46 protein-coding genes and 2 tRNA genes (2 of these 48 running past the window's edge) are annotated in these 57,671 nt (G+C 71.2%); 17 read left to right on the top strand and 31 right to left on the bottom strand.

The annotated features are described in order from the left end of the window. The 7 genes from mreD to AC3AGO_RS22740 all read right to left on the bottom strand — a co-directional run. Window positions 1-356, bottom strand: partial view of a rod shape-determining protein MreD gene (gene mreD, locus AC3AGO_RS22770; RefSeq protein ID WP_487822073.1) — the start only. It extends 469 nt beyond the left edge of the window; 356 of the gene's 825 nt are visible here — the first part of the coding sequence; its start codon is at window positions 354-356; the stop codon falls past the left edge of the window. 2 nt (window positions 357-358) lie between these two features. After that, window positions 359-1,291 (bottom strand): rod shape-determining protein MreC, encoded by a 933-nt coding sequence (mreC, locus tag AC3AGO_RS22765; protein ID WP_487822072.1) that lies wholly within the window; start codon window positions 1,289-1,291, stop codon window positions 359-361. 134 nt (window positions 1,292-1,425) lie between these two features. Further along, window positions 1,426-2,445 (bottom strand): rod shape-determining protein, encoded by a 1,020-nt coding sequence (locus AC3AGO_RS22760; RefSeq protein ID WP_487824771.1) that lies wholly within the window; start codon window positions 2,443-2,445, stop codon window positions 1,426-1,428. Window positions 2,446-2,749: 304 nt separating this feature from the next. Beyond that, window positions 2,750-3,163, bottom strand: coding sequence for a nucleoside-diphosphate kinase (gene ndk / locus AC3AGO_RS22755; protein WP_487822071.1), 414 nt, complete (start codon window positions 3,161-3,163; stop codon window positions 2,750-2,752). Window positions 3,164-3,287: 124 nt separating this feature from the next. Further along, the gene (locus AC3AGO_RS22750; RefSeq protein WP_487822070.1) at window positions 3,288-3,620 is read right to left on the bottom strand and encodes a DUF4233 domain-containing protein; all 333 of its coding nucleotides are present in this window, start codon (window positions 3,618-3,620) and stop codon (window positions 3,288-3,290) included. 3 nt (window positions 3,621-3,623) lie between these two features. After that, window positions 3,624-5,135: a bifunctional tetrahydrofolate synthase/dihydrofolate synthase gene (gene folC / locus AC3AGO_RS22745; RefSeq protein WP_487824770.1), complete on the bottom strand. Its 1,512-nt coding sequence runs from the start codon at window positions 5,133-5,135 to the stop codon at window positions 3,624-3,626. A 214-nt stretch (window positions 5,136-5,349) separates the two neighbouring features. Further along, a complete protein-coding gene (locus tag AC3AGO_RS22740) occupies window positions 5,350-7,992 on the bottom strand; it encodes a valine--tRNA ligase (protein ID WP_487822069.1) in 2,643 nt (880 codons plus the stop codon). Window positions 7,993-8,292: 300 nt separating this feature from the next. Between AC3AGO_RS22740 and AC3AGO_RS22735 the strand changes: the two genes are divergently transcribed. Beyond that, window positions 8,293-9,102 carry a hypothetical protein gene (locus AC3AGO_RS22735; protein WP_487822068.1) on the top strand — a complete coding sequence of 270 codons (810 nt, stop codon included), beginning with the start codon at window positions 8,293-8,295 and terminating at the stop codon, window positions 9,100-9,102. Window positions 9,103-9,286: 184 nt separating this feature from the next. Here AC3AGO_RS22735 and clpX read toward each other — a convergent pair whose 3' ends face one another. The 5 genes from clpX to AC3AGO_RS22710 all read right to left on the bottom strand — a co-directional run bounded on the left by clpX (window position 9,287) and on the right by AC3AGO_RS22710 (window position 13,956). Beyond that, window positions 9,287-10,579: an ATP-dependent Clp protease ATP-binding subunit ClpX gene (gene clpX / locus AC3AGO_RS22730; RefSeq protein WP_487822067.1), complete on the bottom strand. Its 1,293-nt coding sequence runs from the start codon at window positions 10,577-10,579 to the stop codon at window positions 9,287-9,289. A 163-nt stretch (window positions 10,580-10,742) separates the two neighbouring features. Beyond that, window positions 10,743-11,426, bottom strand: coding sequence for an ATP-dependent Clp protease proteolytic subunit (locus AC3AGO_RS22725; RefSeq protein WP_487822066.1), 684 nt, complete (start codon window positions 11,424-11,426; stop codon window positions 10,743-10,745). A 66-nt stretch (window positions 11,427-11,492) separates the two neighbouring features. Then, window positions 11,493-12,098 (bottom strand): ATP-dependent Clp protease proteolytic subunit, encoded by a 606-nt coding sequence (locus AC3AGO_RS22720; RefSeq protein WP_487824769.1) that lies wholly within the window; start codon window positions 12,096-12,098, stop codon window positions 11,493-11,495. A 250-nt stretch (window positions 12,099-12,348) separates the two neighbouring features. Continuing rightward, on the bottom strand, window positions 12,349-13,767 hold the full coding sequence (tig, locus tag AC3AGO_RS22715; protein ID WP_487822065.1) for a trigger factor: 1,419 nt from the start codon (window positions 13,765-13,767) through the stop codon (window positions 12,349-12,351). Between the two features lie 112 nt (window positions 13,768-13,879). After that, a tRNA-Pro gene (locus tag AC3AGO_RS22710) sits at window positions 13,880-13,956 on the bottom strand. A gap of 150 nt (window positions 13,957-14,106) precedes the next feature. Here AC3AGO_RS22710 and AC3AGO_RS22705 point away from each other — a divergent pair. Beyond that, window positions 14,107-14,177, top strand: a tRNA-Gly gene (locus tag AC3AGO_RS22705). A 101-nt stretch (window positions 14,178-14,278) separates the two neighbouring features. Here AC3AGO_RS22705 and AC3AGO_RS22700 read toward each other — a convergent pair. Continuing rightward, the gene (locus AC3AGO_RS22700) at window positions 14,279-14,473 is read right to left on the bottom strand and encodes a hypothetical protein (RefSeq protein WP_487822064.1); all 195 of its coding nucleotides are present in this window, start codon (window positions 14,471-14,473) and stop codon (window positions 14,279-14,281) included. Window positions 14,474-15,023: 550 nt separating this feature from the next. Here AC3AGO_RS22700 and AC3AGO_RS22695 point away from each other — a divergent pair. Further along, window positions 15,024-16,199, top strand: a complete 1,176-nt coding sequence (locus tag AC3AGO_RS22695; RefSeq protein ID WP_487824768.1) for an acyltransferase family protein — start codon at window positions 15,024-15,026, stop codon at window positions 16,197-16,199. A 78-nt stretch (window positions 16,200-16,277) separates the two neighbouring features. Here the strand turns inward: AC3AGO_RS22695 and mgtE are convergent, their stop codons facing one another. Next, window positions 16,278-17,633 (bottom strand): magnesium transporter, encoded by a 1,356-nt coding sequence (gene mgtE, locus AC3AGO_RS22690; protein WP_487822063.1) that lies wholly within the window; start codon window positions 17,631-17,633, stop codon window positions 16,278-16,280. 263 nt (window positions 17,634-17,896) lie between these two features. Next, the gene (locus AC3AGO_RS22685; RefSeq protein ID WP_487822062.1) at window positions 17,897-19,054 is read right to left on the bottom strand and encodes a SpoIIE family protein phosphatase; all 1,158 of its coding nucleotides are present in this window, start codon (window positions 19,052-19,054) and stop codon (window positions 17,897-17,899) included. 167 nt (window positions 19,055-19,221) lie between these two features. On the opposite strand from AC3AGO_RS22685, the gene AC3AGO_RS22680 reads away from it, so the two are divergent. After that, window positions 19,222-20,469: a GNAT family N-acetyltransferase gene (locus tag AC3AGO_RS22680; protein WP_487822061.1), complete on the top strand. Its 1,248-nt coding sequence runs from the start codon at window positions 19,222-19,224 to the stop codon at window positions 20,467-20,469. 57 nt (window positions 20,470-20,526) lie between these two features. On the opposite strand, the gene pepN (AC3AGO_RS22675) is transcribed toward AC3AGO_RS22680, so the two are convergent. Continuing rightward, window positions 20,527-23,139, bottom strand: coding sequence for an aminopeptidase N (gene pepN / locus AC3AGO_RS22675; protein WP_487822060.1), 2,613 nt, complete (start codon window positions 23,137-23,139; stop codon window positions 20,527-20,529). Between the two features lie 163 nt (window positions 23,140-23,302). Between pepN (AC3AGO_RS22675) and AC3AGO_RS22670 the strand changes: the two genes are divergently transcribed. Next, the gene (locus AC3AGO_RS22670) at window positions 23,303-23,932 is read left to right on the top strand and encodes a mycothiol-dependent nitroreductase Rv2466c family protein (protein WP_487822059.1); all 630 of its coding nucleotides are present in this window, start codon (window positions 23,303-23,305) and stop codon (window positions 23,930-23,932) included. A 165-nt stretch (window positions 23,933-24,097) separates the two neighbouring features. Here AC3AGO_RS22670 and AC3AGO_RS22665 read toward each other — a convergent pair whose 3' ends face one another. Then, window positions 24,098-24,739 carry a superoxide dismutase gene (locus AC3AGO_RS22665; RefSeq protein ID WP_487822058.1) on the bottom strand — a complete coding sequence of 214 codons (642 nt, stop codon included), beginning with the start codon at window positions 24,737-24,739 and terminating at the stop codon, window positions 24,098-24,100. 137 nt (window positions 24,740-24,876) lie between these two features. Next, complete coding sequence (locus tag AC3AGO_RS22660; protein WP_487822057.1) at window positions 24,877-26,325, bottom strand: amino acid permease; 1,449 nt, start codon at window positions 26,323-26,325, stop codon at window positions 24,877-24,879. 322 nt (window positions 26,326-26,647) lie between these two features. Here AC3AGO_RS22660 and AC3AGO_RS22655 point away from each other — a divergent pair, with 322 nt between their 5' ends. The 3 genes from AC3AGO_RS22655 to AC3AGO_RS22645 all read left to right on the top strand — a co-directional run bounded on the left by AC3AGO_RS22655 (window position 26,648) and on the right by AC3AGO_RS22645 (window position 28,657). Next, the gene (locus AC3AGO_RS22655; protein WP_487822056.1) at window positions 26,648-27,259 is read left to right on the top strand and encodes a biotin transporter BioY; all 612 of its coding nucleotides are present in this window, start codon (window positions 26,648-26,650) and stop codon (window positions 27,257-27,259) included. Between the two features lie 92 nt (window positions 27,260-27,351). Then, a complete protein-coding gene (locus AC3AGO_RS22650) occupies window positions 27,352-27,840 on the top strand; it encodes a ribose-5-phosphate isomerase (RefSeq protein ID WP_487822055.1) in 489 nt (162 codons plus the stop codon). Between the two features lie 7 nt (window positions 27,841-27,847). After that, complete coding sequence (locus AC3AGO_RS22645) at window positions 27,848-28,657, top strand: Fpg/Nei family DNA glycosylase (RefSeq protein ID WP_487822054.1); 810 nt, start codon at window positions 27,848-27,850, stop codon at window positions 28,655-28,657. Between the two features lie 73 nt (window positions 28,658-28,730). On the opposite strand, the gene AC3AGO_RS22640 is transcribed toward AC3AGO_RS22645, so the two are convergent. Both AC3AGO_RS22640 and AC3AGO_RS22635 read right to left on the bottom strand, forming a co-directional pair. Further along, window positions 28,731-29,270, bottom strand: a complete 540-nt coding sequence (locus AC3AGO_RS22640; RefSeq protein WP_487822053.1) for a GNAT family N-acetyltransferase — start codon at window positions 29,268-29,270, stop codon at window positions 28,731-28,733. Between the two features lie 67 nt (window positions 29,271-29,337). After that, window positions 29,338-30,339: a LysR family transcriptional regulator gene (locus AC3AGO_RS22635; protein WP_487822052.1), complete on the bottom strand. Its 1,002-nt coding sequence runs from the start codon at window positions 30,337-30,339 to the stop codon at window positions 29,338-29,340. 269 nt (window positions 30,340-30,608) lie between these two features. Between AC3AGO_RS22635 and snpA the strand changes: the two genes are divergently transcribed. Next, complete coding sequence (snpA, locus tag AC3AGO_RS22630; RefSeq protein ID WP_487822051.1) at window positions 30,609-31,304, top strand: snapalysin; 696 nt, start codon at window positions 30,609-30,611, stop codon at window positions 31,302-31,304. 114 nt (window positions 31,305-31,418) lie between these two features. Here snpA and pepN (AC3AGO_RS22625) read toward each other — a convergent pair whose 3' ends face one another. Continuing rightward, on the bottom strand, window positions 31,419-34,001 hold the full coding sequence (pepN, locus tag AC3AGO_RS22625) for an aminopeptidase N (protein WP_487822050.1): 2,583 nt from the start codon (window positions 33,999-34,001) through the stop codon (window positions 31,419-31,421). A 231-nt stretch (window positions 34,002-34,232) separates the two neighbouring features. Between pepN (AC3AGO_RS22625) and AC3AGO_RS22620 the strand changes: the two genes are divergently transcribed. Further along, window positions 34,233-35,993, top strand: coding sequence for a TIGR03767 family metallophosphoesterase (locus tag AC3AGO_RS22620; protein WP_487822049.1), 1,761 nt, complete (start codon window positions 34,233-34,235; stop codon window positions 35,991-35,993). Window positions 35,994-36,009: 16 nt separating this feature from the next. Here AC3AGO_RS22620 and AC3AGO_RS22615 read toward each other — a convergent pair whose 3' ends face one another. Next, window positions 36,010-36,909, bottom strand: a complete 900-nt coding sequence (locus AC3AGO_RS22615; RefSeq protein ID WP_487822048.1) for a LysR family transcriptional regulator — start codon at window positions 36,907-36,909, stop codon at window positions 36,010-36,012. Between the two features lie 65 nt (window positions 36,910-36,974). Between AC3AGO_RS22615 and AC3AGO_RS22610 the strand changes: the two genes are divergently transcribed. Beyond that, window positions 36,975-37,910, top strand: a complete 936-nt coding sequence (locus tag AC3AGO_RS22610) for a DMT family transporter (RefSeq protein WP_487822047.1) — start codon at window positions 36,975-36,977, stop codon at window positions 37,908-37,910. Window positions 37,911-37,921: 11 nt separating this feature from the next. After that, window positions 37,922-39,046 (top strand): serine hydrolase domain-containing protein, encoded by a 1,125-nt coding sequence (locus AC3AGO_RS22605; RefSeq protein WP_487822046.1) that lies wholly within the window; start codon window positions 37,922-37,924, stop codon window positions 39,044-39,046. Between the two features lie 62 nt (window positions 39,047-39,108). On the opposite strand, the gene AC3AGO_RS22600 is transcribed toward AC3AGO_RS22605, so the two are convergent. From AC3AGO_RS22600 to AC3AGO_RS22580, 5 genes are all read right to left on the bottom strand, one after another. Beyond that, window positions 39,109-40,173 carry a hypothetical protein gene (locus AC3AGO_RS22600; protein ID WP_487822045.1) on the bottom strand — a complete coding sequence of 355 codons (1,065 nt, stop codon included), beginning with the start codon at window positions 40,171-40,173 and terminating at the stop codon, window positions 39,109-39,111. 161 nt (window positions 40,174-40,334) lie between these two features. Next, window positions 40,335-41,495, bottom strand: a complete 1,161-nt coding sequence (alc, locus tag AC3AGO_RS22595) for an allantoicase (protein WP_487822044.1) — start codon at window positions 41,493-41,495, stop codon at window positions 40,335-40,337. Between the two features lie 121 nt (window positions 41,496-41,616). Continuing rightward, window positions 41,617-41,859 (bottom strand): hypothetical protein, encoded by a 243-nt coding sequence (locus AC3AGO_RS22590; RefSeq protein ID WP_487822043.1) that lies wholly within the window; start codon window positions 41,857-41,859, stop codon window positions 41,617-41,619. 55 nt (window positions 41,860-41,914) lie between these two features. Further along, window positions 41,915-44,020, bottom strand: coding sequence for a 4-alpha-glucanotransferase (gene malQ, locus AC3AGO_RS22585; RefSeq protein ID WP_487822042.1), 2,106 nt, complete (start codon window positions 44,018-44,020; stop codon window positions 41,915-41,917). Then, window positions 44,020-44,292 carry a hypothetical protein gene (locus AC3AGO_RS22580; protein WP_487822041.1) on the bottom strand — a complete coding sequence of 91 codons (273 nt, stop codon included), beginning with the start codon at window positions 44,290-44,292 and terminating at the stop codon, window positions 44,020-44,022. The genes malQ and AC3AGO_RS22580 overlap by 1 nt, the downstream gene beginning before the upstream one ends. Window positions 44,293-44,661: 369 nt before the next feature. Here AC3AGO_RS22580 and AC3AGO_RS22575 point away from each other — a divergent pair, with 369 nt between their 5' ends. Next, complete coding sequence (locus AC3AGO_RS22575; protein WP_487822040.1) at window positions 44,662-47,862, top strand: glycoside hydrolase family 84 protein; 3,201 nt, start codon at window positions 44,662-44,664, stop codon at window positions 47,860-47,862. A 22-nt stretch (window positions 47,863-47,884) separates the two neighbouring features. Here AC3AGO_RS22575 and AC3AGO_RS22570 read toward each other — a convergent pair whose 3' ends face one another. Beyond that, a complete protein-coding gene (locus AC3AGO_RS22570; protein WP_487822039.1) occupies window positions 47,885-48,436 on the bottom strand; it encodes an HNH endonuclease in 552 nt (183 codons plus the stop codon). 295 nt (window positions 48,437-48,731) lie between these two features. Between AC3AGO_RS22570 and AC3AGO_RS22565 the strand changes: the two genes are divergently transcribed. The 4 genes from AC3AGO_RS22565 (at window position 48,732) to AC3AGO_RS22550 (ending at window position 53,435) form a co-directional block, all read left to right on the top strand. After that, window positions 48,732-49,745, top strand: coding sequence for a mechanosensitive ion channel family protein (locus AC3AGO_RS22565; RefSeq protein ID WP_487822038.1), 1,014 nt, complete (start codon window positions 48,732-48,734; stop codon window positions 49,743-49,745). A gap of 186 nt (window positions 49,746-49,931) precedes the next feature. Further along, window positions 49,932-51,110: an ROK family protein gene (locus tag AC3AGO_RS22560; protein WP_487822037.1), complete on the top strand. Its 1,179-nt coding sequence runs from the start codon at window positions 49,932-49,934 to the stop codon at window positions 51,108-51,110. 22 nt (window positions 51,111-51,132) lie between these two features. After that, entirely contained in the window at window positions 51,133-52,431 is a 1,299-nt protein-coding gene (locus AC3AGO_RS22555) for a family 4 glycosyl hydrolase (protein ID WP_487822036.1), read from the top strand. Continuing rightward, entirely contained in the window at window positions 52,422-53,435 is a 1,014-nt protein-coding gene (locus AC3AGO_RS22550) for an N-acetylglucosamine kinase (protein WP_487822035.1), read from the top strand. The genes AC3AGO_RS22555 and AC3AGO_RS22550 overlap by 10 nt, the downstream gene beginning before the upstream one ends. Before the next feature lie 85 nt (window positions 53,436-53,520). On the opposite strand, the gene AC3AGO_RS22545 is transcribed toward AC3AGO_RS22550, so the two are convergent. The 3 genes from AC3AGO_RS22545 to AC3AGO_RS22535 form a co-directional block, all read right to left on the bottom strand. Then, the gene (locus AC3AGO_RS22545; RefSeq protein WP_487822034.1) at window positions 53,521-54,858 is read right to left on the bottom strand and encodes an FHA domain-containing protein; all 1,338 of its coding nucleotides are present in this window, start codon (window positions 54,856-54,858) and stop codon (window positions 53,521-53,523) included. A gap of 52 nt (window positions 54,859-54,910) precedes the next feature. After that, window positions 54,911-56,287, bottom strand: a complete 1,377-nt coding sequence (locus AC3AGO_RS22540) for a vWA domain-containing protein (protein ID WP_487822033.1) — start codon at window positions 56,285-56,287, stop codon at window positions 54,911-54,913. Between the two features lie 66 nt (window positions 56,288-56,353). Continuing rightward, a protein-coding gene (locus AC3AGO_RS22535) for a PP2C family protein-serine/threonine phosphatase (RefSeq protein ID WP_487824767.1) crosses the window boundary here: on the bottom strand, window positions 56,354-57,671 show its 3' portion. The gene runs 449 nt beyond the window's last position; the window shows 1,318 of its 1,767 coding nt (coding positions 450-1,767); its start codon lies off the right edge, out of view; its stop codon occupies window positions 56,354-56,356.

The raw sequence follows: 57,671 nt of genomic DNA, 5'->3' as shown, positions 1-57,671 counted from the left end.
TACAGCAGGGTGGAACAGATCGCTCCGCTGGCGACCACCAGCATCGGCACGGTCGCCGAACGGTGCCGGCCGTTGTCGGGACGGGCCAGGCCCGCCGCGTAGCCCACGATGCAGAGCACCATCGCGTACCGGCCCACGGCGTGGTCGGCCGGCGGCGCGAGGTCCGCGAGCAGTCCGGCGCCGAATCCGATGACGGCGCCCGCGGTGTGTCCGTAGACCATCGCCAGGCCGAGCACGACGAGCATCAGCAAGTCGGGGACGGCTCCTGGGAGATGGAGTCTGGCGAGCACACTCACCTGGACGATCAGGGCGACGATCACCAGAGACGTCGAGAGAAGCATCCGGTTGAGGTGCATGGTCAGCTCCTGGAGGCGGGTGCGCCGGGCGTCTTCGTCACGGTCACCGTCGGGGCGGGCTTCGGCTGCTTCGGCTTCTCGGGCCGCAGCACCTCGTTGCGCGGGTCCTTCTTCGGCGCCTCGACCACCACGCCGACCACGTCGAGCTTGCTGAAGCCCACGTACGGACGGACGCTGACGGACCGTGTGAGATCGCCGCCGCTGGGGTCGACCTTGCTGACGCGGCCGACCGGCACACCGGGCACGAACGGCTTGTCGGACTGCGAGCCGAAGGTGACGAGCCGGTCGCCCTGCTTGACTTCGGACTTGCCGTTGAGCAGCTGGACGTTCAGTTCGTTGCCGCCGCGGCCGGTGGCGAAGCCGAGTTCGTCGGTCTTCTCCATCCGGGTGCCGACGGTGAAGTCCGGGTCGTTGGCGAGCAGGACGGTCGAGGTCGACGGGCCGACGGTGGTGACCCGGCCGACGAGGCCGTCGCCGTTCAGCACGGTCATGTCACGGGCGAGGCCGTCACGGCTGCCCGCGTCGATGGTCACGGTCCAGGAGAAGCCCTGTGCCGCACCGATGCCGATGACCTGGGCGCCCTTGATTCCGTAGCCGCCCGCTCCGGCGGTCTTCAGCAGTTTGTCCAGTTCCTTGGCGCGACTTCGGGTGTGGTCGCTGGAGCCCAGTTTCTGCTTCAGGGCGGCGTTCTCCTGCTCCAGCTTGCTTATCCGGCCGTGCCGCTCGCCGGAGTCGCGTACGGCGGCGATCGCGTTCCCCACGGGGTCGACCGCGGCCGATACACCGTTCTCGACAGGTCCGAATACGGATGCGGCCCCCTGCCGCGCGCTGTCGAGCGGGGTCTGCTCGCCGCCTCTGATATCCACCGTGATCAGTGCGAACGCGATGGCGATCAGAAGGACGAGCAGCAGCCGGCTTTCTCGTGTGTCCCTCACGTTGCGGCGGCCGTGCCCTTTCTGCTGTCGGAAAGTGCGGTGATGTCGCTGATCTAATGTGAACGTTTTCCGGAACAGTTAACGATCCGCCGCGCGGACAGTGGTCATCCGAGCGGCGGATCGGTGAATTCAGGTCATCGCCGCGGCTGCGCGTCGAGCACCTGTTGCAGAGCTTCGAACTCCTCGACGCACTTTCCGGAGCCGAGCGCCACGGAGTCCAGCGGATCCTCGGCGATGTGGATCGGCATGCCGGTCTCGCGCCGGAGCCGCTCGTCGAGGCCGCGCAGCAGGGCGCCGCCGCCGGTGAGCACGATGCCCCGGTCCATCACGTCGCCGGACAGCTCGGGCGGGCACTTGTCGAGGGTGGTCTTGACCGCGTCGACGATCGCGTTGACCGGCTCCTCCATGGCCTTGCGCACCTCGGCCGCGGAGATCACCACCGTCTTGGGAAGTCCGCTGACCAGGTCCCGGCCGCGGATCTCGGTGTGCTCGTCCTTCTCCAGGCTGTACGCCGAACCGATCGTGATCTTGATGCTCTCGGCGGTGCGCTCGCCGAGCAGGAGGCTGTACTCCTTCTTGATGTGCTGGATGATCGCGTTGTCCAGCTCGTCGCCGGCCACCCGGATCGACTGGGCCGTGACGATGCCGCCGAGCGAGATGACGGCGACCTCGGTGGTGCCGCCGCCGATGTCGACCACCATGTTGCCGGTGGCCTCGTGAACCGGGAGGCCCGAGCCGATCGCCGCGGCCATCGGCTCCTCGATGATGTGCACTTGCCGGGCACCGGCCTGGGTGGATGCCTCGATCACGGCGCGGCGTTCCACTCCGGTGATACCGGAGGGGACACAGACCACGACGCGCGGACGGGCCATCCAGCGGCGCTTGTGGATCTTCAGGATGAAGTAGCGGAGCATCCGCTCGGTGATCTCGAAGTCGGCGATGACGCCGTCCTTCAGGGGACGTACTGCCACGATGTTGCCGGGGGTCCGGCCGATCATCTTCTTCGCCTCGGCTCCGACCGCCAGAATGCCGCCGGTGTTGGTGTTGATGGCGACGACGGACGGCTCATTGAGGACGATCCCGCGACCCCTGACGTACACCAGCGTGTTGGCGGTCCCGAGGTCGACAGCCATATCACGGCCGATGAACGACATGTTGTTCGCCATAGGATGCGTCTGGCCTTCCAACTGGAGCGATGGTGTGTAAGAGGACGGCAGGAGATGTGAACGCGCTTGGTCTGCCCGGCGCGAGGTTCCATCGTAGACGCGGTCGCTCGAACACGTAGCGACGGTTCCTCCGCCATTGTCAGCGGAACACCGGTCGTCCTCGACAGTTGTGACGTCGTGTCGGGGTGATGCGTTCCCCCGAACAGCCGTGCATATGCCGAAGGGCGACCGAATCATGTCGGTCGCCCCAGGTCAACAGGGCCGGACTCGCTGACGGCCCGTCAGCTCCCGGTCAGGCCGCGGCGGGAAAGAAAATCTTCAGTTCCCGCTCCGCGGACTCCGCCGAGTCCGAGGCGTGGATCAGATTCTCCCGCACGATGGTTCCGAAATCGCCACGGATGGACCCCGGCGTCGCCGCGATCGGGTCAGTGGGTCCGGCCAGCGCACGGATCCCCTCGATGACCCGCTCGCCCTCGACGACCATCACCACGGACGGCCCCGAGGACATGAACTCGACCAGCGGAGCGTAGAACGGCTTGCCCTCGTGCTCGCCGTAGTGCTGCTCCAGCACGCTCAGCGGCAGGGTCCGCAGTTCGAGGGCGGAGATCGTCCACCCCGCCTTGCTCTCGATCCGGCCGATGATCTCGCCGATCAGGGAGCGACGGACAGCGTCCGGCTTGAGGAGCACGAGCGTGCGCTCGGACATGGTGCGACTCCTTGCAGGTCAGAAAGCGTAACGGAGGGTTGAGGCTACCGGGTGCGGTGCGGCGGACAGCACCCGGACCGCGCACCCCGTACGGGGCCGGCGGCGTACGCCACCCGACGGAGCGTCACGCCTGGGCCGCGTGCAGCGCCTTGGCCTCGTCGATCTTGCGTCCGAAATGCACGGAAGCCCACCACAGCCCGGCGAAGCAGGCGCCCAGGATGAACATCATCGGCACGACGAACCCTGCGGCGATCAGGGCGATTTGCAGCGCCCAGCCCAGGGCGACCCCGCCCGGGCGCGTCAGCACCCCGCACAGCAGCACACAGAGCACCATGGCGGTCCCGCTGACCGCCCAGACGGTGCCCGCACCCACGTCGGTCGTCCGCATCGCCACCAGACCGGCGAAACCGATGACGAAGAACTCCCCGATCAGAGTGGAGGCGCACAGCGTTCGCATCCGCTACTTCCTTCCTCCGCCACCCAGCAGCAGCCGGGCCTCTCCCACCGTGATGACCGAGCCGGTGACCAGGACGCCCGCTCCGGCGTACTCGTCCTCCTCCTCGGCCAGCGTGATCGCTTCCTCGATCGCCAGGTCCAGCCGCGGCTCCACCTGCACCCGGTCCTCGCCGAACACCTCGACGGCGACCGCCGCGAGATCGTCGACGTCCATGGAACGGTCGGTGGAATTCCGGGTGAGCACGACCTCCGCGAAAATTGGCTCGAAAGCCTCCAGCAGTCCCCGGACGTCCTTGTCCCGGCTCGGCCCGACAACGCCGATGAGACGGCTGAAACCGAACGCCTCACTGACCGCTTCCGCCGTCGCCTTGGCACCGCCCGGGTTGTGCGCCGCGTCCAGCAGCACGCTGGGCGAGCTGCGGACGAGCTCCAGCCGGCCCGGCGAGGTGACCGCGGCGAAGGCCTCGCGGACCGTCTCCTGGTTCAGCGTGCGGCCCTGCTCCTGGCCGACCCCGAAGAACGCCTCGACGGCGGCGAGCGCGACCGCCGCGTTGTGCGCCATGTGGGCGCCGTGCATCGGGAGGAAGATCTCCGGATACTCGCCGCCCACCCCACGCAGCGTCAGAAGCTGCCCGCCGACGGCGATTTCACGGGAGACCACACCGAACTCGATGCCCTCACGGGCCACCGTGGCACCGGCCTCCGCCGCCTTCTTCAGCAGGACGGACGCCGCCTCGACGGGCTGCTGCGCGAGCACGACCGTCGCACCGGGCTTGATGACGCCGGCCTTCTCGCCGGCGATCTCCTCCACCGAGTCGCCGAGCCGGTCCGTGTGGTCGAGGGAGATGGGTGTGATGACCGAGACCCCGGCGTCGATCACGTTGGTGGCGTCCCAGCTGCCGCCCATGCCGACCTCGACGACACCGACCTCGACGGGCGCGTCCGCGAAGGCGGCGTACGCCATTCCGGTCAGCACCTCGAAGAAGGACATCCGGTGTTCCTGGCTGCCGTCCACCATCCCGACGAACGGCTTGATGTCCTCGTAGGTCTCGATGAACTGCTCCGCCGGGAGCGGCGCCCCGTCGATGCTGATCCGCTCGGTGACCGACTGGACGTGCGGCGAGCTGTACCGGCCTGCGCGCAGCTCGAACGTGCCGAACAGCGTCTCGATCATCCGGGCCGTGCTGGTCTTGCCGTTGGTGCCGGTGATGTGGACGCTCTGGTACGCGCGCTGGGGCTCGCCCATGATGTCCATCAGCGCCGTCATCCGGTCCAGCGACGGGTCCAGCTTCGTCTCAGGCCAGCGCCCCATCAGCTCCGACTCGACCGCGCGCAGCGCCTTGTCGGTCTCCGGGTCCTCGGGCCGGGCCGGCACGTCCGCCTGCGGCGGCCCGGCCTGGGCGCGCAGCGTGCGGCTGCCGGCCTCGATGACGGCGAGGTCGGCGTCGCGGTCGGTCTCCTCGCCGACGATGTGGTCGAACTCGGAGGGATCGGGAATGCCGGTGACATCCTGCATGCCAGTGATGTCCGGGAGGCTCGTGATGTCCGGTACGTCGAGATCATCGTCGTGACCGGAATCGTCGGGGTCCTCGTGCGGCTCGGGCTCGGGGGGCTGCTGGTCGCTCACGCGGACCAGTCTACGGACCGCCGATCCCGATCACGGAGCCACGCCCGTGCCCGCGCCCGCGCTGCCCGCCGGGGGCCGGAGCCACCGGCGGACAGCACACGGGTCAGCTCTGCGGCAGCTGCTCCAACTGCCGTGTGATGCGGGCGATGTCGGCCTCGGCGGTGGACTGCCGCGTACGGATCTTCTCCACCACGTGGTCCGGGGCCTTGGCGAGGAAGCCCTCGTTGCCGAGCTTCCCTGTGGTCTGCTGCAGCTCCTTCTGCGCCGCCGCCAGATCCTTGTTCAGCCGCTTCCGCTCCGCCTCGACGTCGATCACGCCGGACAGGTCCAGCGAGACCGTCGCGCCCTGGACCGGCAGCGAGGCGGTGGCCTGGAAGCCCTCGCCCGCCGGCTGGAGCCGCAGCAGCTGCCGGATCGCGTCCTCGTGGTCCGCCAACGGCGTGCCCTCGGCGGCCAGTTCGGCCGGGACCTTCTGGCCCGGCTGCAGACCCTGGTCGGCGCGGAACCTGCGGACCTCCGTGACGGCCTGCTGGACCGTGGCGATCTCCTGCTCGGCCCGCTCGTCGCGGAAAGCGGAGTCGACGGGCCAGTCGGCGACGACCACGGACTCGCCGCCGGTGAGCGTCGTCCACAGCTGCTCGGTGACGAACGGGACCACCGGGTGCAGCAGTCGCAGCGTGACGTCCAGGACCTCGCCCAGGACGCGCTGCGAGACCTCGGCGGCCCGGCCGCCCTTGAGGAACGTGGTCTTGGACAGCTCCACGTACCAGTCGAAGACCTCGTCCCACGCGAAGTGGTACAGCGCGTCGGACAGCTTGGCGAACTGGAAGTCCTCGTAGTGGCCGTCGACTTCGGCGATCACCGAGTTGAGCCGGGAGAGGATCCAGCGGTCCGCCGCACCCATCTCGTCCCGGTCCGGCAGCGGGCCCTCGACCGTCGCGCCGTTCATCAGCGCGAAGCGCGTGGCGTTCCAGATCTTGTTGGCGAAGTTCCGGGAGGCCTTGACCCAGTCCTCGCCGATCGGCACGTCCGTACCGGGGTTGGCGCCGCTGGCCAGGGTGAAGCGCAGCGCGTCCGAGCCGTAGTCGTTCATCCAGTCCAGCGGGTCGACGACGTTCCCGAAGGACTTCGACATCTTCTTGCCGTGCTCGTCGCGGACCAGGCCGGTGAGCGCGATGGTGTGGAACGGCGCGACGCCGTCCATCGCATACAGACCGAACATCATCATCCGGGCGACCCAGAAGAAGATGATGTCGTGCCCGGTGAGCAGCACATCGGTCGGATAGAACTTCCGCAGGTCGGCCGTGTCGTCGGGCCAGCCCAGCGTGGAGAACGGCCACAGGCCGGAGGAGAACCAGGTGTCCAGGACGTCCGGGTCCTGGTGCCAGCCCTCGCCGGTCGGCGGCTCCTCATCCGGACCGAGGCAGCGCACCTCGCCGTCCGGGCCGTACCAGACGGGGATGCGGTGGCCCCACCACAGCTGGCGCGAGATGCACCAGTCGTGCATGTTGTCGACCCAGTCGAAGTAGCGGGACGACATGTCGGCGGGGTGGATCTTCACGCGGCCGTCGCGGACCGCGTCGCCGGCGGCCTGCGCGAGCGGGCCGACGCCGACCCACCACTGCATGGACAGCCGCGGCTCGATGGTCGTCTTGCAGCGCGAGCAGTGCCCGACGCTGTGCACGTACGGCCGCTTCTCCGCGGTGATCCGGCTCTGCGAGCGCAGCGCGGCGACGATCGCCGAGCGCGCCTCGAAGCGGTCCAGCCCCTCGTACGGGCCGTGCGCGGTGATCACGCCGCGCTCGTCCATGACGGTCACCATGGGCAGGCCGTGCCGCTGGCCGATGGCGAAGTCGTTCGGGTCGTGGGCCGGGGTGACCTTGACCGCGCCGGAGCCGAACTCCGGGTCCACGTGCTCGTCCGCGACGACCGGGATCTCACGGTCCGTCAGCGGCAGCCTGATCGTACGGCCGACGAGGTGCGCGTACCGCTCGTCGTCCGGGTGGACCGCGACGGCGGTGTCGCCGAGCATCGTCTCGGCGCGGGTCGTGGCGACCACGAGGGAGTCGTCGCCCTCGCCGTACCGGATGGAGACGAGCTCGCCGTCGTCCTCCTGGTACTCCACCTCGATGTCCGAGATGGCGGTCAGACAGCGCGGACACCAGTTGATGATGCGCTCGGCCTGGTAGATCAGGCCCTCGTCGTACATCTTCTTGAAGACGGTCTGGACGGCGCGGGAGAGCCCGTCGTCCATGGTGAAGCGCTCGCGCGACCAGTCGACGCCGTCGCCGAGGCGGCGCATCTGGCCGAGGATCTTCCCGCCGTACTCTTCCTTCCACTGCCAGACCCGCTCGGTGAACGCCTCGCGGCCCAAGTCCTGCCGGGACAGGCCCTCTTCGCCGAGCTGCTGCTCGACCTTGTTCTGCGTGGCGATGCCCGCGTGGTCCATGCCGGGGAGCCAGAGCGACTCGTACCCCTGCATGCGCTTACGGCGGGTGAGGGCGTCCATCAGCGTGTGCTGGAAGGCGTGCCCGAGGTGCAGGGAGCCGGTGACGTTCGGCGGCGGGATGACGATCGTGTACGGCTCGCGCTCGCTCTTCGGGTCCGCCTCGAAATAGCCCCGCTCTACCCAGCGCTCGTACAGCTTCCCCTCTACCTCGGCCGGCGCGTACTGGGTCGGCAGATCATCGGGGGCTGCTGCGATGGGCCCGTCGGTGTCCGGGCGCTGCTGAGTGTTCTCGGTCACGGGGGTCAGTGTACGGGCGCGAATGTGGCGGTCTCGAATCGGTTTGGAGGGCGGTGGGATGGCGCTGTCCGGCATCGGACAGGATGTGGGACACGCGTAGGCGTGCATGCACATGTCCAACGGGAGGGACGCGCCACCATGAGTTTCCAGCAGCCCGGTCCATACGGGCAGCCGCCCCAGCAGCCGGGACCGTACGGTCAGCCCCCGCAGCCGGGGCAGCCGCAGGGCGGACCGAATCCCTACGGTGCGCCGGGTCAACAGCCCGGCTACGGCTACCCGCAGGCCCCGCAGCAGCCCGGAATGCCGCCGCAGCAGGGCGGGTTCGGCCAGCCCGGGCCGTACGGTCAGCCGGGCCCCTACGGGCAGCCGGGTCCGTACGGCCAACAGCCCGGCCCGTACGGGCAGCCCGGGATGCCGGGACAGCAGGGCGGCGGGAACACGGGCAAGAAGGTGGGGATCATCGCGGGGGTGGCCGTCGCCCTCGTCGCGATCGCCGGGGGCGTCGTCGTCTTCCTCGGCAGCGGCCCCGACCCGTACGACGTCACCACGCCCAAGTCGCTGCTCACCAGCGAGTATCAGCTGGCGAAGGGCAGGAACGCGCAGGACGCGACCACCAGCGGCAACCTCGCGGACAACCCGAACGTGAAGGCCGCGGGAGTCTCCAACGGCAAGGGTGTGGGCGGGACTTACCAGTCCACGAAGAAGGAGATCCTCTCCCTCTACGGCGTCAACGGCGAGGTCGCCGACCCGGAAAAGGCGGTGGACGCGGCGCTCGCCGAGGTCGACAAGTCGAACCGGAAGCTGGACAGCCAGGTCGACGGCCGGACCACCGCGAAGCAGGGCACGGCCACCTCCTACGCCCCGGACGACTTCGACGGTGAGGTCATGAAGTGCATGACCAACAAGATCACCGTGAACAGCGCGGCGACCGGCCGGCAGTCGGTCGTCAACACCACGAGCACCTGCGCCTGGGCCGACGAGTACGCGGTCGGGATGGTCGAGCAGATGGGCTCCCTGACGCCCGGCTCCACCACCATCACGGGGCAGTCCGCACAGGAGCTCTCCGAGACCACGGCGAAGGTCCGCGCCGAGGCCCAGGAGCCGCGGTAACCGCTTCGCGTGCCCCGTAAGGGGCGCGGGGAACTGCGCAACCAGCCACGCGCCAACCGCAGCAGCCTCCCGGAAAGTCCCGTGGAAGCACGAAGGGGCGCCGGCACAATGCCGGCGCCCCTTCGCATGAGCGGTCCGCACGGGGTGGCCCCGCATGTCGCATGCGGCCCCCGCGGCTACGCGGCTACGCGCTCTTCTCGTGCCGGGTGTCGTCCTGTTCGCCGCTGCGGGAGCGCGGCACCAGCGTCGGATTGACGTTGGAGTGCACGACCTCCTCGGTGATGACGACGCGCTCCACGTCCTTGCGGGACGGGACCTCGTACATCACCGACTGCAGGACCTCTTCCATGATGGCCCGCAGACCGCGCGCGCCCGTGCCCCGCAGGATCGCCATGTCCGCGATGGCCTCCAGCGCCGGACGGTCGAACTCCAGCTCCACACCGTCGAGTTCGAACAGGCGTTGATACTGCTTCACCAGCGCGTTGCGCGGCTCCAGCAGAATCTGCAGCAGCGCCTCGCGGTCGAGGTTGTGCACGGAGGTGAGGACCGGGAGGCGGCCGATGAACTCGGGGATCATCCCGAACTTCACCAGGTCCTCCGGCATGACGTCCTCGAACTGGTTCTTCTCCTCCAGCTCCCGCTTGGAGCGGATGTCGGCACCGAAGCCGATGCCCTTGGTGCCGGCCCGGGACTCGATGATCTTGTCGAGGCCCGCGAAGGCGCCGCCCACGATGAACAGCACGTTCGTCGTGTCGATCTGGATGAATTCCTGATGCGGGTGTTTCCGCCCGCCCTGCGGCGGCACGGAGGCCGTCGTACCTTCGAGGATCTTGAGCAGCGCCTGCTGCACACCCTCGCCGGAGACATCACGGGTGATCGACGGGTTCTCGCTCTTTCTGGCGACCTTGTCGATCTCGTCGATGTAGATGATCCCGGTCTCGGCCTTCTTGACGTCGTAGTCGGCGGCCTGGATCAGCTTCAGCAGGATGTTCTCGACGTCCTCGCCGACATAGCCCGCCTCGGTGAGCGCCGTGGCGTCGGCGATGGCGAACGGGACGTTGAGCATCCGGGCCAGGGTCTGCGCGAGCAGCGTCTTGCCGGAACCGGTCGGACCGAGCAGCAGGATGTTGGACTTCGCCAGCTCGATGCCGTCGTCCCGGCCCTGCCCCGTGCCGTTCTCCCCGGCCTGCACCCGCTTGTAGTGGTTGTAGACCGCGACGGAGAGCGCCTTCTTCGCCGACTCCTGGCCGACGACGTACCCCTCCAGGAACTCCGAGATCTCGCGGGGCTTGGGCAGTTCATCCCAGCGCACCTCGGAGGACTCGGCGAGCTCCTCCTCGATGATCTCATTGCACAGATCGATGCACTCGTCACAGATGTAGACGCCAGGGCCCGCGATGAGCTTCTTCACCTGCTTCTGGCTCTTCCCGCAGAACGAGCACTTGAGCAGATCGCCGCCATCACCGATGCGTGCCACGAGGAGCTTCCCCTTCGCCTGGGATCCGTCGGCCGGACGGACCGAGCTACGTGCTCTCCGACGGTACCTTGCCGGACCGCCGGAATGGGCCCCCCTTGGGCCGACTCGGTCGGACAGGCCGACACCACCATCGGCCCAAGGGGGAACGGGACTTCGCAGTCCGTCAGATTCCGACCGAAGACTTACGAGTCGTGATGATCTGATCGACCAGACCGTACTCCAGCGACTCCTCAGCCGTCAGGATCTTGTCACGCTCGATGTCGTCACGGATCTGCTCGATCTCCTTCGTGGAGTGCTTCGCCAGCATCTCCTCGAGCTGGACGCGCATCCGCTGGATCTCGTTCGCGGCGATCTCCAGGTCGGAGACCTGACCGCGGCCGGTCTCGCTGTACGGCTGGTGGATCAGGATGCGGGCGTTGGGCAGCGCCATCCGCTTGCCGGGGGTACCGGCCGCGAGCAGCACGGCCGCGGCGGACGCCGCCTGGCCCATGCAGACCGTCTGGATGTCGGGCTTCACGAACTGCATCGTGTCGTAGATCGCCGTCAGCGCGGTGAACGAGCCGCCGGGCGAATTGATGTAGATCGAGATGTCCCGGTCCGGGTCCATCGACTCCAGGCACAGCAGCTGCGCCATGACGTCGTTGGCGGACGCGTCGTCGATCTGCACGCCGAGGAAGATCACGCGCTCTTCGAAGAGCTTCGCGTACGGGTCGTACTCGCGCGTGCCCTGCGAGGTGCGCTCGACGAAGCGCGGGACGACGTAGCGCGACTCGGCCTGCGGCCCCTCGTAGCGGCCGGCTGCGCCGAACTGGCCCGCGGCGCCGGGGAATTCCGGAAGGTTGGTCATCGGAGACTTCTCCTGGTGATGAGCTGAGTGTGCGGTGGGGGTGCGGAGCTCAAGCGTTGGCGGGGCTCACGCGCCCGTACCGCCGCCGCCCGGAAGCTGGGCCGCGGAGCCGTAGACCTCGTCGATCAGGCCGTACTCCTTGGCCTCCTGCGCGGAGAACCAGCGGTCACGGTCGGCGTCGTGGGTCCACTGCTCGACACTCTGCCCGGTGTGCTGCGCCGAGAGGTCGGCCATCTTCTTCTTCGTGCGGAGCAGCTGCTCGGCGTGAATCTTGATGTCCGAGGCGGAACCCGCCAGGCCGGCGGACGGCTGGTGGATCAGGATCTCGGCGTTCGGCAGCGCGAAGCGCTTGCCGGGGGTACCGGCGCTGAGCAGGAACTGGCCCATCGAGGCGGCGAGGCCCATCGCGATGGTCACCACATCGTTCTTGATGTACTGCATGGTGTCGTAGATCGCCATGCCGGCCGTGATCGAGCCGCCGGGGCTGTTGATGTAGAGGTAGATGTCCTTGTCGGGGTCGGCGGCAAGGAGCAGCAGCTGCGCGGTGATCTTGTTGGCGATGTCGTCGTCAACGGGCTGGCCCAGGAAGATGATCCGCTCGTTGAGCAGCCGGTTGTAGACCTGGTCGCCGAGGCCACCACCAATGTTGGGCTCAGCGGCGGCGGAAGGCATCGGAAGCGTCACGTGTCCACCTGCTCGTATCCGGACGGTCGCTCGTCGGCTGGCCGTCACTGGGGTCTTCGTGTACTTGGGACCCTAACGCGCGGGCCCGGCATCGCCATCCCGGTCTCTGACCTGTTCGCTGTGAGCGCATGCCCGGCGCCGGGGCCCTGAACGGGCCCGGTCGGGGTCCCGGAAACCGTACGGGGCTGCCGGGGCGCGTCGCACGCCCCGGCAGCCCCGTTCAGCTGTGGGTGAGGGCTCAGCCCTCGGACTTCTCCTCGGACTTGGCGTCCTCGGTCTTCGCGTCCTCGGCCTCGCCCTGCTCCGCGTCGGCGGACTCGGCGGCGACCGTCTCGGCGGTCTCGTCCTCGTCGTCCAGGTCGACCGTCTCACCGTTGGTGTCCTTGACGGTGGCCTTCTCGACGACGGTGGCCAGCGCCTTGCCGCGGGCGACCTCGCCGACCAGCATCGGCACCTGGCCGCCCTCGACGACCGCCTGCGCGAACTGGTCGGGGCTCATGCCGGAGGACTGCGCGCGGCGCATGAGGTGCTCGGTGAGCTCCTCCTGGCTGACGTTCAGCTTCTCGGTGTTGACGAGCTCGTCCAGCACGAACTGGGTCCGGATGCCCTTCTCCGCCTGCTCCTTGAGCTCGGCGTCGAAGTCCTCCTCGGACTTGTCCTGGAACTTGAGGTAGGTCTCCAGGTCCAGGCCCATCTGCGCGAGCTGCTGGTTGACGAGGTTCTCCTTGCGGGTGCGGACCTCGTCGTCGAGCAGGTTCTCCGGGATCGGGACCTCGACCAGCTCCAGCAGCTCGTCCAGCACCTTCTCCTGGGCCTGCTGGGCCTGCTCGCCCTTCTTCTGCTGCTCCAGGCGCGTCCGGCTGTCCGCCTTCAGCTCCTCCAGCGTGTCGAACTCGCTGGCCAGCTGGGCGAACTCGTCGTCCAGCTCGGGCAGTTCACGGGCCGAGACGGACTGCACGGTGACCGTGACCTCGGCCTCCTGGCCGGCGGCGGAGCCGCCCTTCAGCTCGGAGGTGAAGGTAGCGGTGCCGCCCGCCTCCACGCCGGTGACGGCTTCGTCGATGCCGTCCAGCAGCTCACCGGAACCGATGGTGTAGTCGATGCCCTGGGCGACGCCGTCCTCCAGGACCTCGCCGTCGACCTTGGCCTCGAGGTCGAGCTTCAGGACGTCGCCCTCGGCGGCGGCGCGCTCGACGGCGCTGGTGGAGGCGAAACGCTCGCGCAGCTGCTCGACAGCGGCGTCCACGTCTTCTTCGGAGACCTCAGTGGCGTCGACCTCGACCTCGATACCGGAGAAGTCCGGGATCTCGATCTCGGGACGCACATCGACCTCGGCGGTGAAGGCGAGCAGCTCGTTGTCCTTGAGCTCGGTGATGTCCACCTCGGGCTGGCCGAGCGGGTTGAGCTCGCCCTCCTCGACGGCGGACTGGTAGAGCTTCGGAAGCGCGTCGTTGACGGCCTCCTCCAGGACGGCGCCGCGGCCGAACCGCTGGTCGATGACCCGCGCAGGGATCTTGCCCTTGCGGAAGCCAGGCACCGAGACCTGCTCGTTGATCTTCTTGTACGCCGCGTCGAGGCTGTCCTTGAGCTCCTCGAAGGGCACCTCGACAGTGAGCCGAACCCGGGTCGGGTTCAGGGTCTCCACGGCGCTCTTCACGGTCGGTCTCCTTGGGGCTGACTTCTGGGGTTTCACGTCTGTCTGGGGCGCCCCGTATGCGACTCGATGAGTGTGCGGACACGACACAGGCACGCGCGTCATTCATAGTACGTGGTCGGGGTGGCCGGATTCGAACCGACGACCTTCCGCTCCCAAAGCGGACGCGCTACCAAGCTGCGCCACACCCCGTCGGTGCGACACGTAGAGTACATGCCGTACGATGCACATCGTGCCGCTGCGACAGGGCACTCTGTGCCGAACAGCAAGGAGCGCTCTGCGCCGGATGGCAAGGGGCACTCTGCGCTGAAGGACAGAGGATCTTCTGTCGGCGGTGCGCATGCGGGCGTAGCTCAATGGTAGAGCCCTGGTCTTCCAAACCAGCTACGCGGGTTCGATTCCCGTCGCCCGCTCTGTGAACACGACTGCGGCCCGGCTCCCTTGGGGAGCCGGGCCGCAGTCGTGTGGACGCGTGCCGTGCGGCCGGGCCCACGGGTGCCCGGCCGTACGGGCGTCAGAAGTTGATCTGGTTGATCGTGTCGGCGATCGAGTCGAGGAACCGGTTGATGGACGGGGCCACCCCGGTCGACGCGAGGAAGAAGCCGAAGAGGGCGGCGACGATGGCGGGCCCCGCTTTCAGGGATCCCCCGCGGACCAGGACGACCAGAATGACTGCCAACAGCAGCACGACAGACAGTGAAATGGCCACAACTGATCACACCCTCGCGGTCTCAACGCCACACCCGGCCGGGGACCCGTCGAACCTGGTCGCTTCCCCGCAGGGCACCATCGTGCCACCAAGTCCCGTGCGGGTGGTGCGGAGTGACGAATCATCGGCCAATGGTCGGGCTCCCTGCTGATGCGTCCGGACGTGCGCTTCATCCCCAGGAGGGAGCTCCCGTACACCCCCCGCGCTCCCCGGCTCGTACTCCGGGGGCGGCGTCCGCCGCCCGGTGCGGCCGCGGCGCGTACCGCCCGGACCCGGGAAACGGGAACAGGCGCCGAACAGGGGAACAGGAATTCGCGGGATTGTGTGGCGTCCGCCACGCCGCGGGACGGAACTGGACACTCAGTACATTCCGTTGGGCTCCCGCCAGGGCCATATGCCCTGCTTAACTTGGACATTGGTCCCGAAGAGCGGCATTCCGGTTCACCGGAATCACTGTGCCGATTCGCGTGTAAGGCATATCCACAAGGGGAGATGGAGAGGTGCCCCGGATAATCCCCGGGGAAATTTACGACTCACAGGTTTGCCCGCTATCGTGCGGCAGATGTTGCACGCTGGTTATGAGCGGACGCCGCTCCCCCCGGCCCGTGAGGACGGCCACTCTCCGGCGCATGACGCGTCGACGGAGCCCCCGGCGAAGGCGGAGGGCAAGCCGGCGGCCCAGGGCAAACCGCGCGATCCCTTCCTGGACAACGCCAAGTACCTGACGATCGTGCTCGTCGGTATCGGCCACGCCTGGGACCCGATCCGCAGTGACAGCCGTACGGCCGAGGCGCTCTACTACGTGCTGTACACGTTCCACATGCCGGCGTTCATCATCGTCTCCGGCTATCTGTCGCGGAGCTTCACGGGCAAGCCGAAGCAGATCCAGCGGCTGATCACCGGTGTCGCGGTGCCCTATGTGATCTTCCAGTTCGTCTACACACTGTTCATGCGCTGGGCGACGGACGATCCGGACCGCGAATTCCACTTCCAGGAACCGGGGTTCGCGCTCTGGTTCCTGCTCGCGCTCTTCCTGTGGCGGCTCACCACACCGGTGTGGAAGAACCTCCGCTGGCCGCTGCCCGTCGCGCTGGCCATCGCCCTGGCCGCGAGCGTCACACCGACCATCAGCAGCGACCTCAACCTCATGCGGGTCCTGCAGTTCATGCCGTACTTCGTGCTCGGACTGCTGCTGAAGCCGGAGCACTTCGAGATGGTCAAGGAGCGCCGGGTACGGCTCGCCGCGGTGCCGGTGACGCTGGTCGCGCTGCTCTTCGCCTACTGGGCCGTGCCCCGGATGTCCAAGGGCTGGTTCCTGCACGACAAGGCCGTACAGGACCTGGGCGTGCCGGCCTGGGCCGGTGCCGTGATGACCCTGGCGCTGTTCGGCTGCGGCCTGGTGATGACCGTCTGCTTCCTGTCCTGGGTGCCGCGCCGGCACATGTGGTTCACGACGCTCGGCGCCGGAACGCTGTACGCGTACCTGCTGCACGTCTACGCCATCAAGTCCTCGCGGGAGTTCGGCTGGTACGACATGGACTGGGTGGACCATCCGCTCAGCCGCGTCGTGATCACGCTGCTCGCCGCGGCCATGATGACGGTGCTGTGCACGGCCCCGGTGCGCAGGGCGCTGCGCTTCGCCATGGAGCCGGCGATGAACTGGTTCTTCCGGCAGGACGCGGGCTCGGAGGCCCGCACCCGCGAGCGGCGGCACACGCGGACCTGACCGTACGGACAAGCGGAAGGCCCCGGACCACGAGCGCGTGGTCCGGGGCCTTCTGCTTGTCGGGTGCGCGGGCTGCCTTCAGATGCCGAGGACGGCGCGGGCCGTGAGGAAGTAGATGACCAGGCCCGTGGCGTCCACCAGCGTCGTCACCATCGGGGCCGACACCACGGCCGGGTCGATCCGCAGCCGCTTCGCCAGCAGCGGCATCGTGCCGCCGACCGTCGCCGCCCAGGCGCAGATGATCACCAGCGCGACACCGACGACCAGCGCGATCTGCGCCCCGACGAAGAGGCTGCCGACCACTATGCCGAGCGCGGCCAGCAGCGCCCCCAGCACCAGGCCGACGCGGCACTCCCGCCAGACGACCGCCAGCAGGTCGGAGCCGCGCACCTCCCCCACGGCGAGCGCCCGTACGCAGGACGTGGCGGCCTGCGCACCGGTGTTGCCGCCGGTGCCGATCAACAGCGGGATGAACATGGCCAGTTGGGTGACCTGCTCCAGCGTGCCCTCGAAGGCCCGGGTGACGGAGACCGTCAGGGTCGCGGCGAGCAGCAGCAACAGCAGCCACACGACGCGGTACCGGGCGAGCTGCCACACCGTCGCCGCCATGTAGTGCCCGGCCCAGGGCGCCGAACCCGACTGCCGGGCCACGTCCTCGGTGTCCGCGGCCTCGATCACCTCGACGGCGTCGTCGATGGTGAGCAGGCCCACGAGCCGGTCCTCGCTGTCGACGACCGGCAGGTCGAGCACGTTCGTCTCGCGCATCAGCCGGGCCGCGTCCTCGGCCGGGTCGGTGGCGTGCGCGCGGGGCGCCTCGGTGACGACCAGTTCGGCGACCGTGCGCTGCGGCGGGCTGAGCACCAGTTCGCGCAGTTCCACCACACCGGTCAGCCGCCGCCCCGAGTCGACGACGGGCAGCGTGTAGACGGTCTCCGCGTCCCCGCCGCGCGCCCGTACCCGCTCCAGCGCCTGCTCCACCGTCAGGTCCTGGTTCAGCGGGACGGTCTGCGGGGTCATGAAGCGGCCGACCGAGCCCTCCGGGTAGCCCAGCAGCGCGGCGGTGACGTTCCGTTCGCCGGAGCTGAGCCCGGCCAGGACGCGCTGGACGACCTTCGCGGGGGCCTCGCGGAGCATCCGCACCCGGTCGTCCGGGTCCATGTCCTCGACGAGGTCGTGGAAGACGGCGTCCCGCAGGCCCATCAGGATGGCCTGCTGGTCGACCGGTTCCAACTCCTCGAAGACGGAGAGTGCCCGGTCCTTGTCCAGGAGCCGGAAGGCGACCACCGCGTCCACGCTGTCCATCCGCGCGAGTTCGTCGGCGATCAGGTGCGGCGGGTTCTCGCCGAGCCAGTGCTGGGCGTCCCGCAGGTCGTGCCGGGAGAGGGCCGACTCGAGGTCGGCGGGCATCCGGCCGGGCAGCTGGGAGTGTGTCATGGCAGGTCCTCGCGGAGGCGGTGAACGGCGGCTGGCGCATCTGCACGCACCGCGCACCCCGCGGGTCCGCTGCCGGGAGATCAGTGCAGCGGGCGGGTTCCGGGAAAGGAGGGCGGCGCGGCGCGGGATGGTCGACTGGGAGGCTCGGTACGCATGCCTGACCACCTCCTCGCTCTTGTGCCGCTCTGCTGACGCCGGCCCTGTGGGCCGTTCACAAGGGTACCGGCCGCCCGGAGCGGCAACCGGCCCGCCCACGGCGGCCGTCAGTCGCGGCAGAGGAGGAGCAGCGCGCGGTCGTCGTTGACGTCCCGGGCGACCGCCTCGATCAGATGCCAGGCCGCGCCGTGGAAGCCGGAGCCGACATACCGGTCGGCCTCCCCCGTGAGCCGGTCGATGCCTTCCGTCATGTCGCGCTCGGCCGTCTCCACCAGTCCGTCGGTGAACAGCATCAGCACGTCGCCCTGGCGCAGCCGCCCCTTCACCGGGTCGAACTGTGCCGCGTCGTACACCCCGAGCAGCTGGCCCTCCGCCACCTTCTCCTCCCACCGTCCGGTGCCGGCGTCCCGCTGGACGGCGGGCACGTGGCCGGCGGAGTAGAGCTCGTAGTCGCCGGTGTCCAGATCGAGCACCAGATGGACGGAGGTGGCGAAGCCCTCCTCCCAGTCCTGCCGCAGCAGATACGCGTTGGCCGCGGGCAGGAAGGCGTGCGGCGGGAGGGAGCCGAGCAGTCCGCCGAACGCGCCGGACAGCAGCAGCGAACGGGAGGCCGCGTCCATGCCCTTGCCGGACACGTCGGTGAGCACCACTTCGAGGGTGCGCTGGTCGGATCCGGTCCGTGCGGCGACGACGAAGTCGCCGGAGAAGGACTGGCCGCCCGCGGGACGGAGCGCCATCTCGCGGTGCCAGCCGCGCGGCAGCCGGGGCAACTGGCTCTGGACGCGGATGCGTTCACGGAGGTCGAAGAGCATGGTGCCGCCGCGCCGCCAGGGCACGCCGACACGGCTGCGGAACTGTGCCACGAGCAGCCCGGAGATCCCGGCGGCCGCGACGACCAGGACGGTGCCCGGGGTGACGCGGCCGCCGCCCGAGTCGTACGGGCCGAGCAGCGCCGACTCGACCACGATGGCCAGCGCGGCGGCCCCGTACAGCGTGATCAGGCTGGCCGGCCGCAGCAGGAGGCCGCCCGCGATGATGGGCAGCACCAGCGCCTCGGGCGCGAACCAGACGGGCAGCCAGAGCGTGGCGCAGGTGAGTGCCGGAACGGTGAGCAGGAGGGCGGCGAGCGCGACCCAGTCGGAGGCGCCGCCGCGGAAGTAGTCGACCGCGGACCTGCGCACTGTGGTGCGGACCCGGTGCAGGGCCTTGTGGGCCGCCCGCAGCCGGGCCGCCGTGGGAGCCACGCCCGGCCGACGTACCGTCATGCTCCGGGACCTTATCCAGCCTGCCGTCGGCGCGTCGATTCCCGGCACCGCCGACGGCGCGGCGGCATGTTCCGTCGCGCGGGCGTGCGGACGGGGGCGGGCCGGGGTGTGCCGGACGCCGCCGAAATCGTTCGCCAGGCCCTGAAAGCCCTGCTAGGGATGGGTACATGACGTGGGAACCGCGGGTACTGCAGGCCGGTGAATGGGACGCCTGGTACGAGAGGCTGGTGGCGGCGTTCGGGGGTGTGGAAGCGGTGGAGGAGCGGGCGCTGGCACGGGAACTCACCGATCCCGCCCGGTCGCTGGGCGTCTGGGACGACGGTGAAGTCGTGGGCACAGCGGGGGCGTTCGCCTTCCGGATGGCGGTGCCGGGCGGCGCTCTGGTGCCCTCGGCCGGCGTCACGATGGTGCATGTGACGGCGACTCACCGGCGACGCGGAGTGCTGCGGTCCCTGATGCGGCGGCAGTTGGACGGCATCCACGAGGCGGGCGGGGAACCGCTGGCGGTGCTGACCGCCTCCGAGCCCGCGATTTACGGCCGGTTCGGGTACGGCCTGGCGAGCAGGCAGATGAACGCCGACATCGATACTTCGCGTACGCGGTTCGACGTGCCGGCCGCGGACGCGCAGCCGGGTGGCGGGGTACGGCTGCGCCTGGTGGACGACGCGCAGGACGCGCGGGACCGGTGCGAGGCGGTGCACGCGCGGCAGGTGCGGGAGCGGCCCGGGGCGCTGGAGCGCCGGCCCGGCTGGGACCGGTGGCTGCTGCTCGACCCGGAGCAGGACAGGCAGGGGGCGTCGCCGCTGCGCTGCGTACTGGCCGAGCGGGACGGTGCGGACGTGGGCTACGCCCGCTACGCGGTCAAGGGCGGCTCGGACGAACGCGACGTGCCCCAGGGCGAGGTGCTGCTGCGCGACATGGTGGCGCTCGACCCGGCGGCGTACGGGGCGCTGTGGCGTCATCTGGCGGAAATCGACCTGACAACGGTGCTGCGGGTGCGGAACAGACCGGTCGACGATCCGTGGCTGCACCTGGTGGACGACGTTCGCCAGTGCGGACTGCGCTGGCGGGACGGGCTGTTCGTGCGCCCCGTGGACGTGGGCGCGGCGCTGGAGGCCCGTACGTACGCGACGCCGCTGGATGTCGTGCTGGACGTGCGGGACGCCTTCTGCCCCTGGAACACGGGCCGTTGGCGGCTCAGCGGCGACTCGAAGGGCGCCGTGTGCGAGCGCACCGGTGACGCGGCCGATCTGACGCTGTCCGTACGGGAGTTGGGCGCGGCCTATCTGGGCGGGGAGTCCCTCACGTCGCTGGCGCTCGCCGGGCGGGTGCGCGAGGAGCGCGAGGGGGCGCTCACGGAGGCGTCGACCGCCTTCATGAACGACCTTGCGCCCTGGCTGCCGCACGGCTTCTGAGGCGGATCCGCCCCGTCCCGTGGCCGGTGCACTTGCACCGGCCACGGGGCGGCCCGCTCAGCGCGAGGAGGCCGCGTCGCAGCGCTGTGCCCGCAGGGCGCGCGCCAGATCGTCACGCGCTTCCAGCACGAGCCGGCGCAGCGCGGGCGCCGCGTCCTCGTGGTCCCGGAGCCACACGTCGGTCTCGTCGAGCGTCGCTTGGTCGGACTGGAGCGACGGGTAGAGGCCACGCACGACGGCCATCGCGATCTCGATCGACCGGGTGCGCCACACGTCCTCCAGCACCTCGAAGTACCGCCCGGCGTACGGCGCGATGAGCTCGCGCTGTTCCGGTCCGGTCTGGGCGAAGCCCGCGATGTTCGCCTCGACCATGGCGTTCGACAGCTGGTCGGACTCGACGACCGCGGCCCACGCCTGCGCCTTGACGGCCGCCAGCGGGCGGGCCGCCAGGCAGCGGGCCTCGTGCCGCTTGCCGGACGCCGTGTCGTCGCGGGCCAGCTCCTCGCGGACGGCGGTCTCGTCCGCCGCGCCCTGCGCGGTCAGCGTCCCCAGGAGCGTCCAGCGCAGCTCCTGGTCGATGTCGAGGCCGTCGATCCGGGCCGAACCGGCCAACAGGCCCTGCAGCAGCCGCAGATCCTGCTCCCGCACGGCCACCGAGGCGAAGAACCGCGCCCAGGCCAGCTGGTGGCCGCTGCCCGGCTCGGCGGCGCGCAGCCGGCTCACCGCGCCTTCGGCCAGCAGCCGTTCGCCCTCCTCGCGCCACTGCGGCGCCGCGTAGTGCGTGACGGCGGTGCGGGCCCAGGCGTGCAGCATCTGGAGCACGCCGACGTCCGTCTCCTCACCGGCGAAACGCAGGACGAGACCGAGGAAGTCGCGGGCGGGCATCAGCCCGTCGCGGGTCAGATTCCACAGGGCCGACCAGCACAGGGCACGCGCCATGGGGTCGGTGAGTTCGCCGATGCCGTCCCGCAGGGTCTCCAGCGAGGTCTCGTCGAAGCGGATCTTGCAGTACGTCAGGTCCTCGTCGTTGACCAGCACCAGCTCGGGCCGGTCCGCGCCGGCCAGCCCCTCGACCACCGTCCGGGCGCCCGTCACGTCGGTCTCCGCCCGGGCGTACCGGACGAGGGCGCCGTCGGCACCCTCGCGCCGGTACAGCCCGACGGCGACGCGGTGCGGCCGCAGCACCGGGTGGTCCGGCACGGCCTCCTGGAGGACGGACAGCTCCGTGATCCGGCCCTGGGCGTCACAAGTGACCTGCGGCGTCAGCGCGTTGACCCCGGCGGTCTGCAGCCAGGCCTTCGCCCATTCGCCCATGTCGCGCGCGGAGGTCTCCTCCAGGACGGACAGCAGGTCGGACAGCCGGGTGTTGCCCCATTCGTGCCGCCGGAAGTAACGCCGGGCGCCCTCCAGGAAGGCGTCCTGGCCCACGTACGCGACGAGCTGCTTGAGGACGCTCGCGCCCTTCGCGTAGGTGATGCCGTCGAAGTTGAGCTTGGCGTCCTCCAGGTCCCGGATGTCGGCGGTGACCGGATGTGTGGAGGGCAGCTGATCGGCCCTGTACGCCCAGGACTTGCGGCGGTTGGCGAAGGTGATCCAGCCGTCGCTGAAGCGGGTGGCGCCCACGAGCGCGAAGGCGCCCATGAAGTCGGCGAAGGACTCCTTCAGCCACAGGTCGTCCCACCACTCCATGGTGACCAGGTCGCCGAACCACATGTGCGCCATCTCGTGCAGGATGACGTTCGCCCGGCCCTCGTACGACGCCTCCGTGACCTTCCCGCGGAAGACGAACTCCTCGCGGAAGGTGACACAGCCCGGGTTCTCCATGGCGCCGATGTTGTACTCCGGCACGAACGCCTGGTCGTACTTCCCGAAGGGGTACGGGTAGTCGAAGTGGTCGTGGAAGAAGTCCAGTCCCTGCTTGGTGACGGTGAAGATGTCGGCGGGGTCGAAGTACCGCGCGAGGCCCTTGCGGCACAGCGCGCCGAGCGGGATCTCCAGCTCCGTGCCGTCGTCGAAGGTGCGCCGGTAGCTGTCCGACACATAGTGGTACGGACCGGCGACGACCGCCGTGATGTACGTCGAGATGGGCTTCGTCCGCTCGAAGCGCCAGATCGCGGCCCGGTCGTCCTCCAGCCGCCGCGGCTCGCCCAGCTGCGCGCCGTTGCTGAGGACCGTCCAGCCGGCCGGTGCGGTGACCGTGAAGTCGAACGGGGCCTTCAGGTCGGGCTGTTCGAAGTTCGCGAAGACCCGCCGCGCGTCGGCCGGCTCGTACTGCGTGTAGAGGTAGGTCTGTCCGTCCTCCGGGTCGAGGAAGTGGTGCAGCCCCTCGCCGGTGCGGCTGTAGGCGCACGCGGCGTCGACCACCAGCTCGTTCTCCGCGGCGAGTCCTTCCAGCGCGAGGCGCGTCCCGTCGAAGACCGCGTCGACGTTCAGGGAACGGCCGTTGAGGGTGACGGAGTGCACCGCGGGGGCGATCAGATCGGCGAAGGTCGCGGCGCCGGGCTCGGCACAGCGGAACCGGACGGTCGTCGTCGAGCGGAACGTGCGCGGCCCGGTCGCCGGCGGGGGCGTCACGGAGGACCGCAGGTCCAGCGCCACCTCGTACCCGTCGACGGTCAGCAGCTCCGCTCGCCGGCGGGCCTCGTCACGGGTCAGATTCTCTCCGGGCACGACGCCACTCCCTCGTATCGCATGTCGGCTCGTCATCGCATGTCGAATGGCCGGCCTCAGCATCGCATGAGGTACAGACAACCTGTAGCGGGGAATTGCCGTGGCGGCCTGTGCGTTCCCCGTTCCGACCGGACGTACGCAGAGCCCGAGGAGACCGAAGCCCATGGCCGAGAAGACCCCCGCAGACTTCTGGTTCGATCCGCTGTGCCCGTGGGCCTGGCTGACCTCCCGCTGGATGCTGGAGGTGGAGAAGGTCCGCCCCGTCGAGGTCCGCTGGCACGTGATGAGCCTCGCCGTGCTGAACGAGGACCGGCTGGACGATCTGCCCGAGGAGTACCGGGACCTGCTGGCGAAGGCCTGGGGTCCGGTGCGGGTGTGCATCGCCGCCGAGCAGAAGCACGGCCCCGAGGTGCTGGGCCGGCTCTACACCGCGCTCGGCACCCGCTTCCACAACCAGGGCCTGGAGAAGACCCGCGAGACGATCGTCGCCGCGCTGGAGGAGGCCGGGCTGCCGGCCGAACTCGCCGACGCCGCCGACTCCGAGGCGTACGACGGACGGCTGCGCGCCTCCCACAAGGAGGGCATCGACCTGGTCGGCCAGGAGGTCGGCACCCCGGTGATCGCGGTGCCCGGCGCGGACGGCGGACAGGTGGCGTTCTTCGGCCCCGTCGTCACCCCGGCACCCAAGGGCGAGGCGGCCGCCAAGCTGTGGGACGGCACGCTGCTGGTCGCAAGCACCCCGGGCTTCTTCGAACTGAAGCGCACGCGCACGCAGGACCCGGTCTTCGACTGACCGGCGGCCCCGGCGGGCGGTTCACCGCTCCCCCGGGCTCCGCAAAGCAGGAGGGCCCCGTACGTCACGACCGTACGGGGCCCTCCCTCTGTACTCCCGCCTGCCCGGGGACCGGTGAGAAGACGATCACGAGGGCGGGAGATCCGGTGCCGTGCGCTCAGCGCCTCACGGCGCGAGCAGCAGGTTGTTGGCGCGCTGCTTCGCCGCGGTGTAGCGGCGGGCCACGTCCTGCCAGTTGACGACCTGCCACATGGCTTCGATGAAGTCGACTTTCTGGTTCTTGTACTGCAGGTAGAAGGCGTGCTCCCAGGCGTCGAAGACCAGGATCGGCACGCTGCCCTGGCCGACGTTGCCCTGGTGGTCGTAGATCTGCTCGACGATGAGCCGCCCGGTGACCGGCTCGAAGGCGAGCACGCCCCAGCCCGAACCCTGGGTGGTGGCCGAGGCCTTCGTCATCTGGGCCTTGAACTTCGCGAACGAGCCGAAGGACTCCGCGATGGCGTCCGCCAGTTCGCCCGTGCCGTCCTTCTCCAGCGGCTCGCCGCCGCCGTCGCCCGACATGTTGTGCCAGTAGATGCTGTGCAGGATGTGGCCGGACAGGTGGAAGGCGAGGTTCTTCTCCAGGCCGTTGACCGCACCCCACTGGTCCTTGTCCCGGGCCTCGGCGAGCTGCTCCAGCGTGTCGTTCGCGCCCTTCACATAGGCCGCGTGGTGCTTGTCGTGGTGCAGCTCGATGATCTCGGGGCTGATGACCGGGGCCAGCTCCGCGTAGTCGTAGGGCAATTCCGGAAGCGTGTACGTCGGCACTGTGCTGTCTCCTCCGCTATTGCACATTACTTGCAAGAAGAACGTAACAGCAAGAGGACATACGTCAGCGGGGCGGCCCCTTCTCAAGGGACCGCCCCGCTCGGGCTGTTGACCGGCCTGATCCGCCGGACCGCCGGTCAGACCTGCTTCGTCGGCTCCTCGTCCACGGCGCGTCGCGGCGCCAGCTTCTGCCGCAGCAGGCCGACGGCCGCCAGCACCACGGTCAGCACCGCGGTGGCCGCCAGCTGCGTACTGGTGTCCTTCTCGGTGAGCATCATGACCAGCACGGCGATGATGCCGAGGATGGCCAGACCGGTCAGCCAGGGGAAGCCCCACATCTTCACGACGAGCTTCTCGGGAGCCTCGCGCTCCGTGCGGCGGCGCAGGATCAGCTGCGCGACGGCGATGAAGCCCCAGACCACGAGGGTCGCGGCGCCCACCATGTTGAGCAGCCACTGGAACACGGTGTCCGGCCACCAGAAGTTGAGCAGCACGGCGAAGAAGCCGAAGCAGGAGGAGGCGACGACCGTCCAGCGCGGCACGCCGCTCGCGCTGACCCGCCCGAGGAAGGCCGGGCCCTCGCCGCGCTGGATCAGCGAGTACGACATGCGGGACGCGCCGTAGATGTTGGCGTTCATCGCGGAGAGCAGCGCCACCAGCACGACGATGTTCATGACCTGCGCGGCGGCCGGGATGCCCAGGTAGTCGAGGACGGCCGCGTACGGGCCGGCCGCCACGGACTTGTCGTCCCACGGGATCAGCGTGACGATCACCAGCATCGAGCCGACGTAGAAGACGGCGATCCGCCACACCGCGGTGCGCACCGCCTTGGCGACGCTCTTCACCGGGTTCTCCGACTCGGCCGCGGCGATGGTCACCGTCTCCAGGCCGCCGTACGCGAACACCGAGGCGAGCAGGCCGAGTACGAGACCGTTCGCGCCGTTCGGCAGGAAGCCGCCCTCGCCGGTCAGGTTGCTGACGCCCGGCGCCTCGGCGCCCGGCAGCACGCCGATGATGGCGAGCACGCCCAGCACCAGGAACGCGGTGATGGCGAAGACCTTCAGCGACGCGAACCAGAACTCCGACTCACCGAAGTTCTTCACCGCGATCAGGTTGGAGCCGCAGAACAGCGCCATGCTGAGCAGGACCCACATCCATTTGTCGGTCTGCGGCATCCACGTCGTCAGGATGTCCGCCGCCGCGGTCGCCTCGGTCGCGATGGCGACGCACAGCAGCACCCAGTAGATCCATCCGGCGGTGAAACCGGCCCACTTGCCCATCGCCCGCTCCGCGTGCACGGAGAAGGAACCCGACGCCGGGTTCGCCGCTGACATCTCGCCGAGCATCCGCATCACGAGCATGACCAGCAGCCCGGAGGCGGCGTACGCGAGCACGATGCCCGGCCCCGCCTTGGCGATGCCCTCACCGGAGCCCACGAACAGGCCGGCGCCGATCACGCCGCCCAGCGCGATCATGGAGAGGTGACGCTGTTTCAGGCCGTGCGAGAGCGCGTTCCCGTTCGTGCCGGAGTCGTTGCTCGGTGGCTCCTGAGGAGGAGGCGCGTCGGACAGCTCTGTGCGCGTCATGAGAGGCCGTTTCCTGGTGGGATGGAGAGGGGGACAGGTGCTGTGGTGCTGCCGTGGTGCCCGTGACGGATGCTGCGGCACTCACCACAGGTGCTGTAGTGCTCACATCAGTCTCGGCAGCCGCCCCGTGTCACTTCAATAGCCGGGCATAACGTTCCGGCATACGGACGGCATGCTCACACAGCGCGTTCGGCCGGGCATGTCCGGGTTCCACGAGAGGCCGGCGGGGTCTTTGTCGCCAAACTCACGCCGCCACTGCCCCGGGCCTCGTATAGCGTCGAACAGTCCCCGCAACCACGACGCATGACAGGGAGTCGCCCTGATGAGCGCCCTCACGTCCCCCGCAGCCGCGCCGCGCACCGGCGCCGTGCTGGCGGACCTGCTGCCGGCCGCAAGCTCCGCCGCCCGCGCGCGCACCCGCGACATCGCGCTGGTCGCCGGCGGCGCCGCCCTCACCGGCATCGCCGCGCAGATAGCCCTCCCCGTCCCGGGCTCCCCCGTGCCGGTGACCGGGCAGAGCTTCGCCGCGCTGCTCGTCGGCGCCGGCCTCGGCGCCCGCCGCGGCCTGCTCTCGATGGCGGTCTACGCGATCGCCGGCGTGGCCGGGATGCCGTGGTTCGCCGAGGGCGGTTCCGGCGTGGCCGCGCCCTCGTTCGGCTACGTGCTGGGCATGCTGCTGACCGCCGTGGTCGTCGGCGGGCTCGCCCGGCGCGGCGGCGACCGGAGCGTCGCGCGGACGGCCGGGACGATGGTGGCCGGCATGGCCGCGACGTACGCCGTGGGTCTCCCCTATCTCGCGCTCGTCACCGGCATGTCGGTGAGCGAGACCCTCGCGGCGGGCCTGGTGCCGTTCCTCGTGGGCGATGTGCTCAAGGCGGCACTGGCGATGGGCGCGCTGCCGACGGCCTGGAAGCTGGCCGGCCGCCGCGGCTGACGCCCGGCGTACGACAGCCCGGCGGACACGCGTCCGCGCCGTGGTCCCGGCCGCGCGCCGGGGCCGCGGCCACGCGTCATAGACTCGGCCCCATGCGCGTGTACCTCGGCTCCGATCATGCCGGTTATGAACTCAAGAACCACCTCGTCGACTGGCTGAAGGCGGCGGGCCACGAACCCGTCGACTGCGGCCCGCACATCTACGACGCCGAAGACGACTATCCGCCGTTCTGCCTGCGCGCCGCCGAGCGCACCGCGTCGGACAACGAGGCGCTGGGCATCGTCATCGGCGGCTCCGGCAACGGCGAGCAGATGGCCGCGAACAAGGTCAAGGGCGTGCGCTGCGCGCTGGCCTGGAGCGAGGAGACCGCGGCGCTCGGCCGCGAGCACAACAACGCCAACGTCGTCAGCGTCGGGTCGCGCATGCACACGACCGACGAGGCCGTGAAGTTCGTCGAGACCTTCCTGAACACGCCCTTCTCGGGCGGCGAGCGGCACGTGCGCCGCATCGACATGCTGTCCGTCTACGAGGCGACCGGCCAGCTGCCCCCCGTGCCCGCGCACCACCCGCAGCAGGACTGACCGGGGAATGCCCGAGGGGCACACCATCCACAGACTGGCCGCCGACCACGAGGAGTGGTTCGGCGGCCGGTCCGTGCGTGCCTCCAGCCCGCAGGGCAAGTTCTCCGACGGCGCCGCGCTGATCGACGGACAGCCCCTGACCGGCGCCGAGGCGCACGGCAAGCACCTCTTCCTCGGCTTCGGCCCGGTCGGCTGGGTGCACGTACACCTGGGCCTGTACGGCAAGTTCGGCTTCGGCGAGGGTGCCGCGCCCGCTCCCGTGGGGCAGATACGGCTGCGCCTCGCCACCGACGAGGGGTACGCGGATCTGCGCGGGCCGACGCGCTGCGAGCTGATCACGGACGCGGAACGGGAAGCGGTACGGGACCGGCTCGGCCCCGACCCGCTGCGGGCCGACGCGGAGCCCGGCCGTGCGTGGGAGCGCGTCTCGCGGAGCCGTACGACGGTCGCGGCGCTGCTGATGGACCAGAAGATCGTCGCCGGTGTCGGCAACGTCTACCGCGCGGAGGTCCTCTTCCGGCACGGCATCGACCCGTACCGGGCGGGACGGGACCTGACGCGGTCCGAATGGGACGCGATCTGGGCGGACCTGGTCCTGCTGATGCGGGAGGGCGTGCGCCTGAACCGCATCGACACCGTGCGCCCCGAGCACACGCCGGAGGCCATGGGCCGCCCGCCCCGCGTCGACGACCACGGCGGCGAGGTCTACGTGTACCGCCGCGCGGCCCGCCCCTGCCACGTGTGCGGCACGGACATCCGCACAGCGGAACTGGCGGCCCGCAACCTCTTCTGGTGCCCCGGCTGCCAACGGGGCTGAGGGGGCGGGGTGTTGACGGGCCTTGCGGAGTGCGGGGCTCGCGGGGTGCGGGCCCGGCGGTCGTTCGGGGTTCTCACCAGAGGTCGCCCTCGCGGTAGTCGCAGATGAGGGAGCCGCTCGGCCGGATCCCCGACGCCACGGGCAGCACCATCACTCCGCCGTCCTCCTCCGCGGTACGGACCACGCCCTGGAGGGTCAGCGCCCAGGTGGGGCCTTGCCAGAGCTGCCAGCCGCGGCCCGCGTAGAACGCCTCCGCCTCCTCCGAGGCGGAGAGCGCGCCCAGTTCGTACGCGCCGCGCACGACCCGTTCCAGCTCGGCCATCATCGCCGAGGCGATCCCGCGCCGGCGCATGTCCGCCCGCACGCCGACCCCCTCCACGTACCCGGTACGCAGCGCGCGCCCCTCGTGCACCAACTGCCGCTGTACGACGGCCGCGTGACCGGCGAGTACGGTGCCGTCCCACGCGAGCGCGTGCATGCCGCCGAGCGAGTGCGCCCAGTCCTCCGCCCCGAAGTCCCCCTCGAACGCCTCCTCCAGCACCGAACGGGCCACACGGCGGTCCCCGTCACCCAGCTCGGCGGAATGCACAACCTGAACACGAACTCCGGTCATGCGCCGCATCGTAGACCTGACCGCACGCGCGCCCTCCGGACGCCGCGGCGACGCCCGCTCCGCGGCCTCAGGCCGGGGCGGGCAGCGGGGCCGGGGCCGGAACGGGCTCCAGCAGGGGGGCCGGGAGGGTGTGGGGGTGATCCCGCAGCCAGTCGCGGTAGGCGTCACTGGCCCAGGCCACCTCCCCGTACGCGGCGCGCAGGTCGGAGAAGAGCGCGTCGTTCTCCGGCGCCGGCCCGGGGCGGGTGGCGAGGAGGAGGCGGACGGCGAGGGGGTCGCCGCGCAGGGGGCGGATGGTCATGCCGGGGCGGGGCCGGGACGTGGGCTGGCAGGGGGTGACCACTTCGCCGCCCGCCACGAGGTCGCCGGCGGCGAGGTAGTCGCCGTACACCACGCGCGGGGCGAGCCCCTCCTCGGCGAAGACCCGCCGCAGTCCGGCCGAGTCACCGTCGACCGCGGGGTCGACCATCCAGCGGTCGGAGGCCAGGTCGGACAGCCGCAGTTCGGACAGTGCGGCGGCAGGATGGTGCGCGGGCAGGGCGACGAACTGTGGTTCGCGCGCGACGAGTACACGCTGCTCGATGCCGTCCGGACAGTGCAGCGGCGCCCCTTCGACCTCGTGGACGAAGACGGCGTCCAACTGGTTTGCCGCGAGCATGCGCAGCAGTGTGTTGGCGGAGACGTCCATCTGGATGGTGGTGTCGGTCTCCGGGAAGCGTGCGCGGAGGCGGCGCAGCCAGCCGGGTACGGCGCGGCTGCCCGTACTGCCCAGCCGGATGCGGCGTCCGGTGTCACAGGTTTGCCCGGCCGCGTCCCTGGCCTCGGTGACGAGGGCCGACATCTCGGCCACCAGGGGGCGGGCGCGGCTGAGGACGGAGCGGCCCAGCGGCGTGGGCCGTGCGCCCGTGCGTTCGCGGGAGAAGAGCTGACCGCCGATGGTCTGCTCGATGCGTCGGAGCTGGGTGGTCAAGGAGGGCTGGGTCATGCCCAGTTGACGGGCCGCCTTGTGCACGCTGCCCGCGTCGGCGATGGCGCACAGGGCGCGGAGGTGCCTCACTTCGAGCTCCACGGTCGCGGAGCATAGCCGGACGTGGGCATGCCATCCAGACCCCGCGTACCGAGGACTCACGCGCGCGGGAGCCCCGTCTCCTCGGGGACAGCCGGGAGAACCGGGGACAGCGGTGACAGCCGGGGATAGCCCCGTCCTATCGGGAGTTGGCATCATCACGCGGCGCACAGGGCTCCCACAGACTCTCCCGCAGCAGACTCCGGCGGCCGCTCCGGCCTCCCCCACAGCGGAGCGGCCGCCGGTGTCACTGAGGAGAAGGAGACCCCCACATGCGACACCGTAAAACGGCCCTCACAGCGGCCTCGGCGTTCGGTCTCGCGGCCGCTCTGGGACTGGGCGCGGCCGGTTCACTCACCACGTCGGCGGCCCCGCCCGCCGGCCAGAAGGCCACACAGGTACAGGCACAACAGGCCGACGTGCGCGCCGGATTCACCGCGAAGGGCTCACACGGCTCCTACGCGGGCGAGGACAGGAAGGCGACCGAGGCGTTCATGAAGGCCGTTCTGGCCGACGCCCGCGAGAAGCAGGCGGCACAGCCCGGCATCCAGCAGGTGACGGTCACGTACGACGCGAGCAAGGCGCCCACGTTCAAGAGCCAGATAGCCAACAGCACGTCGGTGTGGAACGCCGCCGAGGAGAACGTGGAGCTGAAGGAGGGCAGCAGCCCCAGCTTCGAGTACCGCGAGGGCGACGACTCGCGCGGCTCGTACGCGTCGACCGACGGGCACGGCAACGGCTACATATTCCTCGACTACAAGCAGAACCAGGAGTACGACGCCGAGCGGGTCGTCGCCCACGAGACGGGCCATGTGCTGGGACTGCCGGACAACTACTCGGGCCCCTGCGAGGAGCTGATGTCCGGCGGCGGCCCCGGACCGTCCTGCACGAACGACCAGCCGAACGCCGCCGAACGCACACGGGTCGACCAGCTGTGGGCCAACGGCCTGCTGAACGGCGCCCGCTGACGGCCTGACAGCACACGCACACCCCCCACACGCATGTGGGCCCCGGCAGCGGCAGCCGGGGCCCACATGTCCGTGTGCGGGCAGACCGTCGGCCCGCCCGCACACGGGCGGAGATCAGACCGCGGCGGCCGTGTCCGCCTCCTGCGCGCGCAGGGCGCGCTCCACGCCGGCACGGGACTCGGTCACCATGCGGCGCAGTGCGGCGCTCGGTTCGGCGGACGCCAGCCACGCGTCGGTGGCGTCCAGGGTGCCCCGGCCGACCTGCAGCGTCGGGTACAGGCCGACGATGATCTGCTGGGACATCTCGTGGCTGCGCTGCTCCCAGATGCTCTTGACCACGGCGAAGTACTTCTCGCTGTAGGGCGCGAGGAGTTCCCGCTGGTCGGTCTGGAGGAACCCGCCGATGACGGCCTCCTGCACCGCGTTCGGCAGGCTGTCGCTCTCGACGACCTGCGCCCACGCCTCCGCCTTCGCCTCGGCGGTCGGCCGTGCCGCGCGCGCGGACGCGGCGTGCCGCTCGCCCGCCGCCGTGTTGTCGCGCTCCAGCTCGGCGGCGATCTGCGGCTCGTCGGCCCGGCCGGTGGCGGCCAGCCTGTGCAGCAGCGACCAGCGCAGCTCCGTGTCGACCGCGAGACCCTCGATGCTCTCGGTGCCGTCCAGCAGCCCCTGCAGCAGGTCGAGTTGCGCGTCCGTACGGGCGGTCGCCGCGAAGGCGCGCGCCCAGGCGAGCTGGTGGTCACTGCCCGGCTCCGCGGCGCGCAGCTGCTCCAGCGTCGCCTCGGTCCAGCGGCGCAGGCCCGTCTCGCGCCACGCGGGCGACGCGTACAGGTCGAGGGCGAGCTTCACCTGGCGGTGCAGGGTCTGCACGACGCCGATGTCGGACTCCTTGGTGACGCCGGACAGCACCAGGTCGAGGTAGTCACGGGTGGCGAGTTCGGCGTCGCGGGTCATGTCCCACGCGGACGCCCAGCACAGGGCGCGGGGCAGGGACTCGGTGAAGTCGCCGAGGTGCTGGGTGACGACCGCCAGCGACTCGGCGTCCATCCGGACCTTGGCGTACGACAGGTCGTCGTCGTTGAGCAGCAGTACGGCGGGACGCTTGCGGCCCACCAGCTGCGGCACGTCGGTGAGTTCACCGTCGACGTCGAGCTCGTAACGGTCCTTGCGGACCAGCTTGCCGTCCTCCAGTTCGTACGCGCCGACGGCGATACGGTGCGGCCGCAGAGTCGGCTCACCGGTCGCGCCGGCGGGCAGTGCGGGCGCCTCCTGGCGGATGGCGAACGACGTGATGGTGCCCGCCTCGTCGGTGACGATCTCCGGGCGCAGGATGTTGATGCCCGCGGTCTGCAGCCAGGCCTTCGCCCAGGTCTTCAGGTCACGCCCGCTGGTCTCCTCCAGCGCGCCGAGCAGGTCGGTGAGGCGGGTGTTGCCCCACTCGTGCCGCTTGAAGTACCGCTGGACGCCCTGGAAGAACTCGTCCATGCCGACGTAGGCGACGAGCTGCTTGAGGACGCTCGCGCCCTTGGCGTAGGTGATGCCGTCGAAGTTGACGAGGACGTCGTCCAGGTCGCGGATCTCCGCCATGATCGGGTGCGTGGAGGGCAGCTGGTCCTGCCGGTAGGCCCAGGTCTTCATCTGGTTGGCGAAGCTGGTCCAGGAGTGCGGCCAGCGGCTGCCCGGCGCGTACGCCTGGCAGGCGACGGAGGTGTACGTGGCGAACGACTCGTTCAGCCACAGGTCGTTCCACCACTCCATCGTGACCAGGTCGCCGAACCACATGTGCGCCAGCTCGTGCAGGATGGTCTCCGCCCTGCCCTCGTACGCGGCGTCCGTCACCTTGGAGCGGAACACGTACTGGTCGCGGATGGTGACCGCGCCGGCGTTCTCCATCGCGCCGGCGTTGAACTCGGGCACGAACAGCTGGTCGTACTTGGCGAACGGGTACGGGTAGTCGAACTTCTCCTGGAACCAGTCGAAGCCCTGCCGGGTCGTGTCGAAGATCGCGTCGGCGTCGAGGTACTCGGCGAGCGAGGGACGGCAGTAGATCGCCAGCGGGACGGTCCGCTGCTCGCCGTGCACGGTGCCCTGCCAGTGGCTGTGCACCGAGTGGTACGGGCCCACGATGAGCGCGGTGATGTAACTGGAGATGCGCGGCGTCGGCTCGAAGTTCCAGATGTTGTCCTTGGGCTCCGGCGTCGGCGAGTTGGAGATCACCGTCCAGCCCTCGGGGGCGCGCACCGTGAACCGGAACGTCGCCTTGAGGTCGGGCTGCTCGAAGCTGGCGAACACCCTGCGCGCGTCCGGCACCTCGAACTGGGTGTACAGGTAGGCCTGTTCGTCGACCGGGTCGACGAACCGGTGCAGCCCCTCCCCCGTGTTCGTGTACGCGCAGTCGGCGGTCACCTTCAGTTCGTTGCGCCCGGCGAGCAGGGAGGGCAGTGCGATCCGCGAGTCGGCGAACGCGGTGGCGACGTCGAGCTGCTCACCGTTCAGCACGGCTTCGCGGACGGTCGGGGCCACCAGGTCGATGAACGTGTCCGCACCGGCCTCGGAGGAGTCGAAGCGCACGGTGGTGACGGAGCGGAAGGTCCCTCCTTCCTGCGCCCCGCTGAGATCCAGTTCGATGTCGTAGGAGTCCACGGTGAGCAGCCGTGCCCGCTCCTGGGCCTCGTCGCGCGTCAGATTCGTGCCAGGCACCTGGTATCTCCCATTCGTGGCCGAAGTGTGTGTCGTAGCTGCCGCCATCCTTCCACTCGCGCCCGGGTGGGTGCCGGTCGACCGGTTCGTCCCCCGGTGTCGCGTTGAGCGGTGTTCGGCGTACTGAGTTCCCGCCGAGTTCAGACGCAGGTCATTCCGGCTGCCAAGCATCCAGGTGAGCGGGGGTCCACCCCGCCGGCACGCTTCGTGTACGCACCGGGGAGACCGCGCATGTCCCGCAGCAGCCGCCCGTACGTCCCGGCAGGACCGGACCGATCCCACCAACTGTCATCCGGCGGCCGCACACTCGACCGCCGCACCGTACTGGCCACCGCCGCCGCGGGCACGGCCGTCGGGGTCGGCGCAGGACTGGGCCTCGGGGGCGGCTCGGCCGCCGCGGGCCCGCCGGCGCGGCCGGGCACCGCGTCCGGCACCCACGCGCTCCTCGGCGGCGCCCCCGCGGGCATCCCGACACAGGAGGGCACCACCGTCGCGTCCGTCTCGGTGCCCGCCGGCTCCGGGGAGGGCTACCAGCGGCTGACCGAAGGGCCCGGCTGGGACCGGCTCGTACGGACCGAGCTGGCCTCTCCGCGGACGAGCGAGGGGAAGCGGACGGAGAAGCGCAAGGCGCTGGCGTCCTTCGTCCAGTTCACCGATCTGCACCTGGTGGACGTCCAGCACCCGCTGCGCTACGAGTACTTGCGCACGGAGACGCCGAGCGCATGGCGGCCGCACGAGATGCTCTCGGTGGCCGGTGCCGTGGCCCTGATCGAGCGCGTCAACAGACTCAAGGGCGGCCCGGTCACCGGTGCGCCGCTGTCGTTCGTCGTCACGACGGGCGACAACACGGACAACAACTGCACGGCCGAACTGGAGTGGTTCCTCACCGCCATGAGCGGCGGCCGGGTCACCCCGAACACCGGTGACCCGCGCGCGTACGAGGGCGTGCAGAACAGTGATCTGAAGCTGTACTGGCAGCCGGAGTCCGCACTGCGCGACAGGGACAAGGAGAAGGGCTTCCCCCGCATCGACGGCCTGCTGAAGGCCGCACTGCGCGAGGTCAACAGCCCCGGTCTGGGGCTGCCGTGGTACTCGACCGTCGGCAACCACGACACGCTGCCCGGCGGCTGTTTCGAGATGGGTGACAGCTACTTCTCGGACTACGCGGTGGGCGGCAGGAAGCTCATGGAGCTCGACTCCCAGGCGGAGGGCAAGAGGCTGTGGGCCGCCGTCGAGGAGGGTTTCGACCCGGCGGGCGACGGCTTCCGCGATCTGCTGCAGTCGCGGCGCGGCAAGGCGCGCTCGGTGACGCCCGACCCGGCGCGCGCGCCGTTCACGCGGACCGAGTACGTACGCAAGCACCTCGACCCGCGCTGGACGGGTGCGGGCCCCGTGGGGCACGGCTACGGGGAGGAGCACCTGGACGGCGGGAAGCTGTACTACAGCTTCGAGGTCTCCGAGGACGTCGCCGGCATCAGCCTGGACACGACCCGCAAGGACGGCAACTTCAAGGGCCGGATCGGCACCGAGCAACTGGCCTGGCTGGAGCGGGAGTTGGAGCGGCACCGCGGGGAAGGCCGGTACGTTCTGGTGTTCAGCCACCACACGAGCACGACGACCCCGGAGGGCGGCGACGAGGCGGTGGCGCTGCTGAAGCGCAATCCGCACGCCGTGGCGTGGATCAACGGGCACACCCACAAGAACACCATCCGGGCGCGCGACACCTTCTGGGAGATCTCCACCGCCTCGCACATCGACTTCCCGCAGCTCGCGCGCACGCTGGAGCTGACGGACAACGGGGACGGCACCCTGTCGCTGTTCACCACGCTCATCGAGTCATCGGCGCCGGTACGCACGGCCTATGACGACCTGTCACAGCCCGGTCTGGCGTCCCTGTACCGCGAACTGGCCTACAACATGCCGGGCAGGCGGCTGGGGCTCGACGGCGACAAGAACGACCGCAATACCGAACTGCTGCTGCGCAAGCCCTGAGCGCACCGCGGGACAGTCAACCGGCCTGCTCGGCGAGGGCGTTCACACAGGCGCGCACGGAAGGGCTCTCCGCACTGCCGCGCCAGGCCGCACGCACCTCGCGCCGCAGGGGCGGCTCCGTCGGCAGGAAGCGCACGCCGGGCGGCGCCGGGTACTGGCCCATCCCGGGCACCAGCGCGACGGCGAGGTTCCGCGCCACCAGCGCCAGCTGGGTCGCGAACTCGGTGACGGTGTAGCGGACTTCGGGTTCCGTCCCACAGGCCCGCACGGCCTGCACCAGCGCCTCGTACGGCTCGGTGCCCGGCGGACAGCTCGTCCACAGCGCACCGTCCAGCTCGTCCAGTCCGACGGTGTCCCGCGAGGCCAGCGTGTGCTGTTCGGACAGCGCGAGGTGCACGTCCTCGTCGGCGAGCGGCCGCAGGGACAGTCCTTCGGGAAGCGGCATCGGCCTGTTGGACCAGCTCTCGATGAGCAGCAGGTCGAGGTCGCCGCGCAGCAGCAGCGGCACCATGTCGACGGCCTCCCCGTCGACCAGGGTGGGCGTCAGCCGGGGGTGCGCCGCCGTGAGCCGTTCCAGCACGTCCGGCAGGAGGGCGCGCAGAGAGCTGCCGACGCCGCCGAGCCGCAGCGGCCCGAGGATCTCATCGCGCAGGTCGGCGAGGTCGGCCTCGGCTGCGGCCGCCTCGGCGGTGACCCGCGCCGCGTGCGCGGCCAGCACCCGGCCCGCGTGGGTGAGCCGGACTCCGCGGCCGTGCGGTTCGAGCAGCCGGTGTCCGGACTCCTTCTCCAGCCGGGCCAGTTGCTGCGAGACCCCCGACGGCGTGATGTGCAGGACCTGCGCGGCGCGGGCGAGCGAGCCGTGGGACGCGACGGCGTCCAGGACGCGGAGACGTTCGAGATGCAACACACAAGCCATGCTAACGATTACTGGCAACGAATCATCGCTTTTGCTTATGCGTGACGGCGGCCAGAGTGGCTGTCATGACCAGCGAAGCGACCGTCCGCGAGCAGACCGCCGGCCGAACCTTCAGCAGTCCGGCGCTGATGGTGGTGCTCGGTTCGGCCTGCACCTCGTCCTCGGCCACCCTGGTGAAGGTGTCCGGCGTGAACGCCGGCACCGCCGCGTTCCTCCGCTGCGGGCTGGCGCTGCTGGTCCTCGCCCCGCTCGCGTACGCCGAGGCACGCCGTACGGGCGTCCGTCCGCTGCGGATGCAACTGCCGGTCTGCGCCGCGGGGTTGCTGCTCGGCGTGGACTTCGTCTTCTGGGCGCAGAGCATCGAGGCGCTGGGCGCCGCCATCGCCACCGTCCTGCTCAACGTCCAACTGGTCGTCTATCCCCTGCTCGCGCGCGTGCTGTCGGGTGTCCGGCTGTCCCGCGGCTACTGGCTGACCGTTCCCCTCATGCTGACGGGCGTCGCCCTGGCGAGCGGTGCGCTGGGCTCCCCGGAGCCGGGCAGCGACCCTCTCGCGGGCATCGCGTACGGCACGGCGGCGGGCGTGGCGTTCGCCGGTTACCTCTTCCTCATCCGAACGGGCGGCGCCGACCGCCCCGCTGACGACGGCTCACGGCGCCCCGCGCAGCCCGTACAGCCCGTGTGCACCGCCACGTTGGCGGCCGCCGTGTCGTCCGGCGTACTGGGCGGACTGTGGACCGGTGTGGACCTCCAGCCGGGCTGGCCGGCATGGGGCTGGCTGATCCCCATGGCGCTGTTCGGGCAGGTGCTGGCCTGGCTGCTCATCAACCCGGCGCTGCCCAGGCTCGCTCCGGTCACCGGGTCGGTGCTGCTGCTCCTGCAGCCCGTACTGGCACTGCTGTTCGGCATCGGATTTCTCGGTGAACGCCCCACCGTCACCCAGTACGCCGGTTGCGTCCTGGTCGTGCTCGTCGTGTGGCGCACGAGCCGTACTGATCACTAGTGTGCTGTCGCATGTCCGTGCGCTCCACCGTCGTCGCCCTGGTGGTCACCGCTCTTGTCACGGTTGCGATAAGTTCGTCCGCCGCGGACGACAGGGGGCACGCGGCCGCGCAGGACATGATGGACCTCGCCGTCCAGGAGGACGGCGCGCCGGGAGTGTTGGGCCAGGCGCAGGACGGCGGCGGACTGTGGACGGGCTCGGCGGGTGTCGCCGACCTCCGTACGGACCGGCCGCCGCTCGCCCGGGACAGATTCCGCATCGGCAGTCTCACCAAGCCGTTCGTCGCCACCGTGCTGCTGCAGCTGGAGGCCGAGCACAGGCTGGACCTGGACGACCCGGTGGCGCGCTGGCTGCCGGACCGGACGCGCGCGCTGGGCAGCGACGGCCGGCGTGTCACCGTCCGGCAGCTCCTCGGGCACACCAGCGGCGTGTACGACTACACGCGGGACCCCGCCTTCCAGCGCGCCTACTTCAGCCCGGAGTTCATGACGAACCGCTTCCGCGGGCACTCCGCCGGCGGCCTCGCACGGATCGCGCTGGCCCACCCGCCGGACTTCGCGCCGGGCCGCTCCTGGGAGTACTCCAACACCAACTACGTCCTGGCCGGCATGATCGTCCGTCGGGTCACGGGGCACTCCTATGCGGAGGAGGTCGAACGGCGCGTGGTGCGCCCCCTGAAGCTGCGCGACACGTCGCTGCCGGGCAGTTCGCCGCGCATCGCCGGACCGCACGGCAGGGCGTACTCGACGCTGTTCGCCGCCGGCGGGCACGCGCGCACGTACGACGTGACCGCGCTGAACCCCTCGGTGGCCGGCGCGTCCGGCGAAATGGTGTCGTCCACGGAGGACTTGATGCGGTTCTTCCGTGCGCTGGTGACGGGAAAGCTGCTCCCCGCACGGCAGTTCGCCGAGATGCGCACCACCGTGCCCGCGGAGGGCGGCGACCGCTACGGGCTCGGCCTGAGCGAGCGGCGGCTGTCCTGCGGGACGACGGTGCTGGGACACGAGGGCACGATCCTCGGGTCGCAGTCCGTCGCCGTGACGACGCCCGACGGGACGCACACGGCGGCGTTCAACGTGAACGGCGACTGGGCGGGCGACACGCACGCCATGGTCGACGCGGAGTTCTGCGGCTGACGGTGCGCGACCGACGGCGCACCGCTGACAGTGCGGCCGGCGCCGGGACGTACCGCGCACGCTCAGCGCGGCAGCACCACCACGTACTCCGGCGGCTCCCGATCGGCCGCGGCCATCAGCGCCGTACGGATCACGGCCGCCTGCTGCTCGGGGGCCTCGCGCAGCTTGCGGGGCGTCAGATGGACGACGGTGAGCCCCAGTCCCTCCAGCGCCTCCCGCTTGCGCGCGTACTCCGACCACTGGTCGTCCTCGCTGCGCCGCGGTGCGCGGGTGTCCAGTTCCACCGCGACCGCCTGGTCCGGCCAGTAGGCGTCGACCCCGCCCAGCGGCGGTCCGCCCGGCAGCCGCAGGTCGACGTTCCAGCAGGGATCGGGCAGCCCGTACTGCAGCACCATGTCGTACATCCGCCCCTCCGCGATCGCCCGCCCCTCCGCGATCAGCGAGTCCACGGCGTCCACCACGTGCGGCCGGTGCAGCAGCCGCTCCTGGCTCAACTCCCGCACGATGGCCTGCGCTTCACAGTGGCCGCCGCGCACCGCCTCCGTCAGCAGCCGCCGTACGGTGACCGCGTCCGTCAGATCGCCGACCGCGTCCGCGAGGGCCCGCGGCACCGGCGCCACCGGCAGCCCCGTGACCTCCTCTGCCTGCGGCAGCACGTGCCCCCGCACGATGCGGGCACAGCCCGCGGAACGCAGCCTCCGCGTGCGGGGCACAAGCACGTCGAGCCGGTCGAGGGCCCGCAGCGGCGGCGCCCCGGTGAAGCCGTGCAGGGCGAGCGCGGCCAGCCCCGTGATCATCGCCTCCCTGCCGCCGGACCGTCCCGCTCCGGCGGCGGCCCCCGGCTCCTGCCGGCTCTCGCCGTGCGGCCCCGCCTGTTCGGGGATCAACTGCCGTCCCGCGTACAGCAGTACGGCCCGCAGCCGTTCCTCGCTCGTGGGCGGGCCCGCGTGCAGCAGATAGATGCCGGGCAGCAGCATCTGCCAGGGGCCGCCGGGCCGGCAGCGTTCGTTGGCCGTCGCCGCCGGCACACCGTGCTCGCGCAAGGTGCGGGCGGACAGCACGCGCTGCCGCGCGGCGTCGGAGAGTTCGCTGAGGGGGCGGGGCGAAAGCGGAATGTTGTGCGTCATGATCCGCCAATGCCCGCCCCCGGCCCCCTCCCCAACCTCTGTTACGCGCCTGTCGACGAACCAGGACAACCCCGCACTAAAGTACGGGCGTTCGAGTGGTACGCGCACTCATTCGGACCAGTCGTCACACACGTCCGACCGCTCTCCCGCGTCCCGCGAGCTCAGGCCCCGTCCGAGGCCGCGGCGAATCGTTCCCGCAGATCCGCGTCGCCACGCGCGGTCAGACTGCCGTGCAGCCGCAGCCGGGCGATGCCGCCGTCGGGCAGCACATCGAGCCGCACACAGTCCGCCGTCGCCCCTTCCGGCAGTGCGAAACGGTGCACCGTGTCGGGCTGCAGTGCGGTACGCGGCAGCAGTTCGCGCCAGGTCCGCCCGCCGTCGGACGAGCCGTGCAGCGCGACCCAACCCGCCGCGTTCCCCTTGTAGTTGGCGGTGTCGATCTCGACGGCCCGCAGCTCCGCCTCGGCGGCCGGGCGCAGCCGTACCCAGTCGTGGCCCGTGTCGCGGCGGCGCCTGCCCTCCCAGCCGTCCTCCATCTTGAGCGACAGCCCGGGCAGCGTGATGTTGACGGGCTGTGAGAAGAACCGGTCCGAAGCGTCCTCCACCGTGCCGCCGTTGAGCACCGACGCCAGGTCGTACGTGCCGAGCAGCGCGAACCAGTCGGGATCGGGCAGCACTTCGCCGTGCACGCGCAGCCGGGCGATCCCGCCGTCGGGGTGCTGCTTGAGCCGCAGGTGGGTGAAACGCCTGCCGTCCTCGACGGGGAACCCGTTGGCGGCGTGCCCCCGCACACGGGCGGGCGGTACGAGCTCGTGCCAGGTGACCTCGGCGGACAGCAGCTCCTCAGGACTCGGTGTCCCGGGGACGGCCGCCGCCTCGATGCTGACGCGCTGCGGGTAGTTGCCGCGGAAGTGCGCCGTGTCGACGACGACGCCGTGGATGACGCCGGGCGCGCCGAGGCGGATCAGCGCCCAGTCGTGGTCGCCCTCCGCGGGGTGCGGGGCTTCCGCGCCCGCGCCGCGCCTGCGGCGGGTCTCCCAGCCGTCCATGACCTTGCCCTTGTGACCGAAGTCGGCGGGGTCGAAGTGGGCGGCGTGCGGCTTGAGGAGGTTCTCGCGCTCGGCGAAGAACTCGTCGTTGGCGGCCACCACCCCGGCGCCGAAACGGCGGTCGGCCAGGTCGACGAGACCGGTGAACGGGAACGTGGTGCCGCGGTAGTCCGCGTACGGGTCGCCACCGCCGTACGGCGGTGCGTCATAGGCCCGGTCAGGGCCGCCCGGCGTCTCGCCGGAACGGCCCTCGGAAGCGCTGTTGCTGGACACCTGTCACCTCTCGGTCGCGTGCTGTGCGGTCGGCACGACCTTCGCAGCACGCGAAATGACAGGTCCATCGAATGTTTCTGACGCTTCCGTTCAGCCGGACTGAACAGCCCGGCCGGCCGGGTCAGTTCTGTGGGGACTTCCGGGACTTGTCCGTCGCTGCGACGCACGCCGCGATCACGAGGAACAGCACGATGGGTGCCGCGACATACAGACCGAGCGTCTCGATGACACTCAGCCCCTTCCCCGGGTCGTCGCCGTCATCGCGGGTGAGCGCGAAGGCGGGCGACGACAGCAGCAGCATCAGCGAAGTGCCGGCGGTGACAGTGCCGGCGCGCAGGGCGTTCTTGTAGACCTTGTTGCTCACGCAGCTCAACATATCGGACGGGTGAACCCCACGCGCGCGCGGGTCGCCCATGAGTTCAGCGCAGCACGTCGCGGACCGCCGCGAAGAGGGCCAGGGCGCGCGGCGACGCGGTGAACTGGTCCAGGGAGACGGGGCTGCCGTCCGGACCGGCGACGGGGAGGCGCCAGTTCGGGTAGCTGTCGTGGGTGCCGGGCAGATTCTGCGGGCGCCGGTCGCCGACGGCGTCGGGCAGCCAGACGCCGAGCATCCGGGCCGGCGTGCGGGCGAGGAAGCGGTACGCGGCCGTGACGCCGGCCTCCTCCTCACGGCCCCGGCTCCCGGCCGGCAGCAGTCCGAGGCGGGCGAACAGGGCGAGCCACTCGTTCATCTCGGCGGTGTCCGCGGCCCGTTCGGCGGCGACCGGGCGGCCGAGGAGTCCGAGCCGGTGTCGCAGTTCGACGTGGTCGCCGGTGAGTCGGGCCGCGGTGCTGGGCAGGTCGTGGGTGGTGGCGGTGGCCAGACAGTCGCCGCGCCAGCGCTCCGGGGGCAGCGGCGGGGGCGCGCCCGTACCGGAGTGCGCGTAGTCGCGCTCGAACCACAGCACGGACGTGCCCAGGACGCCGCGCCGGGCGAGGCTCTCGCGGACACCCGGTTCGACGGTGCCGAGGTCCTCGCCGATGACGGCGGCTCCGGCGCGGTGCGCCTCCAGGGCCAGCACGCCCAGCATCGCCTCGGTGTCGTACCGCACGTAGGCACCTTCGGTGGGCGGCCGGCCCTCCGGGATCCACCAGAGCCGCGAGTGGCCCATGACGTGGTCCACGCGCAGGGCGCCGGTGTGCCGCAGCTGCCCGGCGAGCACGTCGCGGTAGGGCGCGTATCCGGTGGCCGCGAGGGCGTCGGGCCGCCAGGGCGGCAGGGCCCAGTCCTGGCCGTGCGCGTTGAACGCGTCGGGCGGGGCGCCGACGGAGATGCCGCGCGCGAAGACCTCCTGACGGGACCACACGTCGGCGCCGTCGGGGTGCACTCCGACCGCCAGATCGTGCACCAGTCCGACCGGCATGCCGGCCTGTCGGGCGGTGTGCTGTGCGGCTGCCAGCTGGGTGTCGGTGAGCCAGGCCAGCCAGCAGTGGAAGTCGACGCGGTCCATGTGCGCGGCGCGGGCGCGGGCCGTCCGCGGTGAGCGCGGGTCGTCCAGACCCGGCGGCCACAAGTGCCAGTCGGGGCCGTGCAGTTCGGCGAGCGTCTGCCAGGTCGCGTGGTCGTCGAGTGCCTGCCCGCGCTCGGCCAGATAGTCGCAGTAGGCGGCGCGCCGGCCGGCGCCGAGGGGCACGCGGCGGACCAGTTCGAGGGCTTCCCGTTTGAGCGCCCAGACGGCATCCCTGTCGATGTGCGCGCCCTCGCCGAGCACCCCTTCGCGCAGGACTGCCGCGCGGGCGAGCAGCGTACGGACCTGCTGCTGTGCGGCGTCCGGCAGATACGCGTACTCGGGCACGTCCTCGACCCTCAAGTGCACGGGATCGGGGAAACAGCGCGACGACGGCCGGTAGGGCGAGGGGTCGGTGGTTCCGCCCGGCGCGCCGGGGACGGCGGCGTGCAGCGGGTTGAGCTGGAGGAAGTCGGCGCCCTGCGTCCGGCCGGCCCAGGCGGCCAGTTCCGCCAGGTCGGCGAGGTCGCCCATGCCCCAGGAGCGGGAGGACAGCAGCGAGTACAGCTGGACGAGCAGCCCGAAGCCGCGCCGGGCGCCCGGCCGCGTCGCGGGGACGGGCACCCGGTCCGGCGCCACGATGCAGGTGGCGTGCGCGGCCCGGCCGTCCGGGGCCTGCGCGTACAGCGTGTGCACCCCGAGCGGCAGGACCGAGCCGGGCCCCCAGTCGAGGGTCTCGCCGCGCTCTGTGACGACCCGCAGGACGGTGCCTGCGGGGAGCGCGGGCAGCGACCCGGCGTCAGGGGCTCCGGCTCCGGTCCTGGCGCGCAGGACGACGGTGTGCGGCAGCAGACGGAGTGCTTGATGTTCGTGCTGCCGCAGTGCCTCGCGCACGGCGTGCGGCGTACTGGCGTCGATCCCGAGCGCGGCCAGGACGGCGATCACCGATTCCTCGGGAACGTCAACCGTCCTGCCGGGAGCAGGCTCGTAAGAGGGAGAGACACCGTGCGCCGCGGCGAGCCGCGCGAGGCGGCTCATCAGATGTCCGGGGACTCCGTGCCGAAGCCGGTCCCGGTCGGCTCACTGGTGAGCGGAAGTTCGGCGAGAGGGGGTTCGCTGGTCAGCGGTGCGACGTCGGCGAGCGGGGGTTCGCTGGTGAGCGGTGCTTCGAAGCAGCCGCAGGTGCACGAGCCGTCCAGTCCGGAGTCGGGGTCGGACACACCGGACAGGTCTACCGGCTCGTGCCCTCGTTTGGAGAGTGCCTGGTGCGGCATGGGGGCGGAAATCAGCAGTGCAGCGGACGCGGCCACGGTGGGCCTCCGTTCGTCGGCAATGGATGGTCACGACGTGCCATACCCAGTGGGCGCCTGCGCAGACGTAAATACGGGGGCAGCGTGGCCCAGCTCACATTTGATGCGGGCAGGCGATTTCACTGCACAAGCGTACGGACAGCGGAGGGAAAGCGGGGAAGCGGGGGATCCGGGTGCAGAATTTTCTGCGCTCCGGTGCCCCCGGCGTCCGCCTCCCTGCGTCGCCGCTCCGCCGCAGCCGCGCGTTGACGCCCCGGTCGCACCGGTGATGAGCTCAGGCCCCATGCTTGTCCTGATATCCGCGCGCGCTTCCGACCATCAGGCGTGAACGCGGGCACAGGGCCGGAGGCCGGTTTCGGGGAGGAAGCGGTGACCACAGCGGCATACGGGGGCAGGGCGCACGGCAGCAGGAGGCGGCGCGCGGGCGCGACCGCGCTCACCGCGGCCGTCCTCGGCGGACTGCTGAGCGGGGCGCCCGCGGCGCAGGCCGCTCCCCCGCCCCGGCCGGACGACGCCGCGTCCGGCGCGCCCGACGACGACAGCAGCAAGGACGCCGGGCTGCCCGCAGTGTGGCCGCGTCCGCAGAGCATGCGGGCGCAGGGCTCCTTCGTGCCCGTGGGACGCGAGGTCACCCTGGTCGCCGACGCGGGCGCGGACGGTCCCGCGCTGGAGGTGCTGCGCGCGGCACTGCGTGACGCGGGCGCCCGTACGGTGCACGAACGCCGTCCCGGGGACGCGCTCCCGCACAACGGTCTCGTCGTACGCGCCGGTACGGACTCCGCGCGGGACGCGCTGCGCGCCCTGCGCGCGCCCGCCCGGGGCGATCTGCCGGCCGGCGGCTACCGTCTCGCAGCCGGCCGCGCCGACGGCCGGGACACCGTGGCGCTCGACGGGGCGGACGGCGCGGGACTGTTCCACGCGGCGCAGACCGTCCGGCAGTTGAGGACGGAGCAGGAGGGCAGCGGGGGCTTCGCCGGAGCGGTGGTGCGCGACTGGCCCGCCTCTCCCGTACGCGGTGTCAACGAGGGCTTCTTCGGTCAGCCGTGGAGCCGTCAGGCACGCCTCGAACAGTTGGACTTCCTCGGCCGCACCAAGCAGAACCGCTATCTGTACGCGCCGGGCGACGATCCGTACCGGCAGGCGTCCCACTGGCGCGACCCGTATCCGGCCGCACAGCGCGCCGGTTTCCGGGAGCTCGCGGAGCGGGCGCGGCGCAACCATGTGGTGCTCGGCTGGGCGGTCTCCCCCGGCCAGGGCCTCTGTTTCTCCTCCGAGGACGACCGCAGGGCGCTGCTGCGCAAGGTGGACGCGATGCGCGCGCTGGGATTCGGCGCGTTCCAGCTGCAGTTCGAGGACGTCAGCTACCGCGAGTGGCACTGCGACGACGACGCGGACGAGTACGGGGAGGGACCGGAGGCCGCGGCCGAGGCACAGGCCGACCTGGCGAACGTGCTGGCCCGTCATCTCGCAGACCGTCATCCCGGCGCCGAACCGCTGTCCGTTCTGCCGACCGAGTTCTACCAGAAGGGCACGACGGACTACCGGACGGCGCTCACGCGCAGACTGGACGACCGGGTGGAGGTTGCCTGGACCGGTGTCGGCGTCGTCCCGCGCACCATCACCGGAAGCGAACTGACCCGCGCCCGTGCGGCCTTCGGGCGGCATCCGCTGGTGACGATGGACAACTATCCCGTCAACGACTACGCGCGCGACCGGGTGTTCCTCGGCCCGTACCGGGGGCGGGAGCCCGCCGTCGCGGTCGGCTCGGCGGGGCTGCTGGCCAACGCGATGGAGCAGCCGACCGCTTCGCGCATCCCGCTCTTCACCGCCGCGGACTACGCCTGGAATCCGAAGGGTTACCGGGCGGACGCGTCCTGGCAGGCCGCCGTCGACGACGTCGCGGGCGGCCGCGACGCGGACGCGGGCACCCGTGCGGCAGTGCACGCCCTCGCGGACAACGACTCCTCGTCCGTCCTGGGCGGCGGCGAGTCCGCCACGCTGCGGCCGCTCCTGCGGGACTTCTGGGAGGCGTACGAGCGCCGGACGGAGGGCCGGGACGGCGCACAGCGGCTGCGGACCGCGGGGAAGGCCCTGCGGGCCGCCTTCGGCACGCTGCGCACCGCGCCGGACCGGGTGCCGGACGGGCTGGCCGGTGAAGTGCGGCCGTGGCTGGACAAGTTGGCACGGTACGGCGAGGCCGGTGAGCGCGCGGTCGACATGCTGCTGGCGCAGGCACGCGGCGACGGCGGCGCGGCGTGGGACGCCCAACTGGACGTCCGCAGGCTGCAGAAGGAGACGCAGGACAGTTCCGCGACGGTGGGCAAGGGCGTACTGGCACCGTTCGTGCAGCGCGCTCTGCGGGCCTCGGAGAGCTGGTCGGGCGTGCGGCAGCGAGCGGACGACGGGGCGCCGGGCGACGCGTACGCCACCGGGCACGCCGTGTCCGGGTCCGGCGCCGGTGCGGCCGCCGACGGCGACCCGGCCACCGCCTACCGGGCGCGCCGCGCCCCCGCGTCCGACAGTTCGGGCCCCGCACTGTCCACGGTCCCCGGCCTCCCCGCGGAGCGCGGGGACGGGAAGCGGGACCGTTCCGGGGGTCTGACGGTCAAACTGCCGAAGGCGCGCTCCCTGGAGGCGGTGACCGTGCAGACCGGCCCGCACTCCGGCACCCGCGGCACCGTGGAGGTGCACGTACCGGGCAAGGGCTGGCAGCACATCGGCACACTGTCGGGCAGCGGCTGGACCCAGGCCGGCGCCGACGGGGTGCGGGCCGACGCCGTACGGCTGTCCTGGGCGGAGGACTCGAAGGCGCCCGTGGTGCACGAAGTCACGCCCTGGTACGCGGACAAGGCCGCGGCGTCCCTCACGCTGCCGCACACGGAGACCGACGCGCCCATCGGCGGAACGGTCGACGTTCCGGCGGAACTGCGCGCGCGGCGCCCCGCCGACGTACGCGGCCGGATCACCGCCGACGCGCCCGAGGGCATCACCGTCGAGGCGCCCGGCAGGACGACGGCGCCGCGGGGCGGCACGGCGCACGTGCCGCTGCGCGTCGGGGTCGACGGCTCGGTGAAGACCGGCAGTTACCGCGTTCCCGTGTCCTTCGGCGGCGAGCGGCACACCCTGACGGTGCGCGCCTTCCCCCGTACGGCAGGACCCGATCTGGCCCGCGGCGCCACAGCGCGGTCGTCGGCCAACGAGACTCCCGATTTCCCCGCGCGCGCGGTCAACGACGGCAAGGACAGCACCCGCTGGTCCTCGCCCGCGAAGGACGGCGAGTGGGTGCAGCTGAAGCTGCGCCGTCCTGCCCGGATCGGACAGGTGGTGCTGCGCTGGCAGGACGCGCACGCCGGCCGCTACCGAGTGCTGGTCTCACCGGACGGCGAGCGGTGGCACACGGCGGCGACCGTACGGAACAGCAGGGGCGGCCGTGAACAGGTCCGCATGGACGCACCGCCGGACACCCGCTACGTGCGGGTACAGGGCGACAGCAGGGCGACCCGCTTCGGGATCTCCCTGTGGTCCGTCGAGGCCTATGCGGTGGCGGAGGACGGGAAGAGGGAGCGCTGACCGGAGCGGGCCGCAACAACAACTAAGCCCGGTCTCGGGCAGGTGCTCTGCCGTCGATCCGGGCGAGTGCGTCGTCCGCGCCGTATGGCTGGAGGTAGGGCATCCAGCGCGGATCCCTGTGCCCCGTACCGATGATCCTCCAGGCGAGGCCGGACGGCGGTGCGGGCTGATGGCGCAGCCGCCAGCCGATCTCCGCGACATGGCGGTCCGCCTTGACATGGTTGCAGCGGCGGCACGCCGCCACGACGTTCTCCCAGGTGTGCTGGCCGCCACGGCTGCGCGGGACGACATGGTCGACGCTGGTTGCGACGCCACCGCAGTACGCACACCGGCCGCCGTCACGGGCGAAGAGCGCTCTGCGCGTGAGGGGCACGGCGCCCCGAAAGGGCACTCTCACGAACCGCTTGAGACGGACGACGCTGGGGGCTGGTATGACATGGGTCGCGCTGTGCATCAGTGCGCCGGAGTCCTCCAGGCTGACCGCCTTGTCGTTGAGGACGAGGATGAGCGCGCGGCGAAGCGGTACGACGCCGAGCGGCTCGTACGACGCGTTGAGGACCAGGACATGCGGCACGGTGCCTCCTTGTACGTCGGCGGCGCGTGGCTCGCGCCGGGACGATCTCCCCTCAGTGTGTCCCGTGCCTTGGCGACTTCGCCACCACGACCAGGTAACGCACCGGGCGTGTTTTCCACCACACAGCCTTCCTCCCCGCATGGCCGGGATTCCTCCCTCGAACAGGCGCACGCCTGGGGCAAGATGGGCTCGCGCCCGCTCCGGTGCCGTGATTTGTGAAGGCCCTGCGCCGTTAGTGTGGTCCCTTCGTGGGCGCGGCGGAAGCGCCCACGTTTCCCGCACGGAAGGTTGTGCTGTGTACAGGCTGACCGCAGTCGCCTCCTCGTTCGGTGGGGCCGACCGCCCTCCCTCACTCGAAGAGGCTCACAAGACCGCCACCAACGCCGCGGGCTGGATCGGTGCCAACTGGTCGGACTGGCTCGGCGCAGGTCTGCGCATCGTGCTGATAGGCGTCATAGCGGTGGTGCTGCGTTTCGTCATACGCCGCTCCATCACCAAGCTCGTCACCAGAATGCACCGCAGGTCGGAGGCCGCGGACAGCGGAAACGCGCTGCGGGGCCTGCTGGTCAACCGCGAGCGGCGGCGGCAGCGCTCGGCGGCCATCGGCTCGGTGCTCCGCAACGTCTCGTCCTTCGTCATCATGGGCACCGCTGTGCTGATGGTGCTGTCCGGGATGGGCATCAACCTGGCGCCGCTGCTCGCGAGCGCCGGTGTCGCGGGTGTCGCCCTGGGCTTCGGTGCGCGCAATCTGGTCACCGACCTGCTCGCGGGAATGTTCATGCTGCTGGAGGACCAGTACGGGGTCGGCGACAGAGTCGACGTCGGCGAGGCGTCCGGCACGGTGCTGGAGATCGGTCTGCGGGTGACCCAACTGCGCGGCGACAACGGCGAGATCTGGTACATCCGGAACGGCGAGATCAAGCGGGTGGGCAACCTCAGCCAGGGCTGGGCGACGGCCGTTCTGGACGTCCAGGTGCGCTCCTCGGAGAGCCTGGACGAGGTCCGCAGGGCGGTCGAGGCGGCCGGCGAGGAGCTCGCGAAGACGGAGCCCTGGGACGAGCTGCTGTGGGAGCCGGTCGAGGTACTCGGCCTGGACTCGGTCACGCTGGACGCGATGGTCTTCCGCGTCTCCGCCAAGACCATGCCGGGCAAGGATCTGGCCGTGGCGCGCGAACTGCGCTGGCGGATCAAGCAGTCGCTGGACGGCAGGGGCATCGAGACCGTCGACGACGACTCGCTGGCGCTGGAGAACGGGCTGCTGCCCAGGCCCCGCGTGGAGCTGGGCAAGAACGCCGAGAGGAACGTCTGACGGCGGCGCACACGCCGCAACTGTCCCCGTCCTGCCGGAGGTTCACGGCTGTCCGCAGCCGTTGACCCCGGCGGGGCGGGGACTTACTGTTCTCGGCATCCGACAGGAAACCTTCCTGCCAGTGCGGGGGCGGTGGACAGTTTGACCAGCGGAACGGCACCCGGGACTCCCCGCGTACTGCGGGCCATGAACGACCGTGCGGCGCTCGATCTGCTGCTGGCGCACGGACCGCTGTCCCGCAGCCGGCTGGGCGCGCTCACCGGCCTCTCCAAGCCCACGTCCGCACAGCTGCTGGCCCGCCTGGAAGCAGCGGGACTGGTCGTCGCCACCGGCACGAGTGAGGGCCGCCCCGGGCCCAACGCACAGCTCTACGCGGTCAATCCGGACGCCGCACACGTCGCCGCCGTCGACGTCTCCACGGCGCGCGTACGTGCCGCCGTCGCGGACATCACCGGCCGGACTGTGGGCACGTACGAACTGTCCACGCGGACGGGGGACGCGGCCGCGCTGGTCGTCCGGACGGTGGAGGGGGCGCTGCGCGCCGCCGGGCTGCACAGTGCCGCACTGCGCCGCATCGTCATCGGCACACCCGGCGCCTTCGACCCCGGTACGTGCCGGCTGCGCTACGCCGCGCATCTGCCGGGCTGGCACGCGCCCGCGCTGCTCGACGAGTTGGCCTCCGCGCTGCCGGTGCCGCCGGTGTACGACAACGACGTGAATCTCGTCGCCGTCGCCGAACAGCGGCGCGGGGCCGCCGCCGGGCACGACGACTTCGTGCTGCTGTGGAACGAGGAGGGCATCGGCGCGGCCCTCGTCCTCGCCGGCAGGCTGCACCGCGGCAGTACGGGCGGCGCGGGCGAGGTCGGCTTCCTGCCGGTGCCCGGCACGCCGCTCGTGCGCCGCCCCGAACAGGCCAACACCGGCGGCTTCCAGCAGCTGGCGGGGTCCACGGCCGTACTGCGCCTGGCACGCGAACTCGGCCTGGAACACGACCGGGAGGCGCCGCCCGGCGCGGCCGCGGCCGCGCTGCTGGAACGCGCGGCGCTCATCGGAAACGGACACGAGCACGGGCCTGTGCCGCACGGCCCGTACGGCGAACTGCTGCGCCGTTTCGCACACGCCACCGCCGTCGGGCTGGCGGCACTCACCGCCGTGCTCGACCCGCCGCTCATCGTGCTGGCCGGCGGGGTGCTCACGGCCGGCGGCGCACAACTGCGCGCACTCGTACGGGACGAGCTGGCGGAGCTCGCCGTCCGGCGGCCCCGGCTGGCGCTGGGCACGGTCACCGCGTACCCGGTGCTCAGCGGGGCACTGGAGAGTGCCCTCGGCGCCACGCGCGACGAGGTCTTCGACACCTCACGCTGAACTCCAGGGAGGGCTGACTGTCATGACATCCCGCAAACTCGCCGTGGTCGGCGGGGGATCGACCTACACACCCGAACTCATCGACGGTTTCGCACGGTTGCGGGACACACTGCCGCTGGACGAGATCGTGCTCATCGACCCGGCGGCGGACCGGCTGGAGGCCGTCGGCGGGGTGGCGCGGCGAATTCTCGCCCGCCAGCGCCACCCCGCGCGCGTGACCACGACGGACGCGCTGGAAGCCGGTGTGGAGGGCGCGGACGCCGTGCTCGTCCAGCTGCGCGTCGGCGGCCAGGCGGCGCGCGACCAGGACGAGACCTGGCCGCTACGGTGCGGCTGTGTCGGCCAGGAGACGACCGGCGCGGGCGGGCTCGCCAAGGCGCTGCGTACGGTGCCCGTGGTGCTCGATGTCGCCGAACGGGTACGCCGGGTCAGCCCCGACGCGTGGATCATCGACTTCGCGAACCCGGTCGGCATTGTCACCCGCGCGCTGCTGCAGGCCGGCCACAAAGCGGTCGGACTGTGCAATGTGGCGATCCATCTGCAGCGGAAGTTCGCCGCGCTGCTGGGGGTGCGCCCGGACGAACTCCATCTCGACCACTACGGACTCAACCATCTGACATGGGAGTTCGGTGTCCGCATCGGCGGCAGGGACGGCGAGGACGTGCTGCCCCGCCTGCTCGCCCGGCACAGTGCACGCCTCGCGAAGGACCTGCGGCTGCCGCCGTCCATACCGGAACGGCTGGGCGTCGTGCCGTCCTACTACCTGCGCTACTACTACGCGCACGATGCCGTCGTCGGCGAACTGCGCGCCAAACCGTCACGCGCCGCCGAGGTCGCGGCCCTGGAGCGGCAGTTGCTGGACCTGTACGCGGATCCGGAGCTGGACGAGAAGCCGGAGCTGCTGTCGCAGCGGGGCGGTGCCTACTACTCGGAGGCGGCCGTCGCACTGGCCGCACGGCTGCTGGGCACGGGCCCCGGAACGAGCGGCGGACCGGGCGGCCCCGAGGTGCAGGTCGTCAACACGTACAACAACGGCACACTGCCCTTCCTCCCCGACGACGCGGTGGTGGAGGTCCCGGCGCGGGTGACGGGCGCGGGTGCCGCACCCCTGGCCGCACCGCACATCGACCCGCTGTACGCGGGCCTGATCTCCCATGTGACGAGCTACGAACAGCTCGCGCTGGAAGCCGCGTTGCACGGCGGCAGGGACCGTGTCTTCAAGGCGCTGCTGTCCCACCCTCTCGTCGGCCAGTACGAGCATGCCGAGGAGCTCACCGATCTGCTGCTGTCGCACAACAGGGAACATCTGAAGTGGGCGTGACCGGACTTCCGGACGGCGCCTGTCTCGCCGTCGACGCGGGCAACAGCAAGACCGACGCGGCCGTACTCGCCGCGGACGGCGCACTGCTGGGCACGGCCCGCGGCGGCGGCTTCCAGCCGCAGACGGCCGGCGCCGCCGCGGCCGTGGAGGAGCTGGCCCGCACGGTCGACCGTGCGGTGACGGCGGCGGGAGGGGCCCCGACGGCGGACGGCCCAGTCGGCGTGCCGGCGTTCGCGCAGGTGTCGGCATGCCTGGCCAACGCGGATCTGCCGCGCGAGGAGCGCGCGTTGGAGAGCGCGCTGCACACGTACGGATGGACTGACGCGCTCCATGTCGCCAACGACACGTTCGCCATTCTGCGTGCCGGACTGCCGGACGGTGAGGACGAACGGTACGGCGGTGCGGTGGCCGTCGTGTGCGGCGCGGGCATCAACTGCGTCGGGCGGACAGCGGACGGGCGCACCCACCGGTTCCCCGCCGTGGGCGAACTGTCGGGCGACTGGGGCGGTGGAGGGGGCCTCGCCCGCGCCGCCCTGTGGCACGCCGCGCGGGCGGAGGACGGGCGCGGCGAACGGACCGCGCTCGCACGGGCACTGCCCGGCCACTTCGGGCTGCCCTCCATGTACGCGCTCATCGAGGCGCTGCACATGGGAGACCTGCCGGCAGGACGGCAGCACGAAATGACACCCGTCCTGTTCGCCGTGGCGGAGGAAGGGGACACGGTGGCGGGCAGTCTGGTGCGCCGGCAGGCGGACGAGATCGTCTCCCTGGTCACCGTGACACTCGAAGCGCTGGAACTCCCCGGTGGGGAGACGCCCGTGCTGCTCGGGGGCGGGGTACTCGCAGCACGGCACCCCCTGCTGCACCGGCGGCTAGCGGAACGGCTCCCCCCGACGGCACGCGTGGTGACGGAGCCGCCGGTGCTGGGTGCCGGGCTGCTGTGCCTCGACCACGCGGGCGCCGCGGCCGGCGCGCACGCGCGGCTGCGGGGGCACTACACGTGAACGGCGCGGGCTCCCCGGGGGTGTTCCGGGAACCCGCGCCGTACGGTCGTACATTCCGCGCCTGCCGCGCGGGGGCGGTCAGGGGCTAACCGCGGTGGACCGTGATGGTCGTCCAGGCTCCGACGTGCACGCGGTCGCCGTCGTTCAGCGGGACCGGGACGTACGGCTGGATCGGCTCCTCGGAGAGGTTCACCGTCGTGCCGTTCGTCGAGTCCTGGTCGACCACCGACCAGCTGCCGTCGGGCTGTTGCACCAGCACCGCGTGCTGATGGGACACACCGGGGTCCTCGGGCGCCTGCCCCAGGTCGATGTCCGGCGCCTCACCGGTCGACTGCCGGCGGCGGCCGATGGTGATCTGGTGACCGGACAGCGGCAGTTGCTGCTCGGGCGAGTACGCGGGCAGTGCGAGACTCGCCGCTTCCGGACCGCTGCGGCCCATCATCGCGGAGAAGTACTCACGGTCCGGCGCGACGACCGCCGTCCAGCCCGCGGACTGCTGCGGCCCGGGCCGGGGAGGCGCCTGCTGACCCTGGAACGGGTCGGCGGGCTGCGCCTGATGGCCCTGCTGCTGGTACGGCGGGGGCGGCTGCTGACCGAACTGCTGCTGCGGCGGGGCCTGCTGCTGGGGCGCCTGCTGCTGCGCGTACTGCTGTTCCTGCTGCTGGGGCGGCGGCAGCGTCCAGTCACCGCTCGACGGCCCCTGCTGTCCCTGCTGACCGGGGCCGTTGGGGTCGCCGAACGCCCCGTTGGGCGCCAGCGGTTCGGCCGGACGGTTCATCTGGGACGGCCGCGAGCTCTCGTAGTCGAGCTGGTTGCCCTGCCCCTGCGACGGGCCCTGGTCGCCCTGGCCTGGCGCGTTGGGGAACGCCGGGGGCGGCGGGGGCGCCGGCGGGAAACCGCCCTGCTGCGGCACCTGCTGCTGAGGCGGCTGCTGGTGCTGCGGCGGCATCTGCTGCGGGGCCTGCTGCTGGTGGGGCGGCGGGGGCTGCGCGGCCCCGCCGAACTGCTCCGGCCCGTTCTGCGGCGCGTACGTGGTCGGCGTGTTCGTCAGGAAGTTGTAGCGGCATTCCTCACAGAACGGTGCCTGCGCCTCGCGCGGCGTGCCGCACTGCGGGCACGGCTGGGGCGGCGCCTGCTGCGGAGCCGGAGCCTGGTGCGGCGGCTGCTGAGAAGCCTGCTGCGGCCCGGGGTAGCCGTAGCCGGGCGGCGGACCGCCCGGGCCGCCCTGCGGGGGCTGCGGTGCCTGCGGAGGCTGCGGCGCCTGCGGCGGCCCCGGATAGCCGTAGCCACCCTGGCCCGGCGGTGCGGGGGGCGGCGGTACGGCACCACCGGCGGGCGCGGATGCCGCGTCGGCCATGCGGTGGCCGCACACCTCGCACCAGTCGTCGGCCGCCGACTGGTGGCCGTTCGGGCAAGTCGGCATGGTGAATGCCTCCCCCTCCGTGCTTCCTGCTCTGCGTACCTGTCGGTACTCGCTACTTCTTCACGCGGACCGTCTTGGTGGACCGCGTTTCCAGCGTCATCTCGTCGGCCTCGGCGACCTGTGCCTTCAGTCGAACAGTACCGGTCGTTTCGTCCACGACGTCCACCACCTTCGAAAGCAGCTTCGCCGTATCGGCGTTCCCCGAAGTGCTCGCCAGCTGCACGGCGCGCCCGAGTCGTGCGGTCGCGCCCGCTTCGTCCCCGCGCTTGCGGAGCTCCAGTCCCTGCTGGATGGCCTGGGCCAGTTCGGCCTGTCCCGTGTAGTGCGCGACCTGCGGATTGAGCGATGTGGAGGCCTCCATGTCGTCCGTCCACACCGCCCGGATCAGCCCCTGCGACAGCGCCTGCGGGGTGCCGCCCTCCGGCGCCGGCAGGATCAACGAGGCGCGCGCCGCCAGCATCTCCTGCCCGACGGCTGCCGCCGGCACCTCCACACAGACGTGGTAATCGCGGGATTCGTCACCCCACGAACCGGTCGGATAGTCACCCGCCCGTGGTCCGGCCTCCGTACGACGGGCCGTCAGGTCCTCGACGGAGGGTGCGACCTGCTTCACGAACTTGATCTCGGTGTCCTGCGGTGTCCACAGGCGGAGGGCGACATCCGCGACCTCCTTGCCCATCGCGCCGCGCATCATCTCCGTGAAGTCCGCGGCGAGTCCGTCCGGATCGGCCACGATGTCGGCGGAGCCGAGCAGCGCGGAAGCTATCCCTGTGACCTCTTTCACTTCCCAGTCGGTGCCCACGCCGCGCGCGTCACAGGTGAAACGGCCGGCACACGCCTCGATGGACGCCCGCAGTTCCTCGGGCTCCTCGTGCTCGTTGCGCCCGTCGGTCAGCAGGATGCCGTGCCGTATGGCGGCACCGGACGCCGACAGCAGTTTGTCCGCCAGCCGCAGCCAGGTGCCGATGGCGGTGCCGCCGCCGGCCGACAGCCTGCGCAGCGCCTCCTTGGCCTGCCCGCGCGTGGATGTGCCCGCGATGGCCAGCCTGCCGCCGCGCGGATAGATCTCCTTGGCCTGGTGTGTGCCGGCGATGACCGCGAACCGCACACCGTCCCGCAGGGTGTCGATCGCGGCGGCCGTGGCATCGCGCGCGTTGCGCATCTTCGCCGGCGGATAGTCCATGGAGCCGGAGCAGTCCACCATGACGACGACCGCGGCGTCCGGCTGCTCCCGCGCCTCCTCCGTGCCCTTTCCCACAGCCGTTCCCGCGGGGTCGGTCACCGGCCGCGGGACGCCGCGCGTCGTGCCGCCTCCGGTCGCGGTGACCGTGACGATGGCGTTGACCTCGCGGGCGCCCTCCGGCAGGTACTCGTTCTGATAGACGTCAACCGAGAACCGCGGCACGTTCGTCTTCGCGATGCTGGCCATCTGTTCCTCCCCCGGGAAGCGCGGCACTGGGCACGGGACGGCCCACCGGTGCGCGCCCCTGTCCGGTCAGGCCGATCCTGCCCCCTCGGCGGATGCCGGGAACGGCACCACCGCCACTGTTACGTTGTCGTGGCCCCCGCCGTCCAGGGCGTACCCGACCAGATGGCGGGCGGAGTGCAGTGGCCGGCTGCAGGCGTCCCGCGGGACCGCCGCGGCCATCTCCCCGGCGGACTCCGCGTAGTTCCACAGTCCGTCCGTGCACACCACCACTACACCCGCACGGTCCGGTTTGAAGGAAGCGGTGTGCGGGTCGAGTTCGTAGGCATCGGCACCCAGCCAGCCCGTGATGGCGTGCGCGCGCCGGTCGGCGTACGCCTCCTCCTCCGTCATCAGCCCGGCGGCCACCATCTGCGCCGCCCACGAGTCGTCCTCGGTCAGCCGGGACGGCGGTGCCTCGCGGTCCTCGGGGATCCAGTAGGCGCGGCTGTCGCCGACCCACCCGATGGTGAGGATGCCCTCCGACGTCAGTGAGCTGACGATCGTGCACGCGGGCGCGTTCTTGTTGGGCTCGTTCGGTGCGTCGGCGGCCAGTACGGTGACCGCCTCCGAAGCGGCCAGCAGGGCGTCGTGCATGGCCTGTTGGGGAGGCGTGCCGGACGGCACGGAGTCCCGCATCGAGGCACCGGCGGCGCGCGCGGCCGCTTCCGACGCCTCGTCCGAGCGGCTGGCGGAGGACACGCCGTCGCAGACCACCGCGACGGTCGCGACGGAGCCGTCCGGTGCCGTGGTCTCCAGGACGGCGAAATAGTCCTCGTTCCTGTGGTGCCGCAGCCCGCGGTCACTGGCGGCCGCCGCACCGTCCAACGCGGCCTCCATGTGGTCGCGTTCACGGGGCTGCTTGTGCCCGCAGTGCTCGCAGTAGCCGTCCTCGTCGATGGCACCCGTGCCGCAGGCCACGCAGCGCGGCCCCAGCTCCTCCGGCTCGCCCGAGCCCACGCCGCCGACGTCGCCGGCACCGTCGGACGCGGACACGCCGGCGGGTGCACCGGCTCCGGCGGCGGGAGGTGCCGGCGTACCGGGACCGTCGAGCAGCTCGCGGATCCTGCTGCCCGGCTCCTCGTAGCCGGCCGGCTCCTCGTACGCGGCTGTCTGCTCGTACCCGACCGGCCGGCCGTACTCCGTTGCCTGGCCGGGCAGTTCGAAGGGTGCGTCGTCCCGTACGGCACGCGGGTCGGCGGTACGCGGGTCCGGGCCCGCGTACGGCGGCGCGGCGGCCTCCGGGTGCGGCGCCGGGGCGTCCGGCATCCCGGGTGCGTCCGGGGCCGCGGGTGCCGTCGCCTCCGGGTGCGGCCAGGGTGCCGTTCCGCCGGGCTGTCCGCCCGGC

This window comes from Streptomyces sp. BL1, assembly GCF_057628045.1.
Note: the sequence above shows the minus strand (reverse complement) of the source record. Positions and strands in the feature narration are given on the sequence as shown.

Coding starts and splice junctions, on each gene's coding strand:
- AC3AGO_RS22760 (WP_487824771.1), bottom strand. CDS start 2,445: ATGTCGTTCATCGGCCGTGATATGGCTGTCGACCTCGGGACCGCCAAC.
- ndk (WP_487822071.1), bottom strand. CDS start 3,163: ATGTCCGAGCGCACGCTCGTGCTCCTCAAGCCGGACGCTGTCCGTCGC.
- AC3AGO_RS22750 (WP_487822070.1), bottom strand. CDS start 3,620: ATGCGAACGCTGTGCGCCTCCACTCTGATCGGGGAGTTCTTCGTCATC.
- folC (WP_487824770.1), bottom strand. CDS start 5,135: ATGCAGGATGTCACCGGCATTCCCGATCCCTCCGAGTTCGACCACATC.
- AC3AGO_RS22735 (WP_487822068.1), top strand. CDS start 8,293: ATGCCGCCGCAGCAGGGCGGGTTCGGCCAGCCCGGGCCGTACGGTCAG.
- AC3AGO_RS22725 (WP_487822066.1), bottom strand. CDS start 11,426: ATGACCAACCTTCCGGAATTCCCCGGCGCCGCGGGCCAGTTCGGCGCA.
- AC3AGO_RS22720 (WP_487824769.1), bottom strand. CDS start 12,098: ATGCCTTCCGCCGCCGCTGAGCCCAACATTGGTGGTGGCCTCGGCGAC.
- mgtE (WP_487822063.1), bottom strand. CDS start 17,633: ATGACACACTCCCAGCTGCCCGGCCGGATGCCCGCCGACCTCGAGTCG.
- AC3AGO_RS22685 (WP_487822062.1), bottom strand. CDS start 19,054: ATGACGGTACGTCGGCCGGGCGTGGCTCCCACGGCGGCCCGGCTGCGG.
- AC3AGO_RS22680 (WP_487822061.1), top strand. CDS start 19,222: ATGACGTGGGAACCGCGGGTACTGCAGGCCGGTGAATGGGACGCCTGG.
- AC3AGO_RS22670 (WP_487822059.1), top strand. CDS start 23,303: ATGGCCGAGAAGACCCCCGCAGACTTCTGGTTCGATCCGCTGTGCCCG.
- AC3AGO_RS22660 (WP_487822057.1), bottom strand. CDS start 26,325: ATGACGCGCACAGAGCTGTCCGACGCGCCTCCTCCTCAGGAGCCACCG.
- AC3AGO_RS22655 (WP_487822056.1), top strand. CDS start 26,648: ATGAGCGCCCTCACGTCCCCCGCAGCCGCGCCGCGCACCGGCGCCGTG.
- AC3AGO_RS22650 (WP_487822055.1), top strand. CDS start 27,352: ATGCGCGTGTACCTCGGCTCCGATCATGCCGGTTATGAACTCAAGAAC.
- AC3AGO_RS22645 (WP_487822054.1), top strand. CDS start 27,848: ATGCCCGAGGGGCACACCATCCACAGACTGGCCGCCGACCACGAGGAG.
- AC3AGO_RS22640 (WP_487822053.1), bottom strand. CDS start 29,270: ATGACCGGAGTTCGTGTTCAGGTTGTGCATTCCGCCGAGCTGGGTGAC.
- snpA (WP_487822051.1), top strand. CDS start 30,609: ATGCGACACCGTAAAACGGCCCTCACAGCGGCCTCGGCGTTCGGTCTC.
- AC3AGO_RS22620 (WP_487822049.1), top strand. CDS start 34,233: ATGTCCCGCAGCAGCCGCCCGTACGTCCCGGCAGGACCGGACCGATCC.
- AC3AGO_RS22615 (WP_487822048.1), bottom strand. CDS start 36,909: ATGGCTTGTGTGTTGCATCTCGAACGTCTCCGCGTCCTGGACGCCGTC.
- AC3AGO_RS22610 (WP_487822047.1), top strand. CDS start 36,975: ATGACCAGCGAAGCGACCGTCCGCGAGCAGACCGCCGGCCGAACCTTC.
- AC3AGO_RS22605 (WP_487822046.1), top strand. CDS start 37,922: ATGTCCGTGCGCTCCACCGTCGTCGCCCTGGTGGTCACCGCTCTTGTC.
- AC3AGO_RS22600 (WP_487822045.1), bottom strand. CDS start 40,173: ATGACGCACAACATTCCGCTTTCGCCCCGCCCCCTCAGCGAACTCTCC.
- malQ (WP_487822042.1), bottom strand. CDS start 44,020: ATGAGCCGCCTCGCGCGGCTCGCCGCGGCGCACGGTGTCTCTCCCTCT.
- AC3AGO_RS22560 (WP_487822037.1), top strand. CDS start 49,932: ATGAACGACCGTGCGGCGCTCGATCTGCTGCTGGCGCACGGACCGCTG.
- AC3AGO_RS22555 (WP_487822036.1), top strand. CDS start 51,133: ATGACATCCCGCAAACTCGCCGTGGTCGGCGGGGGATCGACCTACACA.
- AC3AGO_RS22545 (WP_487822034.1), bottom strand. CDS start 54,858: ATGCCGACTTGCCCGAACGGCCACCAGTCGGCGGCCGACGACTGGTGC.
- AC3AGO_RS22540 (WP_487822033.1), bottom strand. CDS start 56,287: ATGGCCAGCATCGCGAAGACGAACGTGCCGCGGTTCTCGGTTGACGTC.